Source organism: Flavobacterium sp. (assembly GCF_044348915.1).
GTDB lineage: Bacteria > Bacteroidota > Bacteroidia > Flavobacteriales > Flavobacteriaceae > Flavobacterium.
Genome location: NZ_JBIKRX010000007.1, coordinates 1 through 57,671, shown reverse-complemented (window position 1 = coordinate 57,671; position 57,671 = coordinate 1). Strand labels below are relative to the sequence as shown.

Below are 57,671 nucleotides of genomic sequence, written 5' to 3'. Positions count from 1 at the left end.
TTGACGTTAAGAGTTTGACATCCTACTTGATGCGGTTCCTGATTTGATGTTTTTGCCTATTTAATTTTTGTTCTATAATGAAATTTTATTCTTTCTCTTTTCTATTACTACTTTTTACTATAAATTGTTTCGCTCAAGACACTATTCAAAACCCTGTTCAAGACACTGTTAGAAACCCTATTCAAAGCCCTATCGAGGCAAATTTACAGCCTACAACAACACTTATTAAAACGCCCACCACTTTGAGTGTAGTAGCTAGAAAACCTACCAGAACACGTGCATTTATACTTTCACATTGGAAAAAAAAGAATTCAGTTGGGTTTGACTTAAGCCAGATTGCTTTTGTCAATTGGAATGCCGGAGGAACGAGCTCTATTGCAGGTTTGTTGAAAGGGAATTTTACTCGAGTTCGATCGGATGTCAATAGCGAATGGGTTAACGAACTTTCGTTTCGATACGGTCTAAATAAGCAAGATGGTATCGAAATGCGGAAATCAGATGATGAATTTCGCTTTAGCTCTACTTTTGGGTATAGAAAAGATACTATTTCGCATTGGTATTTTAGTTCAAAATTCAATTTCAAAACACAGTTTGCCAATGGTTATAAATACCCTAATGTGGAAGATGCAATTTCAAAGCCTTTTGCACCAGCCTACACTTTTTTAGGAGTTGGAGCCAATTATTATATCAAGAAGAAGGAATTTGATATCTATATTTCGCCATTGACTTGGAAAAACACTTTAGTTTTAGATCAAGAACTTGCCAATAGTGGGGCATTTGGGGTGACCGAGGCCACTTATGATGCGAACGGAAATATTATTACTCCAGGGAAAAAATCGAGAACCGAAATGGGGTTTTTATTTACTAATTATTACAAGAAGGAAGTCTGGAAAAACATCACCTTGGAAAATAGGCTGAGTTTATATACCGACTACATCAATAACTTTGGAAATATTGATGTAGAATGGAGGGCGCAATTGGACTTGGTCGTCAATCAATATGTAAAAGCCAATATTGGCTTGCATTTGATTTATGATGACGATGTAAAAACGATTGAAGAAGTAAACGGTCAAGATGTCGAATCAGGTGCAAAAGTACAATTAAGACAAGCTCTTGGAGTTGGGATGGTTTATAATTTTTAAGAATTAATTGGTTTTTCGACCATTGATTGTTTCGTATAACTCTAGCGCGTTTCCGTCGGTCAAAAGCGAAACATAATGGCAAATGTGCAATAATCTTTGGTACAAATCTTCTTTTTCTTCCAGAAATTTTTCGGGTAACATTTTCAGCAATAGCTTGTCATAATTAGACGAATTTCCTTCAAATTTATTATTGAATGCTGTGATGAATTTATCCAGCAAGGTTTGAATAATTTGATAGCCGACAATTTCTTTTTCGATTACTTCGCGACTTTGGTAGATGTTTTTTACACTCAACTTGATGATATCGTCCATTTGAACTTTGTACTTGCTTTTATCAGTCAAAGCATAAGGGAAACGGCCTTCTAAAATAGCTTCTTCATTTTCAATAAACACCTTCACGGCATCATTGATTAAGCTGCCAATGGCCAAAGCACGCAAATAACTAATGCGATCCTCTTTGGTGGTTAAGGTGTTGTATTTTGATGAATCGATGCTGTCTTTGACCAATTTGATTAAATATTCTAAGGCAAAATCCTCAGAAACCAAACCCAGATTTATTCCATCTTCAAAATCGATAATCGTATAGCAAATATCATCGGCGGCCTCGACCAAATAAGCCAAAGGATGTCTTTCGAATCCAATGTCGTTTCCATCTTTGTTTGGAATCATCCCCAATTCTGAAGCTACATCTTGAAAAAATGCAGCATCTGATTGAAAGAAACCATATTTTTTGTCGGCGATGTTTGATGTTGGTTTTTTGGGCAAACTTTCCTTAGGATACTTCATAAAAGCACCAAGTGTAGCATAGGAAATTCGTAAACCTCCCTCGATTCCAGGACGACTTGCCGTTAGAACTGAAAAGCCATTGGCATTGCCTTCAAAATCGACTAAGTCCTGCCATTCTTTGGCCGACAGTTGGTCTTTGTATTGTTGTCCTTTTCCAATCGAAAAATATTCGCCAATGGCTTTTTCGCCCGAATGACCAAAAGGCGGATTTCCGATATCGTGTGCCAGTGATGCCGCGGCAACTATTGCTCCGAAATCATTCGCTTGAAAACCGTGAACTGCCTTTAAATGCGGGTATTTTTCGATGATTTTTTTGCCAACCAATCTTCCGATAGAACGGCCTACAACCGAAACTTCTAAACTGTGCGTCAATCGAGTGTGCACAAAGTCAGTTTTCGATAGCGGAATAACTTGTGTTTTGTCCTGCAAACTTCTGAAAGCCGACGAGAATATAATTCGATCATAATCGACTTCAAAACCCAAACGCGTATCGTCTTGTTCTATTCGTAATCGTTTACTCGTGTCGCCTTGGCGTTTTAGTGATAAAAGTTGTTCCCAGTTCATTGTACAAATTTAGATTAAGCGAATATAAGGAAAAGGAGTTATTTTAATTAAAAACAGCCATCAAAATGACGGCTGAATCTATTTTTATTGGTTTTGTCAAGGAAATATTATAGCGCCCTTTTTATGATTGAACTCGTATTTTCGCACTACATAAGTATCCGAAAATAAATCGTGCAATCCCCTGAAGTCTCCCCATAAAAAAGTAAGGCATTCAAGAGGAATGAATCGAGACAATGTTCGAATGAAAACAAAGTGTATTTTAGGTCTTGAGCCGTTTTTCGTCACCACAATTGTTTTGGTAAAGTATTTGGCAAAAGTTATTGAAAAATAGGACTCGGTCAAAAAGTAGTATAGAAACAATATTAGTATCCAAAAAAAGAATCTTTCGAGAGCTGATGTCGATTCAGCCCAATTAGACAATTCATAATTGTTTGTAATATCTCCAAAAATAATAACGGTTGTGCCAATACTAATCATAATAATATGAACAAACAAAAGATCTAGAATACAATTCATAAAACGTTGTCCTCGTGTTGCCCATAAATCATCTGTAACGGTGAATTCTGTATTTTTCATTGGGAAGGTTTTTAAGGTCTATGAAAAATGTTTTTGTAATGATAACTACACTCAAATATAGTGAATTATTTTGGAAATATTGGGTTTAATGTTTGATATTGTTTCGGGAATTTGGTGTGTTTTTACAATTCAAACCTCCTAGGATTATATTCATATTCAGAACATTCCCAAATCCATTGCACACATTGTCTGTTTAATATTAGATTATTGATTGGGTCTGAAATCATAGCTATTTCAAAAAAAGTATCGGTCTGACGAACAATGGCAACATAAAATTTTTTTTGTTTTTCTTGAGCAACTCCTATTTCATTATTAGTTAGTTTGAATTTCTGACCGGGAAGTGTTATCGATTTTACTTCAATATGAATTTCTTCTCCACTCGGGTCAAATCCATCCAAATCATATCCAATATTTTGTTTACTAACATCTTGCAAATTAAAACCATTTAAGTTTAATATTTCCAATGTTATTTCTTCGGCAGTTCTCCAACGTTTTATACCATATTTAATTTTATCCGTAGAAATTTCTTTAGAATTATTATACCAATTATCTGTTGGAATAGTTGCATTTTGAGCGTTACTGTCTAGTTTAGTATTACTGTTGTTTTTATCAATAATTAAATTTCCGCTGTAATTTGGCAAGAGTTTTTTAAAAGCTTGTTTTATATCAGATTCAGTCAACCCATTTTCAATCAATGAAGAAATATAAGAATCATCAATTAGTAAGTTTTCAGAAATGATTTCCTTAAATGAAAACCTTTTATTGTCGTGAATCACTATTTTTAAATCACTTACTGAAAGAATAAAGTTGTCATTGTTTATAGACAAGATGGAAGTAAATATATATTTGAAAATCTGAACGCAACCTAAAATTGAAATTTCTGAATCATTTATTTTAGTCTTTAATGTTTCAAAAGAAGCTTCTTTTGCACCAAGATATTTTAAAAACGACACTAAACCGTCAATATTTAAAAAGCTTGAGCCAATAACTAAATTACCATTAGATTTGGCAATAGCATTATAATCCTTTGGATTTAACCAATTCGGAGGCAACATTAGTTTTTCGAAGAAACCTGAATTTACATATTTGACTTGTTCTAAAAGAAGTTTTTCAAAAGAAGTCTTTTTAAAACCAATCATTCTAGGGTCAGAGTAAGGAACCAAAGCTTTAATTATGCTGCTGTTTTCCGCTTTATTACTAGATAAATTTTTCTCAATTAAGTTTATTATTTGAGTAGCAATGTTTTTTATTGTAGCATTAGTCTCATCGTCATAAATCAAATGTTTTCTTGACGGATCAGTACTAAAATCGCCATTTACTATTACTCCAAGTCCTGTAACATCTTCTGTTGGTAAAAATGAATAAACAAAAGCGTCTGCCTGATTAATTCTTGTTGGGAAATCTTCTTCTATTTGAAAAGCAATTGCCGTCTTTTTATAATTAGAAACCAACCATTCTGTTTGATTGCCGTTATTTTTGATTTTTAGTTTTGTTTCACTTTCTGAAATTATTGTTTTATCAATATGTGTTAAACTATTATTTGATATAGAAATTTCAGTAGTCACTACATTGTTCAGAAATAGCAATGATTTATAATCAAATGACTCATATTCAGACTCAATTTCGTTAGCAGTAACTCCAGTAAAAACGAAAACCGTTGTAAATCCATCACTTATTAGATTTTCAACATTTGTAGCAATTACTAATTTTTCTTTTTCAAGTATTGGGTGCGGAATTCGTATTAAAGGAACTCTAGTTGCGTTTGGTATCTCATTTTTGGTTCTCTCTTTAGAAAATGTAATTTCTAAATCACCACTAATAATATGAATTTCATTGGCAAAACCTACAACTGATTTAAAACCAATACCTCTATAACCAATATTCTCGCCTCTTGTTTTATTTGAGGAAGCGCTTCTGCAAAGACTTTCTACATCTGTAGCATTGAAAGTTCTACCATTATTTGCAACATATAAAAAATCATTGTCTTTTATAATTTTGAATTTTGTAGAATTTGCATCGTCTGCATTTTGCAATAATTCTATAAAAGAGCGATTGTTATAACTTTCAGCAATATAGGTTTCTAAACCCGCTAAATCGGATAATAAATTTGGAGATGATTTTGCTTCTTCAAGTAGTTGAATTCTGATGTTATTTATATCCATAGAATTATCGCTTTTTAGGATATAATCTTATTTTATTAATCTTATCAGCAATCCCATTTTCATTGAAATAAAATTCTAAAATTTCAAATCCAAAAAAAGCATCATTATTTACATTACAGTTACTAACATCCAAAATCTGTCCATCTATATCATACGCTACACATTCTACACTTATACTTTGATCTATTGTAGTTCCATTGTTTGAATGTAATTCCGAAATAATTTTAACCCAGTTATCTAAATGAATCTTAATTGAAATATTTTCAAACCTAACATTAAGTCGTTCTTCAAAGGCCTCAAGTCTTTCGATTTTTTTTAATAAGGATTTTGCAAGTAGAGAAGGGGTTAATTTAATTTCTTTTTCTCTCTTTTTACTTTCTATCTGTTGCCAATAATTTCCTGTTTTCATAAAACTTATTTCAAGTTCTGCTCCTTCAAGTGGAAGTTCGATGATTATTTGAATTGTGTCAGCATCAGAAATTTTTTTTAGTTTTGATTTATAAAATAATAACGCAGCCTTTTTGAATGAATTTGGTTTTATAGTATCTTCTTCCATAAGATATCCATTCAGCCAATTATCTTGTTCTAATTGTTCTTTTTTATTCGTAATATAAGTTGCTTTTGAAACATTTACTTTTCTGTTGATAGATGTTTTATTATCAATAATGAGATAAATTATAAAAGCATCGTTACCATTTGTCAGTGATGTTTCCTCAAAACCATCAATTTTCAAGTCTAATCCAAAATTTTCATTAGTTTGATATTGCATTTGTTCAGTTTATTAATTCGATTTTATAAAATTAGTGATTTTATGGTTGTCAGCAATAATAAAGCTATTCAATTGCCTTACTATTTTAATTTTAGTTTCATTATTGAATATTGTTTGTCTAAAGCATCAAATATTACCAGTAATTTTTCAAAACAGATTTGGTTAATTTGTGTAAACTCTTTTTTTGTTTTTGAAAGGTAAAAAGTTAGTTCTTCTTTTCTAACTTCTTTAAAATTTTCCGCTATATCTTTATCTTCTAATATTTTCTTTGAATAAAAAGGATGATAATACATTTCTATCCTATCTAGTTCTTGATCAAAATATGAATACCTATGAACAATAATATTTCTTTTTTCATCTGAATAGTTTTTTAAAACTTTGTTTAACATCTCGAGAGAATTATTTAGTTCAATATAACCATCAACGGCATTAATTTTTTTAGTTACACTTTTTTTATTAACCAAATTATCAGTTAAACCAAAATTATAAATCGCATTAACCAATTGAAGAACTCGATCGTACAGAGAATCTAGTCTAATAAAGAAATTTTCAATATTGTAAGATAAATGATGACCCCAACCTATTTCATTTTTATCATCAGTTCTAAAATTAGACAATAAATTTACAGCTCTTTCAAGTTGGTTACAAAGTTGAAACAAATGAATATTATAAAAAGACACATAATGAATATAATGCTCCAAATCAGACATTTCTATTTCATTCTTATCAACAATATATTTATCAGAGAATTTAGTTTCTTTTAAAAAAGGTTCAGCATCCTTAATTAGCTGTTGAAAAAAATTGTGACTTATTAAATTATCGGTATTCATTAAAAAGAAAATGTGTTTAATTTCATTCGTCTAATTGCTTCATTTTTGGCACCTTCTAAATTTGGCATCATAGTAATCCAATTAATATTTAGATGGTCTAATTTTTCTGCAATTAAATCAACTTCAGAATGTGGAAGTGTAAAAAGCATTGGTTTTCCTGTTATTTCAGTTATTATTTGTTGAAATGTAGCATCATTATTTTCAACTATATATTTATCTAAAGTTTTTACTTGAAAACATTCTTTATCTTCATTTTCAAATTTAAAAATTGGAAAATTATCTTTCTCTTGTGGGGGGAAATAATTTATAAAAATGCCTTCTTGTGCAATAATGTTTTTATTGTCAAATTTTTTAACTTCAATTTTGTCAATAAATTTAATTCGTTTGACAGCCTCAATTAATAATTCTGGGATTATCCAAAGGCCTATTTTTTTAGTTTCGTCAACTTTCCTATTGTGAAGGATGTTTTTAGTTGAAAAAAAAATTGCTTTATACGGGTTGTAAGTAAAATCAAGAAGTCTCGTAGGAACCCCAAAATGTTGTGCCAAACCAAGTATTCTTGTTTGTTCAGAAGTTGGAAATTTTCTCATTAAATCGGAAGGACGGTCAAAAAAACCAAAACCTTCTTCTGATTTTTTGCTGCCACTGAAACCGTAATAATTTGCTAATGCCAATGAATCATTTTCTATGTGAAATCCTAAATCATTAATTCCTTTTGAAAAATCTGCAAATAAGTCTAATTCTCTTTTTGGATATTGTTTGTTTTTATAAATATTATATTCGTTTTTGCTTATATTTCTAAAAATTGTTGGTATTAAAGGGTATTTTGAGTTACTATGTCCTCTAAATATAAAATTTCTTTTATGATTATATGGTTCGTTAAAGTAAAGTTCTGATGTTACATCAATTGAATTAAGAAAATCTTTGGCTTTTTGAAAATCATATTCAAAATATGTGTCATTATTTTTTGGTTTAATTCCACATATTTCTTTTCCATTTGGATTTATTGGGAATCCTCTATTTGCTGAATAAAGAGAATTTAGTATTATTTGATTATTCCTGTCTGTCATAAAATATTAGTATTTGAAAACAATTTTTTTTGAGGCAAGTTAAACTCTGTCCCAGAACCAATTACTACCATTTTGTTGACGTCAACAAAATGGTCTAAAATCAGATTATTAAAGACTTCACAAGAAGTTTTTGCTTTAGAAATTACTTTGTTAAAATTCCTCCATTCAGAATATCCTAACAAATGTTGAATATTTCTAGCAAACCAAAATTCAATTCCGCTTTCGGTGCTTTGTGAATGGTCTTCAAAATCATTGGTCAAACTTTTTATTAAATCGTTCTTCATAGATCCTATAACTATTTCATAAAAAAAGGGAGTTAATATTAACTCCCTAAAAATTTAAACTAGAATTTAACTTCCGCACATTTCACAATCTTCTGGTCCGGCATTTTTAGCCATTTCGATCATTGCTCTATATTCTTCAGCGGTCATTTCGACACTAGTTGTAGTTGCTTCTACTTCTTCTGCAATGGGAGCTGGAGCAGCTTTTTTGTCATTGTTTAGAGTGAATTTTATCGCATCAACGGCCGATTTAGTTCTCAAATAATACATCCCGGTTTTTAATCCCGATTGCCAAGCGTAGAAATGCATTGAGGTCAGTTTCGAATAATTAGCGTCTTGCATAAACAAGTTCAACGATTGCGATTGGTCAATAAAATATCCACGTTGGCGTGACATATCGATAATGTCTTTCATAGACATTTCCCAAACGGTTTTGTATAGTTCTTTCAAGTCTTGAGGGATATCAAGCGATTGAACCGAACCGTTTTGTCTCATCAATTCTTGTTTTAAGGTTTCGTTCCAAAGCCCACGCTCTACCAAATCATGCAATAAGTGCTTGTTTACTACAATAAATTCTCCTGAAAGTACTCTTCTTGTGTAAATATTTGAAGTGTAAGGTTCGAAAGCCTCATTGTTTCCTAATATCTGTGAAGTCGAAGCAGTTGGCATTGGTGCAACTAATAATGAGTTTCTAACACCGTGTTCCATTACTTCTTTTCTCAATGAAGCCCAATCCCAACGTCCAGAAAGCTCTTCGTCTTTCAATCCCCAAAGATTATATTGAAATTCTCCCTGCGAAATTGGAGAGCCTTTAAATGTAGAATATGGTCCTTCTTCTTTGGCCATTTCCATCGAAGCAGTTACAGCTGCAAAGTATAAGGTTTCGAAAATTTCTTGGTTTAATTTTTTGGCTTCGTCACTTGTAAACGGCATACGTAACATGATGAAAGCATCAGCTAGTCCTTGAACTCCAAGACCTACAGGGCGATGGCGAAGGTTTGAGTTTTCGGCTTCTTTTACAGGGTAATAATTTCTGTCAATTACTCTATTCAAGTTTCGGGTTACTCGTTTGGTTACATTAAACAATAATTCGTGATCAAATTTGTTGTTTTCTACAAACATCGGCAACGAAATAGAGGCTAGATTACAGACTGCAATTTCGTCTTTCGAAGTATATTCCATAATCTCGGTACACAAATTCGATGAACGAATGGTTCCAAGGTTTTTTTGGTTTGATTTTCTGTTTGCCGCGTCTTTATATAGCATATAAGGAGTCCCAGTTTCGATTTGAGATTCTAGAATTTTCTCCCACAATTCGCGCGCTTTGATGGTTTTTCTTCCTTTTCCTCTTTCTTCGTACGAAATGTATAATTTTTCAAATTCTTCACCGTGCACGTCGTATAATCCAGGACATTCATTAGGACACATCAAGGTCCAATGAGCATCTTCTTGCACACGTTTCATAAACAAATCTGATGTCCACATTGCAAAGAACAAATCTCTGGCACGCATTTCTTCTTTTCCAGTATTCTTTTTCAAATCCAAGAATTCGAAAATATCAGCGTGCCAAGTTTCGATGTAAATCGCAAAACTTCCTTTGCGTTTTCCTCCACCCTGATCCACGTAACGAGCTGTATCATTGAAAACTCTCAACATGGGTACAATTCCATTTGAAGTTCCGTTTGTGCCACGGATATATGAGCCTGTTGCGCGAACGTTGTGAATAGACAATCCCACACCACCCGCAGATTGCGAGATTTTGGCTGTTTGTTTGAGTGTGTCATAAATACCGTCGATGCTGTCGTCTTGCATGGCCAAAAGGAAACAAGATGACATTTGAGGTTTTGGTGTTCCAGCATTGAATAAAGTTGGCGTGGCGTGAGTGAAGAATTTTTTCGACATTAAGTCATAGGTTTCAATCACCGATTTCAAATCGCCTAAGTGAATTCCAACCGAAACACGCATCAACATATGTTGTGGTCGCTCTACAATTTTTCCGTTTATTCTCAACAAATAGGAACGTTCCAAAGTTTTGAAACCAAAATAATCGTAGTTAAAATCTCTATTGTATATGATGTGCGAATCCAAAAATTCGGCGTTGTCCATTATCACTTTATGCACTTCTTCGGAAAGCAAAGGCGCTTCAAGATTGGTTCTCGGGTTCACATAGTGAAACATTTCGTTCATTGTTTCCGAGAAAGATTTTTTGGTATTGGAATGTAAATTCGAAATCGCAATTCGAGCTGCAAGTTGAGCATAATCGGGATGTGCAATAGTCATCGAAGCCGCAGTTTCGGCCGCAAGATTGTCTAATTCTGAAGTAGAAACTCCGTCATACAATCCTTCGATTACTCGCATCGCCACTTTTACAGGTTCTACTAAACCATTCAGTCCGTAGCAAAGTTTTTTAATTCTATCCGTGATCTTGTCAAACATTACTGGCTCTTTGTGGCCATCTCTTTTTACTACGTACATAATTTTTTGGTTTTGTGAAATAGACAATCCCTTCTCTATTTCGGGGTATTTGTGATTGATTTTGGGAAGCTAATCCCGGTAACTATTCAGTTCTGCCACAAAGACACAAAGGCACAAAGCTTTTTTACTTAGCCTTTTGTAATTTCAGCAGAAAAATTCAAAAACTTAAAGTTTACTATTTTTTCTATTAAATAGATGTTTTTTCTTTGCGACTTAGTGTCTTCGTGGCAAAAATTTAAAAATCAGCATCAAAGCTAATTTTTTGAGCATCTGAATCGGTATTCATAACGCCTGTTTTTTGATATTCGGCTACTTTCTTTTCGAAGAAATTGGTTTTTCCTTGAAGTGAAATCATATCCATAAAATCAAATGGGTTTGCCGTGTTGTATTCTCTTTTACAACCCAATTCTACCAATAATCTGTCGGTAACAAATTCTAAATATTGAGTCATCAAAACAGCATTCATTCCTATCAAACTCACAGGAATAGATTCAGTAATAAACTCTCTTTCAATATCTAATGCGTCAACGATGATTTCTCTAATACGCGCTTTTGATACTTTATTTTTCAAATGATGGTTGTGCAAATGCACGGCAAAATCACAGTGAACGCCTTCGTCACGCGAAATTAATTCGTTCGAAAAAGTTAATCCCGGCATCAAACCGCGTTTTTTTAACCAAAAAATGGAGCAAAAACTTCCTGAGAAGAAAATCCCTTCAACGGCTGCAAAGGCAATTAATCTTTCGGCAAACGAATCCGATTCGATCCATTTCAAAGCCCATTCTGCTTTTTTCTTGATGGCTGGAAATCTTTCGATAGCATTGAACAATTCATCTTTCTCAGCTTCGTCTTTTACATAAGTGTCAATCAAAAGAGAGTAGGTTTCGCTGTGAATGTTTTCCATCATAATTTGGAAACCGTAGAAGAATTTGGCCTCCGCGTATTGTACTTCGTTTACGAAATTTTGTGCTAAATTTTCGTTTACAATTCCGTCTGAAGCGGCGAAAAAGGCAAGAATATGTTTGACAAAATATTTTTCGTCTTCGCTTAATTTATTGTTCCAATCGTTTAAGTCTTGAGCCAAATCAATTTCTTCGGCAGTCCAGATGCTGGCTTCTGTTTTTTTGTAAAACTCCCAAATATCATGGTGTTTGATGGGAAAAATCACGAATCGATTTTTATTTTCTTGTAGGATTGGTTCAATTTTTGACATTAGTATATTTCTGTTTTATTGAAATTTTAACGAATTATTATGCTTTTCGTAGAGCACAAAGATTGTGAATTCTTACGGTTTTAAAAAGTCAAACTTATTCACAATTGGCTATAGTTTTTAACAAATGAGAGTGATTTGATTATTTTTCTTTCAAATTTCAATTTACTGAAAGTCAGTAAATTAAAAACCAAAAAAATACCTTAGCTACCGTAAAATAAAGGATTTTATTTTGCTGAATGTTACAGAAAACAAATTTTTGAGTATCACTTTTTTAGTTCCTCAGCGACTTTTTCAAGTTCCATATACCAATCTTCACCAAATTTTCGAACGAGTGCTTCTTTGACAAATTTGTACACAGGAACTTCCAGCTCCTTGCCTAAAGAACAGGCGTCATCACATATTTCCCATTTGTCATAATTGACAGCGAAAAATTCAGTAAAATCTTTGACACGGATAGGGTATAAGTGGCAAGAAACGGGTTTTTTGAATGTTATTTCAACTTGATTGTAGGCTTGTTCGATTCCGCAAAGTGCAGTTTTGCCATCAAAGATAACATAGGCGCAATCCTTATTATTAATCAGAGGTGTTTCAAGATCTCCATCGGTTCCATTTGTCCAAGTGCCTTGCGCTTCGATTGCTGCAATACCTTCTTTACGAAGAAACGGTTTTACTGTTGGATAGATATCCTCCAGAATCTTGGTTTCGGCCTCGCTTAAAGGTGCGCCAGCATCACCATCGACGCAACAAGCGCCTTTGCAAGCTGATAAATTACAAACAAATTCTTTTTGGAGAATGTCTTCTGATACGATGGTTTTTCCTAGTTGAAACATTTTGCAAATATACTTTGCAATTCTGAATTTTGAATGTTAAAGTTTTGGTTTTTGAATCAGATGAACGATCAATGTTACTTTACTATTTAGAAAGAAAAGGTTCTGTCACGGGGCTGTTTTGGCTTTTTAGCATTGAAAATTAACCGGTTTTTGTGAGTTAACCGCTTAGAATATACTACTTTTGCGCCATAAATTTTTAGATTATGGATTTGGATTTAAGAGAAATTATCACAGTAGGAATGGTGCTTTTTGCCGTAATTGATATTGTAGGATCGATTCCAATTATTGTCGATTTAAGAACCAAGCACGGTCATATCGAATCTGAAAAAGCTGCATTAGTGGCCGGATTGATTATGATTGTATTTCTTTTCGTTGGTGAAGAATTCCTGAAATTGATAGGGATTGATGTTCATTCTTTTGCTGTGGCAGGTTCCTTTGTGTTATTTTTTTTAGCATTAGAAATGATATTAGGAATCCGATTGTACAGAGACGAAGAGGCCAATTCTGCTTCCATAGTGCCACTCGCTTTTCCTTTGATTGCTGGAGCGGGAACAATGACTACTTTGCTTTCATTGCGGTCTCAATTTCATACGGTAAATATTGTTATCGCAATTTTCTTGAATATCATATTGGTTTACATTGTTTTGAAGTCTTCGTCCAAAATAGAAAAAATGCTAGGAAAAAACGGTTTAGGCGTGGTCAGAAAGACTTTTGGAGTGGTTCTTTTGGCTATAGCTGTTAAATTATTCGCCGCTAATGTTAAAGGTTTGTTCGTCTAACTTTAATTTTTATAAATTTATCCCCTCTTTATTTCAAAAATAGAATTTATGAAAATTTTTACTAACATATTAGTCGCTTTGGCAATAGGACTAATTATTTTTAATGTAAGCTTACTTGATTTCAAAAGTCCTTTTGAAGGAAATAGTATGATTGCATTTATCGGAATTGCAGCTTCATTTTGTGCTATTTTGATTCTTTTGATATTTAGAATGTCAAAAAGTATCGAAGAAAAGATGAACGATTAATTCTAGATATGTTTGATGTTTTAATTGTAGGCGGTGGCGTATCAGGAATGTCTTGTGCTTTAGTGTTAGGTTCTGCCAAGAATAAGCCTTTTGTTATCGACAAGAAAATTGCAATATTAACTCATCAAAAAAACTCTAATCTTCAAGAAGCGATAATAAACAACGCCTACGGAATCCCTCCCGGAAAGTTAGGAGCCGATTTATTATCCGAGAGTATTCAGCATTTATCTGAAACTTATCCTCATATTAATCAGATTCCAAATGAAAAAGTGTTGAAAATCGAAAGTGAGTCTGAAACTTTTACAATTACTACAAATAAAAGCACGTATAAATCCAAAATTGTTGTGGTCGCTATTGGCGCTGCAAATACTTTTGCAATCGAAGGTTTAATGCACTACGTTGAACCGCATCAAAAGGCACCGGTAGAGAAAAAAAGAATCCAACTCAAAAACAACGACCAAAAGGTAGTCGATGGGATTTATGTAACAGGAACATTAGCAGGTTCTAGAAGTCAAGTTCCAATTGCCGCTGGAAGTGGTGCGGCTGTTGCCACAGATATTCTCACTTTATGGAATGAAGGCAATCATACTCAAGTTCACGATAGTATTAAGAAATAATCCGTTCTGAGCATAAAACTCAAAAGACTTTCAAGTTGTTTTTATTATTTCTTTTGTTAACGTATTCACCTCTTTGATCAACAACGGAAAAGCAGGTTCGACCATTGTTCCGTGATCAAAACCTTCAAGTTTATAAATCGTTGTTCGTTTGTGACCCGCTAATTTCATCATTCTCCACAGATAGGCATTTTCTTCATAACGGCCTAGTAATTCCTTTTCGGGGTCACCTGTGATCAGCACTAAAGGGGGAGCGTCCGGCCGAACAAAGTAAAGAGGTGCATATTCGTCAATCAAAGGCTGTATGTCTTTTATGCCCCTTTCTTTGCGAATGGTAAAATGGGTAATGGTTTGGCCGCTAAAAGCAATGTTTCCAGCGATTCTATTGGCGTCAAGGTCATATTTAGCCAAATATTCTTTGTTAAGCCCCACCATCATCGTTAAATAGGCTCCTGCAGAATGTCCCGACAAAAAAATCATATCGGCCCTGCCTCCATAATCCGCAATATGTTGAAATGACCAAGCAATGGCTGCAGCAGCATCGTCTATACAAGCAGCTGCTTTTACTTTTGGTGAAAGCCTATAACCAACCCCAATAATAGCGAATCCTTTTTCTAACAATGCATTCGGAATTTCTTTGTTCCCTCCAGTGAGTCCGCCACCGTGAAACCAAATAATTGTGGCGAAGTTTTTAGAATTTTTAGGATAATAAATATCCAAAGTGCATTGAGAATCGATGTATTTGTCACTTTTATTAACTGCATCAGGGTAATAATGGATGTCTTTCTCGATGGCATATTGCTGTTGGGCACTTACCAAAAATGAAGTGGTAATTAACAGCAAAAGAATTAATTTTTTCATATTTTTTTACTCAAATTCATTACAGTCAATTTCGAATTAGGCTATTTTAAAACCTTTTCAATCATCGCATCCTCTTTCAATACAATTTCATAAAATTTACTTTCATTGAATAGCTGCCTGGCGAATTCTGCCGCCAAATAGCGTTTTACCAAAGCTTTGTTCGTATCCAAATTCATATTCATTCCGTTTCTGAAAAGGAATTTTTGGAAAGCGTTGAAATACAAATCAGTACCATCTATTTTAACTTTAAATTGTTCGAAAGACAATCCTTTAAAGGCGTTTCGATTTTGATCTAATTGCTCAAAAACAAATTGACCCAAAATCCCCGTTTGCAATAAATAGACCGTATGTTCTTTGCTAGGTGTTAATTCAAGCGGAACAAAAATATCGGGAACAATGCCGCCGCCGCCATAGACGATTTTGCCTTTTGGCGTTTTGAATTTCGGAGTAGTAGGTGTTTTGATACTGTCTTTATTGTACAATTCACCGCTTTTGAAACGCAGTTCAGATTCTTTTTGATAATCTTCATTGCCTTTTGAATACGGTTTTTGAATGGAACGGCCTGTTGGAGTGTAATATCGGGCAATCGTCAGTCGAACAGCAGAACCGTCGTTGAAATCCATTTCGCGTTGTACCAATCCTTTGCCAAAAGAACGGCGTCCTACAATCGTTCCTCTGTCATTATCCTGAATGGCTCCAGCCAATATTTCGCTTGCCGATGCACTGTTTTCGTTGATTAAAACAAATAATCGGCCGTTTTCGAAACTGCCCTCTTTTGTTGCATAAGTTTTTTCTAGCGTTCCGTTTTTGTCCTTCGTAAAAACAATCAATTGCTTGTCTTTCAAAAATTCATCGGCAATAGCCACAGCTTGTTCTAGGTATCCGCCACCGTTGTCCCTAAGGTCTATCACGAGTGATTTCGCACCTTGTTCTTTCAATTTGGTCAATCCTTTATAGAATTCCTCGTAGGTACTTTCGGCAAATCGATTGATTTTGATGTAACCAGCTGATGGACTCAATAGTAAGACGGCATCAACACTTTTTATGGGGATTACACCTCTTTTGATTTTAATGTTTAATTTTTTGTTTTCGGATTTTCTGTAAACCGTTACCAAAACTTCCGAACCTTCTTTTCCTTTTAGTTTAGAAAAAAGGCTGTCGGTGGGGAGTTTTCGTCCATACAATTTTGTTTTGTCAGCATATAGTATTCGGTCTCCCGATTTGATTCCCGCTTTCTCCGAAGGGCCGTTTTCGACTGGTTTTATAATAGCGACAGAATCTTTGTACATATAGAAATTTACTCCAATACCCACAAATTCGCCTCGCATACTTTCGGCTACGGCGATTTGTTCACTAGGCGGAATATAAACAGAATGGGGGTCTAGTTGTGCTAAAATAGTATTGATAGCTCGGTTGGTAATCGTATCCGCATTTACGTTGTCGACATATTCGTTATCGATGAAGTCAAGTAATTTGTTGAGTTTGTTTTTAGAATTATTTTTAACAAAAATCTGATTTTGACTTGGGAAATTAAGCCATCCACCAATAAGAATCCCTAATGCAAGTGTTGCAAAAAAAAGAATTGGAAGATAGTTTTTATTGATGTTCATTTAATCTAAAACTTCAATTTGTTCTACAATTACGCCGGCTTTCGCTAGAAAATCAACTCCGGATGTATCTCTGTACCCTAATTGATAAACCACTCTTTTTATCCCAGCTTGATGAATCAATTTGCTGCATTCTTTGCATGGCGACAAGGTAATATAGAGTGTTGCTCCTTCACAAGTTTGCGTAGATTTTGCAACTTTTAGAATCGCATTGGCTTCGGCGTGAAGGACATACCAATTGGTTAAACCTGCTTCGTCTTCGCAGCAATTTTCAAAACCAGATGGCGTTCCATTGTATCCATCAGAAATAATCATTTTATCGCGAACTATTATGGCTCCAACTTGTTTGCGTTTGCAATAAGACAAAAGACTCCATTCCTTCGCAATCCGAAGATAAGCTTTGTCGTATTTATTCAATTTTTTCTTTTCCATTTTATAATTTATCTATTCCAAATTCCGCTTTGGATAATCATGGGTAAAACTACTCCGATAACAAATGCCGACATTACCAAGGTCCAATCTCTTTTCGAAAAACGGAAGAAAGTTTGGACAATGTACGAAAGAATCAACACAATAAAAACTACAATAATTTGCGATGCTTCGATTCCTAATGAAAACTCAGACAAGGGCAATAATTTTGACTGAGATGAGCCTCCGACTAAAGTTTTGAAATAGGCTGCAAAACCCAATCCGTGGATGATTCCAAAAAACAGTGTCACAAATCCTATTACACTAATACTTTCTTGTTTTGAAGATTTTCCTGCGGTGAAAAGGTTGAAAAAAGCTACAATTAGAATCGTTATTGGAATTAAAAAATCGACTAAATTGGCTTTAATTATTACCACTCCAAAAATAGCTAATAGCAAAGCCAGGGTATGCCCAACAGTAAAAATAGTGATCAAAATTAGCAATCTTTTCCAGTCCTTGAAAGCATAAGGAATCGTCAAAGCGATTAAAAACAAAATGTGATCGTTAGCATAAAGGTTAAGAATATGTCTCAAACCTTTCTCAAAAAAAATCCAAAATTCTGACATTATAATGTGTTTAATAGATTAGGGGTTGTCAAACTTACAATTTATTTTGAAATTAGCGTGAACCCATATTGTTAAAACCTCTTTTGCGTTATTTATTTTATAACAGCAAAGTATTGTATCAAAATTTAAGTGGCCCAAACTTGATAAAAAAAGATTTTTTTAGTATCTTTATACGACATTTAAAACTTAGTATTATGTCAATAGCACAATTATTTGATAGCGAATTCAAACACCGAATTAAAGGTCGTTTTTCCGCGGCAGTTAGGGTGTTGTATGCAGACGGAGGGAAATTTGATCCCGCTGAAAAAAAGTTTTTAGACAAGTTAGCCGTAAAACTTGATATTTCGGATGAGGAATACAAAGAGATTCTAAAAAACCCCTTAAAGTATCCTCTAAATCCTCCCTACCTTTATGTAGAAAGACTAGAAAGTTTATACAACATTTCTAGAGTTGTTCATCATGACCATCATCTGGGGGATAAACAAGAAACGCTGCTGCGAAAATTTGCTGTAGCACTTGGTTTTACTACAGGCAATGTGAATTACATTGTTAGTAAAGCATTAGCATTAGTAGATAAAAAAGTCGACTTAGATACTTTTATTTACGAAATGGAAAACATGAACCGATAAAAATTATAGCTGCGTTTTTTACGAATGTGGTCGGATTTAAATTCCATTAGCCAAAATAAATCCGCTTGTCCATGCATTCTGGAAATTGAAGCCTCCAGTCACGGCATCGATATTCATAATTTCTCCTGCAAAATAAAGATTTTTGTGCAGCTTGCTTTCCATTGTTTTGAAGTTGATTTCCTTTAAATCAATGCCGCCAGCAGTAACAAATTCTTCCTTGAAGGTACTTTTTCCATTGACTTGAAAACTGGAATTCGTCAATTGATTTGCCAAATTTTGCAACTGAATCTTAGACAAATCAGCCCATTTGGTTTCCGCTTGAATGCCGGAAGCTAAAACTAGACTTTCCCAAAGGCGATTCGATAATTCTAAAGGCGATTTCTTGGAAACCGCCTTTTTGGCGTGTTCTTGTTTTAAATCCTTTAGGTTTTTTTCGATATCTTCAGCGTCTATATCATTGAGCCAATTGACAAAAATGGTGAACTGATAGTTTTTATCGTGTAAAGTTCGGGCACCCCAAGCTGATAATTTCAAAATGGCAGGGCCGCTCATTCCCCAATGTGTAATCAATAATGGCCCAGTTGAGGATAATTTAGTGTCTTTTATTTTTACAGAAACAATTGCTGAAACTCCAGGTAATTCTTTTATTCTTGCATCTTTGATGTTGAAAGTAAATAGGGAAGGTACCGGAGTCACGATAGCGTGGCCATAATTTTGCAACATATCCCAAATTTTGGTATTGCTTCCGGTGGCGAGAATCAGCTTTTCAGTAATATAATTTTCGCTTGTAGTTTCAACTTTCCAATGATTTTCTTTTTTGAAAATAGATTGAACGCTTTGTCCGGTCAAAACTGCAATTCCCAATTTTTGGGTCGCTTGGAGAAAACAATCAATAATAGTTTGAGATGAATTAGATACGGGAAACATTCGACCATCCTCTTCGATTTTGAGTTCTACTCCGTGATTACTGAACCATTCAACAGTATCACCCGAACAAAATTGATGAAAAGGGCCACGCAATTCTTTTTCGCCACGCGGATAATATTTTACTAATTCGTTAGGCTCGAAACAAGCGTGAGTAACATTGCATCGTCCGCCTCCAGAAATTCTGACTTTAGATAATACTTCGCTTCCACGCTCGAGAATGGCAACTTTTAGCTTCGGATTTTTTTCTACAATATTGATGGCTGTAAAAAAACCAGCCGCGCCACCTCCAACAATGATTATGTCAAAATTCTGATTCATATTCTTTTTTTAGCCACAAATTTCACAAATTTCACAAATTTCCACGGATTAGAGCGGTTTTGAATGTGTTCGTGGAATGAACGTTTAAATTCTATCCGGAAAATCGGAAATAATTCCGTCTACGTTGAATGATTTTATTTTTTGAATGTCTTCGATTGAATTTACAGTCCAGGTAAAAACTTTGAAACATTTATCTTGCATCAAAGCTACATTTTCTTTTGTTAGCAATCGATAATTAGGATTGATGGAATAGGCTTTTATTTTTTTGGCAAAAGCCACAGCCTCGTCAATAGCTTCTTCTGTTAAAACACCAATTCGTATTTTCGGGTTTAACAACTGAGCTTCTTCCAGCATTTTCCAATCGAAACTGGAAACTAGAAAATCAGTGTAACTCCAGTTTTTGTTTGAAATATAGTGTTCTATTAATATAACAACGGGTTTTACGGTCCCAATTCCTTTAAGTTCAATATTGACAATACAGCTGCGATGAACCAAATCTAAAACTTCGATCAGAGTTGGAATTCCTAATTCTTTTAAATCTGATGAATTGCTATTTCTAACAAGTCCTTTCTTGTCGGTTGTTCTATCGATGGTTTCATCGTGAATCACCATTATTTTTCCATCCGAACTCAAATGCACGTCGAGTTCGATGCCATCAACATTCAAATCAATCGCTTTTTGGAAAGAAATTATGGTGTTTTCGGGTTCGTGTCCTTTTACGCCACGATGACCAATTTTTAGCATATTTGGAATATTTGTTTGAATCAAAAAGACCTCATAGGTTTTTAAAACCTATGAGGTCTGTAAAATTAAATAAAGAATAGTAATGAAGAGGGATTTTCCTTAAAAGTTGAGATTATTTTTCCAATAGAACAATATCAAATTGAGTATCAATCATCACTTTTCCATTTGAAACTACAGCTTCTTTTCCAGAATAAGCATCGGTTAATTTGGTTCCGTTTTCGAAAATAGTTCCAACCGAAATTTCTTTTGGTCCTTTTGGTAAATCCAATCCAACAACAACATTATCAGTGAAATTGTCTTTGGTAAAAGTTCGGCTAAATACATAAGGACTTGCCGAAATTTCTTGGTGCATTCCAGCTCCAACTGCTGGATGATTTTTTCTGAAAACGCCTAATTTTTGCCAATGCAAAAGCACTTTCTGAGTTTCGGGATTGCTTTTGATATCATCCCAATTCATAAAGGAGCGTAGGGTGGCATCGCCTACAGTTCCTGGAATATCTAGTGCGCGAGCACTTTCGTCACCATAATATACTTGTGAAATTCCTGGGGCAAGCAGTAATTTTGTGCCGCTTTCGAATGTTTTTTCACGTTTCTTGTCATACGGATAACTATCGTCGTGGGAAGAAACATAGTTCATTACGGTGTTCCCTTTTAAATCATTTTGAAGAATTGAATTGTATTTTGAAAACAAATCTTCGTACTTCATTTTTGCCTCATTTCTAAAATCAAAATTGATTAAACCGGTAAAACCATTGTCGAAATAATTAACTTTTTTATCTCCAAAATCAAATAGTTTTTTAGCTCCAATGTTGTAGCCATACACTTCCCCAACGGTGAAAAACGTATTGTTATCCAATACTTTATTCGGATTATTTTTTTTAAAATCGGCAAAAGCTCCATCGCAAACTTTCTTGAAATCGCCCCAAATATCTTCGTACGTGTGCTTCACTGTATCTACTCGATAGCCATCAATACCATAATCCGTGATATAGTCAGCCAACCATTTCATAATGTAATATTTTGGCGCACGAGGATATCCTGTTTTGGCGAAAAAGGCATCCAATTCGGCTATTTCTTGTTCGTAACGACCTTCTTTTTTCCATTTTTCTGCGAGCATTGGCGGCAAAGAAACGATCTCATTGCTTTCTGTTTTTACGTCGGGAAGATTTTCGACCAAAGTACAGTTGATGTAGGTGTCATAGGAGTTGTAAGTACATTTTGGTGAAGTTCTAACCCAATCATTGGGATAGACTGGATCTTCGGCAGTAACTGGTCCAGTGTGATTGATGACGGCATCCAATAGAATGCGAATTCCTTTGGCGTGTGCTTTTTGAACCAATTCAGCCAAATCCTTTTTGGTTCCAAAACTCGGGTCCAAAGTGGTCCAATCCTTTGACCAATAGCCGTGAAATCCATAGCTATAGCCAGTTCCTTCGTCGACTCCATCGTGAATTTGTTCTACGACTGGAGTCATCCAAATGGCATTTATTCCTAAGTTTTCAAAGTAGCCTTCGTCCAGTTTTTGAATAACACCGCGAATATCGCCTCCTTCAAAACCTCGTAATTTTCCAGTTGGTTTGTTTCTGTTGAATGTGTGGTCGTTAGTTTTGTCGCCATTGTTGAATCTGTCAATTAAAAGAAAATACACATTGGCACTTTCCCACACAAATGGAGTTGCAGACGCTGTTTTTCCGGTTTTAGTTGAAGAACAACCGGCGAAAAGCAGCGATAGCAATGAGATTGAAAATAAGATATTTTTTTTCATAGGTCTTTTTTTGAATCATTAAGATTAATAAGTAAAACTTAATTTTTCTTAATGTAATTAATGGTTTGTTTTTATAATTGAATTTTGATTTCCACTTCCGTTCCTTTTTTCCAAGAAGCAGGAATTTCTATATTGTTTTTTACAGTTTTGAAATCAAGGTTTTTACCGTTGATACTCGCAGATTTAGCTTTGATATTATGAATGATTAGTGTCACATTTTTGTCTGACGATGCAAAGTTTTTACCAATTTCTGAATTCAATTTGATAGTTACGGTTTTATCATTTACATTACCATTGAATTTCAAAATTTCAAAGGCTCCTTTTTCGAAAGCGTTTGCTGTTGTTCCATCGTCATTGTATAATTTTCCGGAACTTTGAGTGGTTTTTGCATCAAAATAATAATGCAAAACGAAGTCTGCCAAGGAGTATTTCGATGTGTTTGGAATGGTTTTTATCATCGGAATAAAAGCCCCACCACGAACAAAAACTGGAATATGGTCTTCGACAACTGCAATGGCCGAAGTAGTTCCCGCTATTTGCTCTTCATCGGTGTAGAAATCAAACCAACTGTTGTTTTTAGGAAAATAAACGGAAGTTGAAGTCACAGCAGCTTTCGTAATTGGTGTAACCAAAAAGTCATTTCCCCAAAGATAGGTTTCGCAAACGGTCCATAATTTGGGATTATTCGGTTCTTCAAAAAATAACGGGCGCATCAAAGGAGCTCCTTTTTGATTGTTTTCAAAAGCCAAAGTATAGTTGTAAGGCAAAAGTTGGTAGCGCAATTCAACTAATTTTTTAGCTTTTGCTTTGGTTATGACGTCTTTTCTAGCCACTTCCGAAGCCACATCTTCCTGTGCGTGCGGACGGAAAACGGGTTGAAAAACCCCATATTGTAACCATCTTAAATACAATTCGTTGTCGAAATAATCACCTGCAAAACCACCCAAATCGGAGTGCATATAGCCCATTCCTTGCATTCCCATTTGGAGTGAAATCTCCATTTGAGACTGCAATCCTCCCCAAGAGCGGCTTACGTCGCCAGACCAAGGCATCATTCCCAAGCGTTGAGAACCCGAATATCCTGCGCGCATCAGAATAAACGGGCGTTGATTTGGAAAATCTTTTTTGTAACCGTCGGCAATTAATTTTGCCCAATTGTGACCATAAATATTATGAACTTCATCGGCTTTTCCTCCAGCAGTTATGGCTTCGGAAGGAAAAACTTCGGGTTCACCCAAATCGCCCCAAAGTCCGCCAACACCTTGATTGATTAATCGTTTGTAAACATTCCAAAACCAAGTGTTGCCATCGGCTTTGAAAATGTCGACAATGCCTGTGTTTCCAAAGTAGAAATCATAAGTAAATGGTTTTCCAGATTTATCTGTTGCCACCACTTTTTTGTCCACGGCTTCTTGCCATTTCTTGGACGTTGTCAATACAAAAGGTTCGGTAATAAGTACCGTTTTTATGCCTTTAGCATTCAAATCCGCCATCATTTTTTCAGGATTCGGGAAGGTTTCGTTTTCCCAATCCAAGTTTCCCATTGTGCCTTTCATGTCTTTGCCAAACCAGTACAAATCTAGGATTATAGCATCAACAGGAATTTGGTCGTCTTCGAATTTCTTGATGGTTTTCTCGACTTCTTCTTGGGAATGATAGCCAAAACGACTGGAAAAATTACCCAAAGTCCATCTTGCTGGCAAAGGTTGTTTGCCGGTTAAATCGGTGTAATTTGAAATCAAATCGGTCCAAGAATCGCCCACAATTACTTGGTAGGTTTTTCTTCCGGAAATGGTTTCGTAGGCCAGAGTATTGTCTTTTTTGCTGTCTAAATCCAAGTAACCAATAGCTGGATTGTCAAAATGAACGGCATAAATTTTCGATGACAAAATCATTGGAATAGTAAAATTCATCAACTCCGAATGGGTTTCGTAGCCATAATGAGCACGATTGTACAAGGCTAATTTATTGCCACGACGGTTCATTCCTAAAGCGCGAGCACCTCCGCCATAGAGGATTTCGTCTTGTGAAATGTTAAAGTCAATCACCATGGTAGAATCCGCTTTTATGTTGCCTTTTACATTGTCTAATGGGATGTGTTTTTGTTTGAAGTAGCCATTTTTTTCAGATAACAAGAGTTTCTGTTGATTGAAATAGGATATTTGGAACGGCGATTTTTGAACTGTAACCACAATTCCTTTGGTATAAAGGCTTATCGTGCCTGGTGTTTTGATTATTTTTGAAGTCCCTTTTTTGGAAACTAAAACCACGGCCTGCGAATTGCTATTGCTCGATTCTCCTTTTGGGATAAAGGTAGTTTCTACAATTTTATCAGAATAGGCTTTGAGGATGTATTGCCCGTCTGAAGTGTTGATTTCTAGTGTATTGTTAACTTCTTTGTAACTTACAAATTTCCTATTTGCGTTTTGGGCAAAGGAAAGTGAGCTGATGAATAATAAGAAAAATAATTTTTTCATTTTTTAGGTTTTTTTGACCCTATAAGTCATTTAAGTTTTTCTAATATGACTTATAGGGTTTGAATTATTCCAATTCCAAGATCAAAACCGATTTTGGTTCTAGTGAAATCTCGTTGGTAACATCGATTATTTTGTCTGAAATAATGTCTTTGCCAGTTTTGTAATTCCCGATATTTTCTTGAAAACGATTCGTTTTTATAGCTTTGGTTTCTTTGCTATTATTGATTATAACCATTACGCTTTTAGTATCATTGTATCTGAAATAGACATAAGTATTGTGTTCGGGAATATAATGTGTCATTTTTCCGGAATGAATAACAGCTTTTGTTTTTCTCCAAGTGAACAGTTTTGACGTAAAATCGAAATATTCGTTTTGCCCTGCTGTTCTACCTTCTTTGGTAAAGGCATTATTACTGTCGCCATCCCATCCGCCAGGGAAATCTTGTCGAATATCGGCATCGCCTTTGTCTTTATTTCCAGTCATTCCTATCTCGGAACCATAGTACAATTGAGGAATACCCCTTGTAGTTGCAAGCAAGCCCATTGCCATTTTGTATTTATTGAGGTCATTATTGAACATATGATTGATACGATTTGTGTCGTGGTTTTCGGCAAAAATCAAAATGTTGTTTGGGTTTGGAAACAGAAAATCATTGGTAAAATTGTCGTAAATTTTGATCATTCCTTTATCCCAACTAGCTTCGTCTTCATTGAAGGCTGAATTGATGGCGCCAAGTAAGGTAAAATCCATTACGGACGGCAAATAGGAATTGTAATTTTGGATTGCAGCAATTTTACTGTCTTTTTGCCAATAGGCTGCGTGCGATTGATTGAACATCCAAACTTCGCCAACGATGTTGAAATTCGGGTATTCATCGGTGATGGATTTGGTCCAAAGTGCAATTCCATTTGGGTCCGAATAATTGTAAGTATCTACTCTAAAACCGTCCAAATTGGCATATTCGATCCACCATATTGCATTTTGAGTTAGGTATTTTAGAACCAATGGATTTCTGATATTTATGTCAGGCATTGATGGGACAAACCAACCGTCGATACATTTTTTCTTGTCTAATTCTGAGGCGTGAATATCGTGAATAACGGTGCGCTTGTGATTGGTTTCGGTATAATTTCCAATATAATTGAACCAATCTTGAGTTGGCAAATCTTTCATCATCCAATGTTCGATGCCCCAATGATTGGTCACATAGTCCATGACCAATTTCATTTTTCGATGGTGCAGTTCTTTTGATAATCGCACATAATCTTCGTTTGTACCATAACGAGGATCAATTTTATAAACATCAGATTGACCGTAAGTATGATAGGAGAATTGGGCGTCATTGTCTTCGCAAAGAGGTGTGCTCCAAATCGTGGTTGCTCCTAATTCATTGATATAATCCAAGTGATTGATAATGCCTTGGATGTCTCCTCCGTGTCTGCCACCAGGTAATTCTCTATTGTTTTTTTCCTTCGTGGAAGAATTCGCGTCATTGTTTTTAGTGCCATTCGAAAATCGATCGGGCATCAGTAAATACATCACATCTGAGGTGTCAAAACCTTTGCGGTCGGCTGAGTTTTCTTTTCGTTGCTTTAAGCTGTATTTTTTAGTGAAGGCCACTTTGTTATTTTCTTTAAAAATCAACGAAAAATCTTGAGCTGGAATGTTGGCCGTGTTGATAGTGACAAATAGATAGTTCGGATTTTCTGTTTTTTCAACTTTTGAAATTGGAATTGCATTGGAAGTTGAAACATCGTATTTCGCTATGTTTTTGCCATAAACCAAAATTTGTAATTCGGGATTGTGCATTCCCGCGTACCAAAACGGAGGTTCAATTCTTTCGATTTGTGCTAACATAGTTGATGTTGTAAAAATTAATGACAATAAAAATAGCTTTTTCATTTGAAATAAATTTATTTTTTTAAACTATTAAGACATTAAGAAAATTAAGAAAAACTTAATGAAACTTAATGCCTTAATGGTTCGCAATTATTTGCTTAAACCCGTTAGTTAGAATTGATAAAAACGTCAGTTCGAGTATTTTTTGTGTAGTAAAACGAAACAAAAAATGTATCGAGAACCGTTTTTAATGAAATTTTTCTTGTTCTCGATACGATTTTCTATGGAAAATCACTCGAACTGACGGAAAAATATCATCAAAAACTAATTACACCCAATGGGTGTACTAGAAAATGTTTTTATAATATACCGTTCCCTAAGGATTTGGTTTTACCGAAACAGCTTTTTCATTAACATAAACAGTCAGTTCTTGAGTGCCTTCAATAGAGAATTTTGTTTCGTTCTGATTGATTTCTACTTTCAAAATTTGATTTCTGAAATTGATTTTAAAGGAATAACCCGTCCATTCTTTTGGGATTTTTGGTGAGAAGTGAAGGGTGTCATTTTTTACTCGCATTCCTCCAAATCCTTCTACAATGCTCATCCAAGTTCCCGCCATCGATGTGATGTGACAACCTTCTTCCACTTCTTTGTTGTAATCGTCAAGGTCTAAACGAGAAGTTCTAAGGTAGAAAGTGTAGGCCATATCCATTTTGTCCAACTTCGCCGCTTGAATGGAATGCACGCAAGGAGAAAGGGAACTTTCGTGAACAGTAAATGGTTCGTAAAAATCGAAATGTTTTTCTAATTGTTCTCTGGTAAAATGATCTTCGAAGAAATAAAATCCCTGCAAAGTATCGGCTTGCTTGATATAAGGCGAGCGCAAAACTCTATCCCAAGACCATTTTTGATTGATGGGTCGTTGTGATTTATCTAAATCTTTAACTTGAACTAAATGTTTGTCTAGGAAACCATCTTGTTGCAAATAAACACCATGTTCTTCAGAAAAAGGGAAGTACATATTGGTCGAAACTTTTTTCCAATCGTGTAATTCAGCATCTGATAAATGTACTTTTTCAATGATTCGTTTGTGATCTGATGGATATTCCAAAGAGACTTTCTGAATTTGTTCATATGTATAATCAATACACCATTTGGCTATATAATTGGTGTAGAAATTATTGTTTACGTTATTTTCATATTCATTCGGACCTGTAACACCTAGAATGACATATTGGTTTTTGCTTGTCGAAAAATTCGCTCTTTGATGCCAAAAACGGGCAATCCCAATCAAAACTTCTAACCCTTTTTCAGGAATATAGGAATAATCTCCTGTAAAACGATGGTAATTGAAAATGGCAAAAGCAATAGCTCCATTTCTGTGAATTTCTTCGTGCGTGATTTCCCATTCGTTATGACATTCTTCGCCGTTCATTGTCACCATTGGATACAAGGCAGCGCCGTTGGTAAATCCGAGATTGTCTTTAGCGTTTTCGATGGCTTTGTCCAATTGGTTGAAACGGTAGGTTAGTAGGTTTCTCGCTACTTGTTGGTCTTTGGTCGCCATGTAAAACGGAATGCAATAGGCTTCAGTATCCCAATAGGTGGAACCACCGTATTTTTCTCCAGTAAATCCTTTTGGACCAATATTCAAACGAGAATCTTTACCAGAATAGGTTTGGTTCAATTGGAAAATATTGAAACGGATACCTTGTTGTGCTTTTACATCGCCATCGATGGTGATGTCTGACATTTCCCAAATTTTGGCCCAAGCCTCGATTTGTTCGTCTAATAGGATGTCGTATCCTTTTGCTAAAGCGGTTTTTATAGCACTTTCGGCAGCAGAAATCGTGTTGTCGTGATTCAAAGAAACAGTATAACCTGCAATTTTTTGGATAGATGATTTTTGCCCTTTGGCAATAATCACATCATATGAAAATTGTATTTTATCGGTTCCTGTTTTGATGTTAGAAGGGGAGATGTTACCATTTTTATCATTGACAAAAATGGTGTTTTGCATAAAGGTGGTTACTTTAAAGTGGGTTTTAAAGGTTTGAGCAGTTACAAATGCTTCGTTGCCGCTTCGTTTTACATCCAATGGTTCCCAGAATTTTTCTTCCCAGTTGGCATCTTCATTAGTTACTCCAGCGTCAACATAGGGTTTGTAGACAATTTTGGTGTCTTTGTTGATGGCTGTAATTTCATAATTGATAATCCCTACTTCGTCTAAATCCATACACAAAAAACGACGAACATTGACTCCAATTTGGGTTCCGTTTTGCAAAGTAGCTTCGAAGGAACGATTGTACCAGCCTTCTTTCATATTCAACTCGCGACGGAAGTTTTTCACTTCCTTGCAAGCATTCAGATCTAGGATTTCGTCATTGATTTCAATATCAATTCCAATCCAGTTGGGAGCGTTTAGTACTTTGGCAAAATATTTTGGATACCCATTTTTCCACCAACCCACTTTGGTTTTGTCAGGATAATAAATTCCTGCGATATAACTTCCTTGAAAAGTTTCTCCTGTGTAATTTTCTTCAAAATTCGCGCGTTGGCCCATAGCACCATTACCGATGCTGAAAAGACTTTCGGACGATTTTACGCTCTCAGCATCAAATCCCTCTTCAATGATGGACCAATTGTCTGCTTTTATATAATCTTGGTTCATTTTTTCTTTTTTATTTACTAGTTGAAAAATTTAAGAATTTTAATTTTCCAATTCTTAATTTTCAAATGTTTAATTGTTTATTAGTTTATCGATAAAAGCTTTATCCATTTGGGTAAAATCTTTAAATAAATAGTTGGCTTCGTGCAATGTTGCCGCTTCTCCGATTCCCACACTAACCATTCCACCAATGTTTGCGGCTTGAATTCCAGCAACCGAATCTTCAAAAACAATGGAATCTTCGGGTTTGGTATGCAATAATTTGGCGGCAAGCAAGAAAACTTCAGGATCGGGTTTGGCATTCGAAACATCATTTCCGTCAACGATAGCGTCAAAAAAGGCAAGAGTTCCTGTTTTTTCGAGTATAGGTCTGGCGTTTTTACTGGCAGAACCCAATGCTATTAGTTGATTCTTTTCTTTCAAATAGTTTAAAATAGGCATTACTCCTGGCAAAATTTCACTTTCGTCCATATCGACTAAATAGGACAAATAATCTTCGTTTTTTTGAACAAGCCATCTGTTTTTGTCTTCTTGCGAAGCTTCAACTTTGCCTAATTCTAAAATTATATCGAGCGAGCGCACACGGCTTACTCCTTTTAATAATTCGTTGTTTTCGTGTGTAAATTCGAAACCTAATTCATTGGCGATTTTTTTCCAAGCTAGGAAATGGTATTTTGCGGTGTCCACAATTACGCCATCAAGGTCGAATATAAAAGCTTTTGTATTCATTATTGTTTTTTAATTTTTATTTATTGGATGTTGCTTTTTCTTTTACAAAAAACACTGCTAGTCCAGCAATCAACATAGAAACTCCAGCGATTACAATTATTGCCATCGGAAAACCTCCAAATAAAGCAATGATGGTGCTTCCTAATAGTCCAGCAGCAATTTGCGGAATGGTAATGGTTGCATTGAACAATCCCATATAAACGCCCATTTTATCGGCTGGTAAGGAACCAGATAGCATAGCATAAGGCATGGCCAAAATGGCTGCCCAAGCCAATCCTACTCCGGAAATAGATAGTAATAAGATGGTTTTGTCGTGTACAAAATACATCGAAGCCAAGCCAATTCCTCCCATTAAGAGTGAAATACTATAGGTTTTTTTTCTGCCAATAGATTTTGCAATAGTTGGAATTAGTAATGAAAATAGGGCGGCAACTGCGCTGTAAAAGGCAAACAATACACCTGTCCAGTCTCCCGCTTCGTTGAAGCCAATAGATTTTGGATCTAAAGCTTCGGGTCCCCATACTTGATTCGCGATAGCTCTAGTGGTATAAACCCACATCAAAAACAGAGCAAACCAAGAGAAGAATTGTACAACACCCAGTTGCCAAAAGATTTTTGGTGCATTGGCAATCAATTTTATAATGCTAGTTTTTTCGGTTACAGTTTCGGCTTCGAGGTCGATGTCGTTGTATAAGGCGTGTTCTTTTGGAGCGTATTCTTTCGTTCTGAAAACGGTCCAAAGCACGGTAACCAATAAAATAGTTCCGCCGATATAGAACGACCAAATTACAGAAGCAGCAACTTTTTCGCCTGCTGCGGGAACATTGGCTACTCCAACTTTGGCAAGAATCCAAGGCAATAACGAGCCGAAAACGGCTCCAAAATTGATTAAAGCACTTTGTAAAGAATAGCCCAGATTTTTTTGTTCATCATTGACCATATCTCCAACAAGCGCGCGAAACGGTTGCATGGTGACATTAAAAGAAGTGTCCATTAAGAGAAGCATTACGGCACCAAAGATTAATGGTGGTAACAAAAAGGTGAAGTACTCTGCATTGGGCATAAAATACATAGCCAAAGCTGAAACTATTGCTCCAAAAAAGATAAATGGAATTCTTCGTCCAAGTCGTGTCCAGGTTTTGTCACTAGAAAGACCAATGATGGGCTGAACAATTAGACCAGCGAGTGGCGCTGCCAGCCAAAAATAACCAATACTGTGAACATCAGCGCCAAGGGCTTCTAATATTCTGCTGGTATTGCCATTTTGTAGTGAATATCCAATTTGTACTCCTAGGAATCCAAAGCTTAGATTCCAGATTTGCCAAAAACTTAATTCGGGTTTTTTCATTATCGTATATTGAAATTAATGTACGATAAGCACCTTGCTTATCAAAACGTAACTTATTTTTCGAAGTAAAAGTAATTGTTTTGATAGGTGTAAATATAATAAAAGAAGTTAGAAGTTAGAAGTTAGAAGTTGGAAAAGTGTTTATTTCAAAAACTACAACGTAATAGTGTGAATAAGTTTTAGTTACGATGGCAATTTCAATGGCAATATCAATAACAAAGGCAATAACAATGTCAATGTCAAAAGATGTAGGTTTTTCAGGAAACTTTGTAATGAATTCCTATTTTTACCATTAATTGAATTAAAAAGAGTCACAAGGGTTCAAACCTTACTTTTCTTAACTTTCTTAATGGTTTTAAATGGTTAATATTTCACACAATCACCTATAGTAAGTTAATTGCAAATTGAAATTGTTATTGCTATTGATATTTTTTATTGAGTTGATTCTCTTTCGATTAAATGGGTTTCGATGACTACTGTTTTGTATATCTCCTCTTGTTCTTCTTCTGAATCATTTTCTTCTTCCGCTTGTAGTCTTTCGATAAGGATCTTTGCTGCTACGCTTCCCATTTCTGCGCCGTTTTGACTTACGGTAGAAATAGTAGGTGTGGAATATTTGGATATAATTCCATCGGTAAAAGCTATAACGGCAAGGTCTTCAGGAACTTTTATTCCTATTTTGTGAGCCATTTTGATGATGGTAACAGCAAATAGTTCGTTTACTGCAAATACCGCATCGATGGCTTTGTCTTCGATCAATTGGCCAATAGTAATTTCACAGTTATCAACATTTTCAATTTTTATGATTAAGTTTTCGTCAAAAGGCAAGCCATTATCTATCAAGGCTTTGGTGTATCCGTCGGTTCTGTATTTACCAACGCTTACATAATCGACAGTGGTTACAAGCGCAATTTTCTTTCTTCCTTTGTCTATCAAACTTTGAACGGCTTCATATGCCGCCAGTTCATCATTAATGATTACTTTGTCGCATAGAATATCATTGGTCACTCTATCAAACATGACCACGGGCATACCTTGGCTAATCACTTCTGTAATATGATGATAATCGCCTTTGAACTGGGTTTCTTTAGAGAGAGACATGATAAATCCGTCGATACTACCATTGGCAAGCATTTCCATATTAAGAACTTCTTTGTCAAAGGAATCGTCTGACAAGCAGATAATTACACTATATCCGTTTTGATTGGCAACATGTTCAACCCCATTGATTACGGTAGAAAAAAAGTGGTGTACGATTTCTGGAATGATAATTCCGATGGTTTTTGTTTTCCTGTTTTTTAGACTTAGCGCAATATTATTGGGTTTGTAATGGTAGAATTTTGCAAAAGCCTGAACTTTTAGCCTCGTTTCTTCTCCAATTTCAAGGCTGTTTCTCAAAGATTTTGAAACAGTAGAAATCGACACATCTAGTTCTTTTGCAATTTGTTTTAAAGTAATCTTCCTTTTCATTGTTTAGAATTGAATAATAATCATTTTCGTAATAAAGATAAAATATTTATTAGATTATGGTAATTATATAGGTGCAAAATTATTAAAAATCAAAAACTTTTCAACACTATCACGTTTTCGTAACGGTTTAAATTTTTACCTTTGTTGTAAGTGTTGATTATTATCTAATTTTGAGGTTCGAAGTAAAGGTAATTTCAAACAAAAACCTAATTAATTTAAACAAAAAGTATGAAAACAATTTATAAAAAGTTGTTATTATTGTTACTCTTCTTGCCATTTAGTGTTCTTGCACAAGGAACATTAGGAGGGACGGTTGTAGATTCAAAGTCGAATCAGCCAATTCCGGGCGTGAATGTGGTAATTGAAGGTTCCACTATAGGAACACAAACTGATTTTGATGGTAAATTCAAATTACCTAAAGTGAATAAAGGAGATAAAATTGTTTTTTCCTTTATTGGTTACACCAATCAAACAGTAACTTATGCAAATCAGCAGACAGTAAATGTAAGCATGGTTGAAGAATCTAATGAATTAAAAGAAGTTGTAGTTCAGGTAGGATATGGTTCTGTAAAAAAGAAAGATGCTACTGGAGCGGTTGCTTTGATTACCACTAAGGACTTCAATAAAGGAGCTATTACAAATACCGAGAATTTAATCAATGGTAGAGTTGCCGGAGTTGTTGTAACTCAAGGTGGTCGTCCTGGAGATGGAGCTGCAATCAGAATTCGTGGAGGTTCTTCTTTAAATGCTTCCAATGATCCATTGGTTGTAATTGATGGTTTACCTGTTGATAAAGGTCTTTCTTCAGTGAATCCTAACGATATCGAATCCTTTTCAGTATTGAAAGATGCATCAGCAACTGCTATTTATGGTTCTCGAGGTTCAAACGGTGTTATTTTGATTAAAACTAAAAAAGGAACCAAGAAAGATGAAATTCAATTGTCTTTCAATTCCTATACAGCAGTAAACTCATTGGCTAAAAAAGTTGATAATTATTCTGCGAATGAGTTTAGAGACGTCGTAAAACAATTTGTACCATCTCGAGTAGGTCTTCTAGGTAAATACAATACCGATTGGCAAGACCAAATCTTTGAGGATGGAATTACTTCTGATAACAACCTTTCAGTTAGAGGTAACATAATGAATACTATGCCAACAAGATTATCTGTTGGTTATACTAAAATAGATGGGGTTTTGAAAACTTCTGAATTTGATAGAAAAACAGTTGCCTTGTCTTTGACACCTTCGTTTTTTGACAATCATTTAAGAGTTGAGGTAAATGCTAACTATGCATACGAAAAAAATAGATATGCCGATGAAGGAGCGATTAACAATGCAATAGCAATGAATCCTACAAATCCTGTTTATGATGCTAAATCTCCTTTTGGAGGATACTTTGAAACTTATACTCCTACTGGTACTGGATATACTGTTTATGGACCTGCAAACCCATTGGCACTATTAGAGCAAAGAAATAATCGCGGTGCAAATAGCAGGTATTACGGAAACGCTCAAATAGATTATAAACTTCATTTTTTCGAAGATTTGAGAGTAGTTGTCAATGCTGGACTTGATATCAACAAACGAGAAGGGACTGATGTTACTGCTCAAAACGCTAGAAGCGGAATGAATGGATTGTCTTTATTGGGTTCGAATAGCAATTCTTGGGGTAATTCTGAAAACAAGCTTTTAGATGGGTATTTAAACTACAATCACCAATTTGGAAAAGTAAAAGTAGATTTTACCACAGGTTATTCTTACCAAGATTTTCAGGATGAAAGCTATGGCTCAGGAAACACTTTGAGAGTAGATTCACAGCCAGACGTATGGACATCACCGGGAGTGAATTTGCAAGCATTTTATGCTAGAATGAACATTGATTTATACAGTAAATACTTGATTACCTTAAACTACAGACGAGATGGTACTTCAAGATTTGCCGAAGAAAGCAGATGGGGTAATTTCCCTGGAGTTGCAGTAGCTTGGAAAGTTTCTGACGAAAACTTCCTTAAAGATTCTAAAGTAATCAGTGATTTGAAATTTAGAGTTGGTTGGGGTGTAACTGGACAACAAGATATTCCGGCACAGTATGATTATTTCAAAAGATATAATTTGAGTGGACCTAATTCTGGAGCATCTTATCCGTTTGGCAGCACCTATTATTTGTTGGCTAAACCGGAAGGTTATAACGAAACTTTGAAATGGGAAGAAACTACAACTTATAATTTAGGTTTTGATTTTGGCTTTTTTGACAACAAACTAACGGGGTCATTAGATTTCTATAATAAAATCACCAATGATTTATTCGCGTTTGTTGATGAAGGAGCTTTACAGAACTTTAGAACCAGAGGACCAGCCAATATTGGCCAGTTAGAAAGTAAAGGTGTTGAGTTAGGCTTGAACTACAATGCAATCCAAAATGACATTCATAGATTGAATTTTAATTTTAACATTGCCTACAACAATCGTAATATAACAAGCCTAGATGATAATGAATATTTTACTGGAGGAATCGGATTAGATTTATATTCTCAAATTCTAAAAGAAGGTTTGGCTCCAAATTCGTTCTGGTTGTACCAACAAATTTATGACGCCAATGATCGTCCAATTGAAGGCGCTTATGTAGATAGAAATAAAGATGGAGCAGTCGATTCAGCGGATAAATATGAATTTCATAAGCCAGAGGCAGATTATACAATGGGTTTCATGACCAATTACAATTACAAAAAATGGGATTTTTCTATGGCTTGGAGAGCAAGTGTAGGGAACTATATCTATGACAATGTGAGCGGTAGTAGATCCTTTTTATCTCAAGGTATTTCAGACAACAATCCAAATGCTATCAACAACGCACCAGTAGATTTTAGCATTACAGAATTTAGCCAAAGAAAAGCGGAATCTGATTATTATGTGCACGATGGTTCTTGGTTGAAATGGGATAACTTAACAATCGGGTATTTGTTTGACAAACCCTTTGGATTAAGTGCAAAAAAGGAATCAAGTTTAAGAATCTACACTGGTATTCAAAACGTATTGATTATATCAAAATACAAAGGAATGGATCCTGAAATATTTGGTGGGAATGACAGTACTATCTATCCTCGTGCTAGAATGGCTATGTTAGGTTTAAACTTTAATTTTTAATTAAAACATCATGAAAAATATAGAATCAATAAAAATTAAGTTTTTCGCCTTTATTGGGATGATAGCCTTGTTTACGGCTTGTACAGACGATATGAACGTATTCCCTAAAGACGATGATGAATTTACATCTGAGAAATTTTATGCTGATCCAAGTTCATATAAGCAATTTATGGCAAAGATATACGCAGGTTTGGCAGTAACAGGTCAAGCAGGACCAGCAGGAAATCCAGATATTCAAAATATTGATGAGGGATTTGGTCAATATTTAAGAGGCTACTGGCAACTTCAAGAATTGCCAACAGATGAAGCAATGGTAGCCTGGGGAGATCCAACGTTGCCTGAATTGAATACGCACACATGGACAAAAGACAACCGATTCGTAAGGGCTTTTTATTCAAGAGCTTTTTTTCAAGTTTCATTAGCAAATGAGTTTTTGCGTGAAACGACAGACGATAAATTAGCTTCAAGAGGTGAAACACCTGAAATAAAAGCGGATGTAAAAGCCTTTAGAGCTGAGGTACGATTTTTAAGAGCTTTGTCGTACTATCACGGGATCGATTTGTTTGGAAAAGTGCCTTTCGCTACCGAGGATGATAAAGTTGGGGTAAAACCACAAGAAAAAGACCGAGTTTTTGTTTTTGATTTCTTAGTAAAAGAATTGAAAGCCATAGATGCTGATTTGAAAGCGGCTAGAACAAATGAGTACGGTAGAATAGACAAAATTGGAGCAAAAATGCTTTTGGCTAAATTGTATCAGAATTCATTAGTGTACACCAATGTAAATAGAGATGTAGAGGCATTAGCAGTGATTAATGAGATCATCGCTTCTCCATATAAGATTGCAACAGTTCCTTACAGTAATTTGTTTATGGCAGATAACGACAGAGCAGCGGTTCAGAACGAAATGATCTTCCCAGTTTTATTTGACGGTCTTAAAACAAAATCTTGGGGGGGAACAACTTATTTAGTTCACGCTCCTTGCGGAGACTGGAATGGTGAATTAGGAATCGATGGTGGTTGGTTTGGATTAGTAGGAAGAAAAGAATTTGCAGCAATTTTTCCTGATTTGACAGGAGCAGCAGATAAAAGAGCTATTTTTAATTCTGGACAAGGGACAGCATTGAGTATTCCTACTGCTTCCGACTTTTTCAAAACAGGAGGATTAAAAATTAGAAAATGGACTAATATTACCTCTACAGGTGCGACAGCTAGCAATCAGACACATCCTGATACTGATTTCCCGATGTTTAGGTTAGCCGATGTTTACTTAATGTATGCTGAATTAGCTGCAAAAGGTGTTGCTGGTGCATCGACTACTACGGCTAGAGACTATGTAAATGTATTGAGAGTACGTGCCAATGCAGGGCAAGTTACCACAACAGATATTACCTCTCAATTTGTTTTGAATGAAAGAGCTAGAGAATTGTATTGGGAAGGACATAGAAGACAAGATTTAATTCGTTTCGGTAAATATGCTGGAAGTTCTTATAATTGGGAATGGAAAGGAAACGTTCAAACAGGAACTAGTATAGATGATAAATACAAATTATTTCCAGTTCCACAATCTGAAATAAATACAAATCCAAACTTAACTCAAAACCCTGGGTATTAAAAAGATAAACAATGAAAAATATTATAAAAACAACAATTTTCGCTATATTCCTGATTGCATTAGGATCTTGTGAGACAGATACGCATCCGGTTGCTACGGCTAATGGGTTTACCCTTAGTCCTATAGTACCTAGCGGACCTTATGTTTTATCTCCATTGAATGGGGACAATAACGTAGCCACTTTTACTTGGACTGTAGCTGACAACGGTATCGAAACCATTCCTTCGTCTTATGTAATTGAAATTGCAAAAGCAGGTACTAATTTTGCAAATCCGATTGCCGCTAGTCCTAGTTCTACGAATACTACTTATACTTGGACTGAAGGGTATTTGAACCCAATATTAGTCAATAATGGTTTCTTACCTGATGTCGCTTCAGATATAGATATTAGAATTAAAGCAACGCTTGGTCTAGGGTCTCATCCTTTCAATCAATATTCCAATGTGTTTACTACAAAAATTACTCCTTTTACACAGTCTTCTTTTGCATTAACAAAAGTGGGGGATAACCCAGCAAACGCTCCTAAGTTGATTTCATCCAGCTTGTTTACTACAGATTGTGAAGGATATGGCTGGTTAGAAGCAGGTAATTATAGGTTTTATACCTCAGTGCAAAACAAATATGCTAGTACAAACCCTTACTACGGAAACAATGGTAGTGGAGGTCTTGTGCTGAATGGCACCGATATTAATATCGCAACAGCGGGTTATTATTACATAAAAGCAAATATTGGTTCAACGCCAACAACTTATTCTGTAACTGCAAGTAGTTGGGGAATATTTGGACTTGCCACTCCTAGGCCAACTGGTCTTAACAAGCCGATGACTTACAATCCTGCAACTAAAAAATGGGAAATTACAATCGGATTAAGCGGTGGTAGAGCATTTAAGTTTAGAAACTCTGCTGCAACTTCTATTCTTGGAAATTTTGATGCTAGCAAAACAGGAGTTGACTATGCTGGAACCAAAATGAGTTACAACGGATTTGATATAGAATTGCCAGGAACCACGCTGACAAATTATAAAGTTACTTTGGATTTGAGTACACCAAGAGCTTATACTTATACTTTGGCTATTCAATAGTAGTATTCTAACTTTTTTTAAAGGGCTGTTTTAGGACAGCCCTTTTTATCATTAAAGACATTTATTATGAAAAAGATTGTTTTATTATTTTTACTTATAACCTCTTTAGGTTATGCTCAACAACAAACGGTTACTTATAGCGTAAGTCCTGCGACTTTTGAGGAAACGGACGCAATTACTATCACAATCAATGGGAATAGTATAAACGAATCTACTTGGGGTGTGGTCGGAAATGCGTTGTATATGTGGGCTTGGGCTTTTGACTTAAATGATACAACCCCAAAAGGGACCCCACTAAACGGAACTTGGGCAGCATCTGATGAAGCAAGTAAATTCAACTATGATGCGGGATCTGACACCTATTCAAAAACGATTACCCCTGCTACGTATTACAATACTACTGGCCTTGGAAGAATTGGGTTTTTAATCAAAGCAAAGAACGGAACAGGTGACAAAAAATCACAAGACATTTTGGTTGAAGTAGGTAATTTTCAAGTAACATTGACTTCACCACTACAAAACAGCTCTACAATTCTTACATCAGGGGGGAGTCTGGCTATTGCAGCAACTAATACTGCAGGAAATGCAAGTTATAATCTGAAATCGAATGGTGTTCCTATCAATACAAATCCGAGCACATCTAGCTATGTGTTCAATCATACAGGTATAATCGCAAATCAAAATTATGAATTAGAAGTAACTCAAGGTACAACAACCATAACCAAAAAGTTTTCGGCCATTGTCAACCCAGGAGTTGTTTCTGCAACTTTGCCAGCAGGTTTAGTCGAAGGAATCAATTATAATGTGGGCGATGCGAGCAAAGCAACCTTGGTTTTAGATGCCCCAGGCAAAGATTTTGTTTATGTGGCAGGAAGTTTTAATAATTGGCAACCGGGGACAACTTATGCTATGAAAAAAGACGATACTGCAGGTTCAACCAAATTTTGGTTAGAGCTTACCGGTTTGGTTTCAGGCACCAATTACACCTATCAATATTGGGTAATCGATGAAACTCCAACTTCAGGTTCTCCTGTTTTGGTCAAAACAGCCGACCCTTATTCTACTTTGGTTTTGAATAAAGACGAAGATCCTTGGATTCCAGCAGGAAATTATCCAAATCTACCTCCTTATCCAGTAGGTCAAGAGCGAGAAGTTACGGTATTAAAAACCGGGCAAACTCCTTATGCTTGGAGCACGGCTACAACTAATTTTGTAAAACCAGATAAAGATAAACTGGTGGTGTATGAAGTTTTAGTTCGCGATTTTGATGCCAACAGAAGCTATCAGAATCTGATTGATCGTATTGATTATTTCAAAAATTTGAAAGTCAATGCTATTCAACTAATGCCAGTAATGGAATTTGAAGGCAACGAAAGTTGGGGTTACAATACTTCTTTTCACATGGCTTTAGATAAAGCCTATGGAACGAGTGATAAGTTTAAACAATTCATTGATTTGTGTCATCAAAACGGAATTGCAGTAATTCTAGATGTCGCTTTGAATCATGCTTTTGGCAGAAACCCAATGGATAGAATGTGGATGAACGACCCTGATGGCGATGGCTGGGGTGGTCCGGCGGCGGACAGTCCTTATTTTAATACTGCTCCAATGCACAGTTATAATGTTGGAAATGATTTTAATCATCAGCAATCCAGAACTAAAACCTTTGTAAAAAGAGTGGTAAAACATTGGATTGAAGAGTACAAAATTGATGGTTTCCGTTGGGATTTGACCAAAGGATTTACCCAAAATTGTCCTTCAAATGTTGCTGGAGGGCAAGACAATTGCACCAACTCGTACCAACAAGACAGAGTAGATGTGCTTAAAGAATATGCCGATTATTCTTGGAGTTTAGATCCTACGCATTATGTTATTTTTGAACATTTGGGTAGTGACTTCGAAGAGCAACAATGGGCTAATTATAGAATTGGCGAATCGCCTAGTAAAGGTGTAATGATGTGGGGAAAAATGACCGAGCCTTACAATGAGTTATCGATGGGTTACAACAACTCAAAAAATAATATCGAAAGAATGGGTTATGACGCTCACGGTTTTACAGGAAAAAGACTAATCGGGTATCCCGAAAGTCATGATGAGGAACGCTTGATGTACAAAAATGTAACCTTTGGAAACTCTTCGAACCCCGCTCATAATGTAAAAACTTTAAATACTGCTTTGTCAAGAATGTCTGCCATTGGAGCAGTGTCTTTGTTGGTTCCAGGGCCGACAATGATTTGGCATTTTGGAGCTTTAGGTTGGGAAAAATCTATTTTCACTTGTAATAATGGAGTTGTAGATGTTGATACTGACGGAAACGGACCTGATGGAGATTGCAAACTAGATAAAAAACCACAACCACAATGGGTGAACAATTGGTTAGGAGACCCGAACAGAAACAAAATCTATTTCGATTGGGCAAAAATGATTTCCTTGAAAACTACTGAGCCTATTTTCAATGTTAATATAGTGCCAGGCAGTAGCGGTTTTGATATTCAATCAGGAAATACGATTACGCCAAGATTATTCCTTTGGGACAATACCTTGCCTTCGACTCAATTGAAAAATGTAGTAGTTCTAACTAATTTTGATGTCAATTCGCAAAACGTTGTTCCTGATTTTCCATATACGGGAACTTGGTACAACTTGATGGACAATTCCACTATTGATGTAACTAGTACAACAGCAACTATTGCTATCGAAGCGGGTGGGTTTAGAATTTATGGCAATAAACCTTCTACTTTAGGCACAGAGGCTTTCGAGCTAAATGGTGAAGTTTATTTATATCCTAATCCAGCGTCCGATTATTTTACACTGAATGTAGCAGCTTCGAAAGTAGAAATTTATTCCACCACCGGACAATTGGTAAAAAGGTATAGTGCCAATACTACTGCTGATTATCAATTTTCAATTAGTGATTTGAACCAAGGAATCTACCTCGTAAAAGCATTAAATGAAAACAACGAGTTAAAAGTGATGAAGTTACTAAAACAGTAGTTTTCTTCTCTTTGATTACAAAGGCTGACCCGAAAAGGCAGCCTTTTTTTTGCTGTTTTTTTTTGACTATTTCAATAGGTTGTATTAACAAACATAACATATATTAAAAATAATAAAATCTTATCAACACGAAAACGTGGTAGTTGATTTTTTTTTTGAAGGATTCATTTTTTATTCGACTGTTTTTTATACTTTTATAGGATATTAATCTAAAAATAATATTAATTATGAAAACAAAATTATTTTCTTTCTTTATTGCTGTGTTTTTGTTTAGCATGGGCAGTAAAGCGCAAACGACGCCAACTTGTCCTGCTACAACTCCAGCAGGGCAAAACTGTATTTCTCTTATTGGTCCTGGAACACCTGGTGGAGATTGGGCTACAGACACATTCTTGTCTTCTACAGATGGTAATGTTTATACAAAATTAGACGTGCAATTTTCGGCTGGTGAAATAAAATTCCGTCAAAATGGTTGTTGGGATGGTTGTCCTGGAAACCCTGCTGGTTGGGGTCCAGTTTTGTCAACACAAACAGGATGGCCTACAGGAACAAATACTGCTCCAGTACCTTTTGGACCAAACATTCAATGTCCAGGTGGCGTTTGGAATGTTAAATTTACTTTATCTACTCAATCTTGGGAATTCACTCCAGGTACTCCTAATGCGGTGGTTAAACTTGTTGGAACAGGTGTAACAGGAACTCCTATTACAATGACAACAAAAGATGGTGAAAACTATGTAATCAAATTGGCTAAACTTACTAATGCACAATGTCAATTTGAAGTAGACGGTGTTTTAGGTGGTAGTACTGCTTTCCCTACTGGTTCTGCTTTAAGTCCTACACAAACAATTCCTGTATTGACCACCGGAATTGATTACGATGTTACTTTTAAATTATCTACTTACGCTTACACTTTTGCTGTAGCAACTTTTCCTAAAATTGCAATTATTGGAGCGGGAACTCAACAGGGATGGCCAAGCGACCCTCAAGTAGATGCAAATGCAATGACTACAACAGACGGTATTACCTATACTATAAAAAATATCCCTTTAACAACAGGTCCAATTAAATTCCGTCAAGACAATAGTTGGTCTAACAACTGGGGTGGAGCGACTTGGCCTTCAGGAACAACTGCAGGTTCTGATATTCCTGCGACTGTCGGTAATTATGATGCTACATTTAATAAAACAACTGGAGCTTATGCTTTTACTCTTAATACTGTTGCAATAGTAGGATCTGGAGTTGGCGGATGGCCTAGTGATCCTCAAGTAGATGCAAATGTGTTATCAACTGTTGATGGTGTAAACTATACAAGAAATGGTCTAGTTGTTACAGCTGGAGCTGCAAAATTCCGTATGAACAATGGTTGGGCTGTAAACACAGGAGGTGATTTGTGGCCAGCAGGACCAAAAACAGGTAATGATATCCCAACTCAAGCTGGAACTTATAACTTGAAATATAATATTTTAACTGGAGCTTATGATTTTGGAACTGCATTAGCGGTTACTAAATTTGATGCTGCAAGTTTCAAAGCCTATCCTAATCCAACCAGAGGTAACTGGACTATTACTTCAGGAAACGAAGACATTACTTCTGTACAAGTATTTGATGTATTAGGAAAAGCGGTTTATACTAAATTTGGCGCTGAGAAAGAAGTGAATGTTAATGCTTCTGAACTTTCAAGAGGTGTTTATTTTGCCAAAGTGGCTACTGCCAGCGGTGAATCTACACTTAAATTAGTGAAAGAATAAACAAAAATTAAGTTAATACTAAAATCCCTTACTGCAATTTGTAGTAAGGGATTTTTTTTGTAATTAGGATTCAAATAATACCAATTGTAATTTTAAAATGGTCTAATCCATTTAAAAATTTTACAATGGTTTATGCCGATAGACAATATATTGAGTACAATTTATTGGACTCTTATATATTGCTAATCGGTATAACAATCAACGTCCCTTCGAGTGATCCCGCTTTTGGGCGGGATTGTATCGAGAAGCAATTTGGACCATATGGTCCTCGATACAATTCTTGTTGTTTTGTCATTCTGACGCAGGAAGAATCTTATAATGAGGAGCAACTAATGCGATTCCTCCTTCGTCGGAATGACAAAAGGGAGGTTTTTTCTTAACTTAATCACATTGTGTGCACGGACTTAGAATTCGACTAATGTATAAATCGAATTGGTGTAAAAGCAAAAAGGCTGTCGTTACGGACAGCCTTTTTTTATTTAAAATAAACAGATTATAATTTCCCGTCCTTAATTTCATCCACAATTTCTGGATTCAATAAAGTGGTCGTGTCTCCAAAATTAGAGAAATCCCCTTCGGCTATTTTGCGAAGAATGCGACGCATAATTTTACCAGAACGGGTTTTTGGCAAGCCAGAAACAAACTGTATTTTGTCTAATTTGGCAATTGGTCCAATGTGATCGGCAATATGTTGGTTGATTTCCTTAGTCAAGTTGGCACGGTCTCTATATTCTCCAGATTCTTTCAGGATTACAAAGCCATACAATGCGTTTCCTTTGACATCGTGAGGAAAACCTACTACAGCACTTTCAGCAACTGCTGGGTGTTCGTTTATGGCATCTTCGATAGGAGCTGTTCCTAAGTTGTGGCCTGAAACAATGATAATATCGTCCACACGACCGGTAATTCTATAATAACCTACTTCATCACGCAAAGCACCGTCTCCTGTAAAATATTTGCCTGGGAATGCACTAAAATAGGTTTCTTTATACCGTTGATGATCGCCCCAAATGGTTCTCGCTATTCCCGGCCAAGGGAATTTGATACACAGACTTCCGGGAACTTGATTGTCTTCGATTTCGTTGCGTTTTTCGTCCATTAACACCACTTGAATTCCAGGTAATGGCAAAGAAGCGTAGGTTGGTTTTGTTGGTGTAATAAAAGCAAGTGCCGATATCAAAATACCTCCTGTTTCGGTTTGCCACCAAGTATCCACCAGCGGACAACGTTTGCCTCCCACGTGGTCATTGTACCAGTGCCAAGCTTCCTCGTTGATCGGTTCGCCAACTGAACCAATCACTTTTAGAGATTTTAGCGGATATTTTTGAACGTATTCTAAATTCTCTTTTGCCAAAGAACGAATTGCCGTTGGCGCAGTATAAAATTGGGTTACTTTGTGTTTTTCGATAATTTCCCAAAAGCGACTAAAATCAGGATAAGTTGGAATTCCTTCGAACATCACTGTTGTAGCGCCGTTTAATAATGGACCGTATAAAATATAGGAATGTCCAGTAATCCAGCCAATATCGGCAGTACACCAAAAAACATCATTTTCTTCGTAATTAAAAACGTTTTTGAACGAATAGGCAGTGTAAACCATATAACCCGCTGTGGTGTGAACCATTCCTTTTGGTTTCCCGGTAGAACCAGAAGTGTAAAGTATAAATAAAGGATCTTCGGCGTCCATAATTTCAGCAATATTGTTATCTGAAGCAGTATCTAGAAGTGGTTGCAACCATTGATCACGACCGGGTTTCATGCTAACGGAAGTATTAGTTCTTTTGACAACCAAAACAGTTTCGACAGACTTACAATTGGTAAGTGCATCGTCGATGATTCCTTTTAAATCGATTGTTTTTTCACCTCTAAATCCACCATCCGAAGTGATCACCATTTTACATTCACTGTCATTAATTCTTGCCGCCACAGCCGAAGCAGAAAAACCTGCAAAAACTACAGAATGAATAGCGCCAATTCGAGCACAAGCCAAAACTGAAACCGCAATCTCAGGAATCATAGGCAAATAAATACAAACTCGATCTCCTTTTTGAATGCCTTGATCACGAAGCACATTGGCCATTTTGGCCACTCTTACATACAAATCGTTATACGTAATGTGTTCCGCAGCATCGTTTGGATTGTTGGGTTCGAAAATGATAGCTGTTTTTTCGCCACGCTTCGAAAGATGTCTGTCCAAACAGTTTTTTACAATGTTTACTTTGGCGTCAACAAACCATTTTATCTTGGCTTCTGCCATATCAAACTCGACTATTTTTTCAGACTCTTGGTACCAAGTAAAGTTTTCAGAAGCAATCTTACTCCAAAATTTTCTGGGTTCGCGAACAGATTTATTGTAATGTTTGAAGTATTGTTCTAAATTTTCAATTTTGTAATAACTCATTGTAAAAGTGTTTATAAGTGTGAATGATATCGTTTTTTCTTTGCTAGAGAAACAAATTTAAAATTTATTTCAAAGGAATTATCAGTTAAGCTATTGTTTTAACAATAGATTGTGTTCATTGTTATAGAGGCAATACTTTTCTGCCGATTTTCTCATTGATTACAATGGTAGCTCCTTCATAAAATGCGAAAAATCCACAAAGGATGCCCTCATAACCTGCAATAGTATGTATGGATTCGCTTCCTGTGAAACTTGCTGCAGAGAGGAGTGTAAATAAAATAACTAGTGAACCAAAAATAAGTTTCCCAATAGTGTTTCCGTTCAATGTCCCAATAAAGAATGCCAAAGTAAATAATCCCCAAAGTCCCAAATAGCAACCCATAGAAGCGCCATCAGGTTTTGTAACTCCCATAGATGGAAGAATCCAAATGGCTACAAGCGATAACCAAAAGAAGCCGTAGGAAGTAAACGCAGACATGCCAAAACCATTTCCTTTTTTCCATTCCATAACCCCAGCAATAACTTGTTGTATGCCTCCAAAAAAGATGCCCATTCCCATAATCATAGAATTAAGCTCGAAGAAGCCTGCATTGTGAATGTTTAAAAGAATTGTGGTCATTCCGAAGCCAAAAAGGCCTAATGGTGCTGGATTGGCTGTGCTGTCTTTGATAATTTGTTCCATAAGTTTAGCTGGAAATTAAAAGGTTTTACAATTGGTTTTTGAAATTTTAACTGAAAAAAAATTAGCCAATTTATATTGAATTCACAAATATATACAACCTCTTCGATTTTTTAATAAATTTTTTCAATTTCCTCTTTCAAATCAAGTCGTTCGTCACGATTATTGGAAACGGATACTGAAATAATATAGATTTTGACCTAGCCTTGTAAATGAAACAGATAAAAAAAAGGAGGTTTTTTGATTTTATAATCCTACAAATAAATTAAATTTTAACACATTTTTAAATATGACAATTATCATTTTTTATTAGTAGGAATGCTTCTACCTTTGGGAAAAATATAGAAAAATAATATAAAACAAGTAAAAATTAATAAAATGACAAAAGAGAAAAAAGCCACAAAGTATGTCTATTCCTTTGGCGGCGGTAAAGCAGATGGAAATGAATCAATGAAGAATTTATTGGGAGGAAAAGGAGCGAATCTTGCCGAAATGGCCGGACATCCGAACCTTATGTTGCCTGTTCCTCCGGGATATACCCTAACAACTGAAGTATGTACTGCTTTTTACGATAACAAAAAGAATTATCCTGCTGAATTACAAGGGCAAGCAGATGCTGCTTTAGCCGCTGTTGAAAAAATAATGGGTAAAAAATTTGGTGACGTAGAGAATCCATTATTGTTGTCTGTACGTTCTGGTGCAAGAAAATCGATGCCTGGAATGATGGATACCGTTTTGAATATTGGACTTAACGAACAAACTATCGAAGGAGTTATCAAACAATCAGGTGACGCTCGTTTTGCCTATGATGCTTACCGTCGTTTGATTATGATGTATGCTGATGTGGTAATGGAAAAAGCTGCCGGAATTGAGCCAAAAGACGGGAAAGGAATCCGTAAAGTATTAGACGAAAAACTTGAAAAAGTAAAACATAAAAAAGGATATCAATTTGATACTGATTTAACAGTTGCCGAATTAAAAGCTTTGGTAGTAGAATTTAAGGCTACAATTATCAAAGTGCTTGGAAAACCATTCCCAGAAGATCCAAAAGAACAGTTATGGGGAAGTATTGGCGGTGTTTTCAGTAGCTGGATGGGAAAAAGAGCCATCGAGTACCGTCGTATCGAAAACATTCCTCACCAATGGGGAACTGCAGTAAATGTGCAAGCTATGGTTTTCGGAAATATGGGAGATTCTAGTGCGACTGGTGTTGCCTTTACAAGAAATCCTGGTAATGGAGAAAATTATTTTTACGGTGAATATTTAATAAATGCTCAGGGAGAAGATGTAGTTGCGGGTATCAGAACTCCGGCTCCAGTAAATGAAAAATCTAAAAACGATCAAAGTAAGCAATTGCCAACTCTTGAAGAAGTGATGCCAGCAGCTTACAAACAATTGCACGAAATACAAAACAGATTAGAAAATCACTATAAAGACATGCAAGATATCGAGTTTACTATCGAGAAAGGAACTCTTTATATGTTGCAATGCCGTATCGGAAAACGTAATGGTCTTGCTGCAGTGAAAATTGCTAGCGATATGTACAATTCAAAATTAATTGATGCTAATACTGCAGTAATGCGTGTAGGACCAAACCAATTAGTAGAATTGTTATTACCAATGTTGAATCCTGTTATTCAAAAAATCACCAAACCAGTTGCCAAAGGATTGCCTGCTGGACCTGGTGGAGCTATAGGACGAGTAGTTTTCTCATCAAACGATGCTGTAGAATGGGCAAGCCGTGGCGAGAAAGTAATCTTAGTGAGAGAAGAAACTTCTCCAGAAGATGTTGATGGTATGCACAAATCACAAGCTATTCTTACTACCAAAGGAGGTATGACATCACACGCTGCTTTAGTAGCTAGAGGATGGGGGAAATGTTGTATCGTAGGATGTAATGATATCCAAATCAATAGCGAAACTAAATCATTTAAAGCCAATGACGGTACTTTCATCAAAGAAGGAGACTGGTTAAGTCTTGACGGAACAAAAGGATTGGTTTACCTAGGAAGTATGGAATTGGTGGATGTGGATTTAGATAAAAACCAATCGTACAAAAACTTGATGAAACTGGTAGATAAAACCAAAGTAATTGGTGTTCGTACCAATGCTGAAACTCCTGGTGATGCCGAACAAGGCGCTAGATTTGGAGCTGAAGGAATTGGACTTTTCCGTACAGAACATATGTTTTATGGTGAAGGAAGCGACCAACCATTATTTTTGTTACGCAAAATGATTGTGAGCAAAACCGAAAAAGAAAGAAGAGAAGCGCTAAACGGTTTGTTTGTATATGTTAAAAAAGATATCAAAAGAACTTTGGGCGTAATGAGTGGTTTCCCAGTGACTATTCGTTTATTGGATCCACCATTGCACGAATTTGTTCCTCACGATAAAGAAAAATTAGTTCAGTTGAGCAAAGAATTAGGAATTAGTATGAGCGTTTTGAACAGAAGAGTTCTAGCCTTACACGAAAACAACCCAATGCTAGGCCATAGAGGTGTTCGTTTAGGAGTTAGTTACCCTGAAATCACCGAAATGCAAATTAGAGCCATTTTTGAAGCATCGGCTGAGTTGGTTCAAGAAGGCAAAAAAGCAATGCCAGAAATTATGGTTCCTGTGACTTGTTCTAAAAATGAGTTGAAAAATCAAAGAGAAATTGTAGACGCTGTTTACAAAGAAACTTGTGAAAAATTAGGAGTTAAAAAAATCCCTTATTTGTATGGAACAATGATTGAAATTCCTCGTGCTGCCTTAAAAGCAAACAGCATGGCAGAAGAAGCTGATTTCTTCAGCTTTGGAACCAATGACTTAACCCAAATGAGTTTTGGATTCAGTCGTGATGATATCGGTGGATTCCTTCCTAAATATCTTGACCTTGGAATTCTTCCAGACGATCCTTTCCAAACCATCGACCAAGAAGGTGTAGGGGAGTTGATAAAAATTGGAGTAGAAAGAGGCCGTCAAACCAAACCAAACCTAAAAGTTGGTATTTGTGGTGAACACGGTGGAGACCCTGAAAGTGTTGTTTTCTGTCACAAAATCGGAATGAACTATGTAAGTTGTTCTCCTTTCCGTGTGCCAATTGCAAGATTAGCAGCGGCTCAAGCAGCTTTACTATTTCCAAGAGAAAAATAAGTATAACCTGAATTTTATAATGAAAAACGGCATCCAGAAACGGATGTCGTTTTTTTTTATTTAAATCGGAAAGAATTATTTTAGCGCAGGCATTAATTTACTTAAAAACTGTATTTTTTTAGAGTTAAATCTAAAATTATACGGTTTTTTTGCGATTACAATCCAAAATTATCCACTTTCAAAATACAGAAGACATTACAATAACCGTACAAACAAAAAACAAAAAACCCACTCGTTTGAGTGGGTTTCGTGGTACCTCCAGGGATCGAACCAGGGACACATGGATTTTCAGTCCATTGCTCTACCATCTGAGCTAAGGTACCTTGCTAATAGCTCACTTTACTCTTATTTGAATTGGAGTTCGCTGAACTTGTTTGCGGGTGCAAATATAGAATGATTTTTAATTTATACAAAACAATTATTAAAAAAAATCTATTCGTACCTTTGCGACTTTAAAATTAGATTATGATTCTAGCGATAGATGTTGGGAATACCAGAATTAAAGCCGCTGTATTTGAGGATAATACCCTTTTAGAGAATTTTGTTTTTCTAAAAACGGAGCTTGAAAAAAGTATTAAAAATATTTTAGAAAAGTATAAAAATACTTCTGATTTAGTCGTTGCGTCCGTTTCTGATGTCGAAAAAGAAGCTTTTATTCGCCTCAATACTACTTTGAATGTTCATTTTGTTTCCCATTCCGATGCATTTCCATTTGTCAATTGTTATGAAACTCCACAAACCTTAGGTATAGACCGAATGGTGCTCGCTGCAGGAGCAACACTTCAGCATCCAAAACAAAATAGATTGGTGATTGATGCTGGGACTAGTATTACTTTTGACTTTATCGATGAAAACGACAATTATCTTGGCGGTGCAATTGCCCCAGGATTGCGCATGCGTTACGAATCACTACATAATTTTACAGCGAAATTACCGTTGTTAACTCTAGAAAATCCAACGCATTTTATTGGAAAATCTACATCAGAATCTATACATTCAGGTGTCGTAAATGGGTTGGCATTTGAAATTGACGGATACATAAATGAAATAAAAGGTCAATATTCAAAAATTATAATAATTTTAACGGGTGGCGATGCAGTTTTTTTGGCTAAACGATTAAAAAATACCATATTTGCCAATTCAAATTTCCTACTCGAAAGTTTGAATCAAACATTTCAATATAAAATCAAAAATGATTAAAAATTTTTTAATAAGCTCTTGTTTATTGTTGTCATTAATTTCTTTTTCTCAATCGGGAACCTCGTCACCATATTCATTTTATGGAATTGGAGAGGCTAAATTTAATGGGAATGTAGAAAGTCGCTCAATGGGTGGAATATCAATGATTCCAGATAGTACCCGAATCAATTTTCAGAATCCAGCTGGATTTGCAAATCTTAAATGGACCAATTTTACGATAGGAGTAAGTACGGATTACAAAAAACAAAAGTCGGGTACATCCGATGCTGTAACTCGAAGAACTACCCTAGATTATATTGCATTAGCGGTTCCACTGGGGAAATTTGGTGCAGGTTTTGGTTTAATACCTTATTCTTCTGTTGGGTATAATATTGAAAACATCTACGAAGACGGTTCGCAAAACAGCAAACGTTTCAACGGTTGGGGAGGTATGAACAGAGTTTTTTTAGGTGGAGGATATAGAATCTTACCTAATTTGAGTATTGGTGCCTCTGCCTATTATAATTTTGGAAAAATAAATACCAATAGTGTAGAGTTTGTTCCGCAGCTTCCTATAGGATCTCGCGAATTGAATGTCACAACCTTATCAGGGTTGAATTTAAACCTTGGTTTGATGTACCAACAAAAACTGAAGGATAAACTAACACTTTTCAGTAGTTTGTATTACACTCCAAAAAGCATTTTGGTGTCTAATAACGAAAGAACAATCGGTACGGTTACAATTAATTCTAGTTTCGATTACTCGCCAGTTGATTCATACGATCCTGTTGTGACAAAAAAAGATTTGAATTTGCCTCAAAAATGGGCTCTTGGTGTGGGAATTGGAGATGCTAAGAAATGGGTTTTTGGAGCTGATTTTGCTGTTCAAGATGTGGGGAAATTATACAATACGTACAATACTTTAGACAATGTAACTTATGAAAAATACCAACGATATGGTTTTGGAGGTTATTATACACCTACTGTAAATCCATTTTTCAGTTATGCAAAAAGGATTACCTATAGAGCTGGATTTGTTTACGAAAAAACCGGTCTAGTGGTTAACTCTACTTCTATAAATGATCTCGGGATGACACTTGGAGTTGGATTGCCTATCACAGGTTCTTTGACCAATTTGAATTTAGGCTTACAATTCGGAAAGAAAGGAACAACCTCGAACAATTTGGTTCAAGAAAATTATATTGTTGTCAACTTAGGATTTTCGCTTAATGATAAATGGTTTGTAAAAAGCAAATACCGTTAATCGATTCTGCTTAAAAAATAATTATAGAGAATTCTGTTAAGTTCAGCCAATGACTTTACTAAAAAAATTTCCCATCCTTGTGTTTGCCACTGTTTTTGCTGTGATGCTTTTAGTTGGATGTGAAAGTAATTTTAAAGAAGTTCAAAAAAGTAATTTTTCAGAATTTGTCCCAAGCGGTGAAGCAGAAAAAATTAATTTGAAATACACCGATTCGGGCCGAATCACAGCTATTTTGGTGAGTCCAAAAATGAGGGAGTTTGCCAGTGTCGATTTTCCTTTTACTGATTTTCCAAAAGGGATTGATGTTACCTTGTATGACAAAAACAACAAAAGAACTATCATCCTTGCCGATTATGCGACCTCCTACAAATTGACCAATATTATCGATTTGAAAGGCAATGTAAAAATAAGTTCGCAAGACGGGCAAATTCTTGAAACAGATCAATTGTTTTTTGATCAAAAAAACGAATGGTTTTTTACCGAAAATAAATTTAAATTTACGGACACGAAAGGTTCATCCATCGGTCAAGGAATTGATTTTAGTAAAGATTTTAAGGTGATTAATTCGCAGAAAATTGCCGGAGAGATCGAATCAGACGAATAAAAAAATACAATATGAAATATTTAAAATTTACCCAATACATTTATCTTGTTGCTGCAATCATTTTTGCTGTTAGAGCTGCTGAAATTTGGGACAAAGAAAGAGACCAGGCCTATTTATTTTTAGGAATTACAGCGCTGTCTATTTTTATGTTTTTCTTCAGAAGAAAGTTTGCCAAAAAGTTCGAAGACAGAAACACTAATTCCTAATTATGGAAATTAGTATTATCATTTTATGTCTAATACTATGTGCATTTTTCTCAGGAATGGAAATTGCCTTCATCTCTTCGAATAAAATTTATCTCGAAATAGAAAAAAAACAGGACAATTTCATTTCTACTATCCTAACTAAACTTACCGAAAAACCATCAAAGTTTATCGCCACAATGCTTATTGGAAACAATATTGCATTAGTAGTTTACGGTTTCTTTATGGGCGATTTAATAATGCGTTGGATAGAAAATCTAGGAGTGCATTTGTCTGATTTTTTGAATCTTCTTGTTCAAACCATCGTCTCAACCATTATCGTTTTGGTTACAGCGGAGTTTTTGCCTAAAGTCTTTTTTCAGATTTATGCCAATTCGCTGCTTAAGTTTTTTGCGCTTCCAGCCTACTTTTTTTACTTCTTGTTTTATTTTATTTCCTCTTTTTTCATTTGGGTTTCCAATTTTGTTTTGATGAAATTCTTCAAAACCGAAGGGGATCAAGTGCCATTGTATTTTAGCAAAGCCGAACTTGGGAACTATATCACCGAACAAATGAGTACTGTCGAAAACAACGACGAGATGGATTCTGAGATTCAAATTTTTCAAAATGCTTTAGACTTTTCAGGTGTGAAAGCCAGAGATATAATGACTCCTAGAACTGAACTAGTTGCTGTAGATATATTCGATTCTATTACTGAATTGAGAGATTTGTTCATTGAAACGGGCTATTCTAAAATTCTAATTTTTCAAAACTCACTTGATGACATTGTGGGTTATGTACATTCTTTTGATTTATTCAAAAAGCCGAAGAACATCAAGTCAATCCTTATTCCAGTAGAATTTGTTCCAGAAACTATTTATATAAAAGATGCAATGAATTTGCTGACCAAAAAACGAAAAAGCGTTGCCATTGTCCTTGATGAATACGGGGGAACATCTGGAATTATTACCATCGAAGACATTGTCGAAGAACTTTTCGGAGAAATTGAAGACGAGCACGATTCAGACGAGGAATTGACCGAAAAGCAAGTCGAGGAGGGTGTTTTTGTTTTTTCTACCCGATTGGATGTTGAGTATTTAAACCAAACTTATAAGTTGGATATTCCAGAAAGTGATTCTTATGGAACATTGGGTGGTTTTATTGTAGATTACACCAAAGAAATCCCTCAAAAAGGCGATGCAATTACCATTGGGAACTACCATTTTATCATCGAAGAGGCCACCAATAAGAAAATCGAAATGGTTAAAATGACAATAAAAGATTGATTTTATTTAATAAATCAAAAAAACTTGTAAATTATAGCGCGACTACTATAATTATTAATTAGATAATTGTATTTTCGCAGACTGAATATAAAAATTAATATAAATAAAAATGGCAGTTTTACAAAAAATTAGACAACGTTCCGCATTATTAATAGTAGTTATTGGATTTTGTTTATTTGCATTTATTGCAGGGGATGTTTTTACTAAAGGGAACTTTGGTAAAAGTTCAAATGATGTTGGTAGTGTTAACGGAAAAGACATTCCATTCGAAGATTTTAGAATTAAAGTTAGCAATGTTGAAAAAAGTCAACAAGGTGTTACACCAACCGCAGCAGCGAACAGAGTATGGGACCAAGAAGTTTCGATAGCTTTATTGATGACTGAATTTGAAAAATTAGGTTTAAGAGCTGGAGCAAAACATATAATGGAAGTTTTGAAAGCAGATCAAAATATTGGAAAAAACCCAATGTTTTTGAACGAAGTTGGTGCTTTTGATGAAGGAAAATTCAAAGAAGCAATAAAATCAAACCCACAAATAGCTGAATATTTGAAGACTGCAGAAAAAGATGCAGAGCTTAACGCAAAATATCAAATGTATGCTACGATGATAAAAGCGGGTTCTTACACTACTGAAAGTGAAGGAAAATTGAAATATGAAATGGAAGCCAACAAAGTGAACTTCGCTTATGTTGCCGGATTATATTCGACCATAAAAGATAGCGATGTAAAAGTTTCTGATGATGAAATTGTTGCTTTTATGAAAAAGAACGAGAAAAAATACAAAGCCGACGAATCTCGAGAAATAGAATACGTTCTAATTGAAGACAAAGCTTCGCCAGAAGATGAAGCGGAAATCAAAGCTAAAATCAACGGATTGTTGACAGGAAGTGTTGTTTACAATACTAAAACTGGAAAAAATGATACTTTGCCAGGATTCAGATCTGCAACAAACGTAGTTGAATTTGTAAACTCAAATTCAGATATTCCTTATGATTCAACTTATGTAGCGAAAAAAGATTTGCCGGCTGTTGATGCGGATAAATTATACAACTTGGCTCCAGGAGAAATCTACGGACCTTATATGTTCGGAAAATACTATTGTTTATCTAAATCATTGGGCAGAAAAGTTGGCGTAAATGCAAAAGCAAGTCATATCTTGATTAGCTACGAAGGAACACAAGTTCCAAATCAAAAAGAGAAAAGAACAAAAGAACAAGCCAAAGCCAAAGCAGAAGAAGTTTTAGCACAAGTAAATGCTAATCCAGATAGCTTTATGATGTTAGCTTTTACCGCATCGGATGATTCATCATCACAACAAGGTGGAGATTTAGGATTCTTTGGTCCTAATCAAATGGTGAAACCATTCAATGATTTTGTTTTTGGAAGTCCTATCGGAAAAGTGGGATTGGTAGAAACTAATTTCGGATACCATATTATCAAGGTTACTGACAAGCAAGACGGAATTCGTCTTGCTACTGTAGCTCAGAAAATAGAAGCTTCAGAAGTGACTTCTAACAAAATTTTTGAACAAGCAACTAAATTCGAAATGGATGCTAACGAAAAAGATTTTGCAAAAACTGCAGCAGCAATGAAGCTTACCGTTGCGCCTCCAGTAACTGTAAAAGCTATGGACGAATCTTTTGGTCCATTGGGTAACCAAAGAAGTATTATTCAATGGTCATTCCAAGACGACACTAAAGTTGGTGCGGTAAAAAGATTTGAAGTTGCCAATGTTGGGAACGTAATTGCAAAAGTTAAAAAAGCAAATCCAGAAGGATTAATGGCAATCGACCTAGTACGTTCTTATGTGGAACCAATTCTAAAAAACAAGAAAAAAGCAGAATTAATCAAAGCAAAAATGACTGGATCTTCTCTTGATGCAATTGCAAAAACTTCAGGTGCTGCCGTGCAACAAGCTATTGATGTTACTATGGAAAACCCTGTCCTAACAGGAGGTGTTGGTCAAGAACCAAAAGTAGTTGGTAACGCATTTGCGTTGAGCGCTGGTAAACTTTCTGCTCCAATCGAAGGAAATACAGGAGTGTATGTAGTAAAAAACAATAGCACAGTAAAAGCGCCAGTTTTGAAAGATCATACTGCTTATGTTGCTAAATTGAAAGCACAAAGTGCTGGGGATTTCAACAGAGTGATGCCTGCCTTAAAAGATAAAGCAGAGATTAAAGACAACAGAAAACAATTCAATTACTAGTCTGAGGTTTTCATAAATAAAGAATCCCGTTTAGGACTTAACTAAACGGGATTTTTTGTTGTATATAGTACTGTCTACAAGTTTGCCATTCCGACAAAGGAGGGAAGGGTGCACGACAAATTGCATTTATCAAAAAAAGGCCTATAATTCTAATTTTATTCAAATCCATTACTAGTCCGGTTGAAACCGAGGGCAATATTGAAGAAGAAAAACGGTTTTAAAAACCATATCCGACGGTTTCAACCGTTGGGACTTGAGGCAAAAGATTTTAAAAATGCGCTTAATTCTACTATTTATTTCATTTGTCATTCCTCGAATGACAACACAACTAACAAAAATGCTTTTAAACAAAAGCTGTAAATAGTAGAGTTAAGCCTAATAATGCAATTTGTTGTGCACCCAAAGAGGAATCTCAACAAACGGATTCAGCTAAAAGGCAATAAACCTACAGTATCATTTCAGCATAAGGAACTATGGTATGAAAACCCTTTTGTCTAAAATATTCGGTAGGATTTTCTTTAGAGATAGCCAAGACAAAATCCCCTCCCCAAGCACCAAGGCTTTTTATGATGCCATTAAAATCTGGAAATATTGATTCTTTTATAGTTTGCATTTCGAGAATTATGCTCATTTCAGCCTCGTGTTTTTCCAATGCCAAAGCAAATTCTGCTAGTGTTTTTGCGGATAAAACTGCTGCCGTTATTTTGTTGTTTGCTATAATGTCTTCGTTTAGTGCTTCGTTTTTATTGTTGTAATAAGAAACGATGGAAGCTTTGCTGCTTTGCTTTTTATCTAAATAAACAAAATATAGATTTTCGGCGAAATCAGGAGCAAATTTTACTTTTTCGACTACTGGTTGTCCATTCTCTAAATGATACAAAATAGGGCAGTCATTTTGCGCGCAGGCAATGTCGTAACCGCTACCGCCAAAACTATTATTAAGCAAAACAAAGGCGTCAACTTCTAGCCATTGAGCTATATTGTTAATAAGAGTAGAGGAGGTGCCCAAACCCCAATTTCTTGGAAAACTGAGCTCAGTTCGAATTTGAAACCCTTGAGATTTATTAATAAAATTTGGATTTAATAAGTAACCTTGGCGCAGTATTTCTATTAAAGTGTTTTTTACAGATTCTGGTTGTACTGGAGACTTTTCTTTTAAAACATCCTCAAACGACAATGTTTCTTGCAACCAGATGCTTCCGTCTGCATCAAAACTGCGCCATTTTATTTCTTGGTCAGTTCCTTGTTCTACAATTAATTTTTGTCCAAATTTGGTAGGCAAAGCCAATGCTTTGGCTCCGTCAAGAACCAAATATTCTCCTGTAATTAATAGTTTTCCGTTGCTGTAAAATTCTTTTTTCATTGTATAAATAACCCCTGTCAGGGTTCAAAACC

At 35.5% G+C, this 57,671-nt stretch carries 44 protein-coding genes and 1 tRNA gene (1 of these 45 running past the window's edge); 18 read left to right on the top strand and 27 right to left on the bottom strand.

What is annotated here, in order from left to right; genetic code table 11:
• Together ACIQ1E_RS02460 and ACIQ1E_RS02455 are read left to right on the top strand one after the other, a co-directional pair.
• Positions 1-47 carry the 3' portion of a 1-deoxy-D-xylulose-5-phosphate synthase gene (locus ACIQ1E_RS02460; RefSeq protein ID WP_396168392.1) on the top strand. It extends 1,729 nt beyond the left edge of the window, so only the last 47 of its 1,776 coding nucleotides appear in the window; its start codon lies beyond the left edge, outside the window; the stop codon is at positions 45-47.
• A 30-nt stretch (positions 48-77) separates the two neighbouring features.
• Positions 78-1,142, top strand: coding sequence for a DUF3078 domain-containing protein (locus ACIQ1E_RS02455; protein ID WP_396168390.1), 1,065 nt, complete (start codon positions 78-80; stop codon positions 1,140-1,142).
• A gap of 3 nt (positions 1,143-1,145) precedes the next feature.
• Here ACIQ1E_RS02455 and ACIQ1E_RS02450 read toward each other — a convergent pair whose 3' ends face one another.
• The 10 genes from ACIQ1E_RS02450 to ACIQ1E_RS02405 form a co-directional block, all read right to left on the bottom strand.
• Positions 1,146-2,492 carry a deoxyguanosinetriphosphate triphosphohydrolase gene (locus ACIQ1E_RS02450; protein ID WP_396168388.1) on the bottom strand — a complete coding sequence of 449 codons (1,347 nt, stop codon included), beginning with the start codon at positions 2,490-2,492 and terminating at the stop codon, positions 1,146-1,148.
• 96 nt (positions 2,493-2,588) lie between these two features.
• On the bottom strand, positions 2,589-3,068 hold the full coding sequence (locus ACIQ1E_RS02445) for an RDD family protein (RefSeq protein ID WP_396168386.1): 480 nt from the start codon (positions 3,066-3,068) through the stop codon (positions 2,589-2,591).
• Between the two features lie 122 nt (positions 3,069-3,190).
• Positions 3,191-5,230, bottom strand: coding sequence for a DUF3883 domain-containing protein (locus ACIQ1E_RS02440; protein ID WP_396168384.1), 2,040 nt, complete (start codon positions 5,228-5,230; stop codon positions 3,191-3,193).
• A gap of 4 nt (positions 5,231-5,234) precedes the next feature.
• Positions 5,235-5,999: a hypothetical protein gene (locus ACIQ1E_RS02435; protein ID WP_396168382.1), complete on the bottom strand. Its 765-nt coding sequence runs from the start codon at positions 5,997-5,999 to the stop codon at positions 5,235-5,237.
• A gap of 80 nt (positions 6,000-6,079) precedes the next feature.
• A complete protein-coding gene (locus ACIQ1E_RS02430) occupies positions 6,080-6,829 on the bottom strand; it encodes a Cthe_2314 family HEPN domain-containing protein (protein ID WP_396168380.1) in 750 nt (249 codons plus the stop codon).
• Entirely contained in the window at positions 6,829-7,899 is a 1,071-nt protein-coding gene (locus ACIQ1E_RS02425; RefSeq protein ID WP_396168378.1) for an FRG domain-containing protein, read from the bottom strand. The genes ACIQ1E_RS02430 and ACIQ1E_RS02425 overlap by 1 nt, the downstream gene beginning before the upstream one ends.
• Positions 7,896-8,183 carry a hypothetical protein gene (locus ACIQ1E_RS02420; protein ID WP_396168376.1) on the bottom strand — a complete coding sequence of 96 codons (288 nt, stop codon included), beginning with the start codon at positions 8,181-8,183 and terminating at the stop codon, positions 7,896-7,898. Before ACIQ1E_RS02420 ends, ACIQ1E_RS02425 begins: the two co-directional genes overlap by 4 nt.
• Positions 8,184-8,249: 66 nt before the next feature.
• Positions 8,250-10,655 (bottom strand): ribonucleoside-diphosphate reductase subunit alpha, encoded by a 2,406-nt coding sequence (locus tag ACIQ1E_RS02415; RefSeq protein WP_396168374.1) that lies wholly within the window; start codon positions 10,653-10,655, stop codon positions 8,250-8,252.
• 235 nt (positions 10,656-10,890) lie between these two features.
• Positions 10,891-11,868 carry a ribonucleotide-diphosphate reductase subunit beta gene (locus tag ACIQ1E_RS02410; RefSeq protein ID WP_396168372.1) on the bottom strand — a complete coding sequence of 326 codons (978 nt, stop codon included), beginning with the start codon at positions 11,866-11,868 and terminating at the stop codon, positions 10,891-10,893.
• A 263-nt stretch (positions 11,869-12,131) separates the two neighbouring features.
• Positions 12,132-12,698 (bottom strand): DUF3109 family protein, encoded by a 567-nt coding sequence (locus tag ACIQ1E_RS02405; RefSeq protein WP_396168370.1) that lies wholly within the window; start codon positions 12,696-12,698, stop codon positions 12,132-12,134.
• A 203-nt stretch (positions 12,699-12,901) separates the two neighbouring features.
• On the opposite strand from ACIQ1E_RS02405, the gene ACIQ1E_RS02400 reads away from it, so the two are divergent.
• The 3 genes from ACIQ1E_RS02400 to ACIQ1E_RS02390 are packed head-to-tail and all read left to right on the top strand — an operon-like array spanning position 12,902 to position 14,340.
• Positions 12,902-13,477: a MarC family protein gene (locus tag ACIQ1E_RS02400; RefSeq protein WP_396168368.1), complete on the top strand. Its 576-nt coding sequence runs from the start codon at positions 12,902-12,904 to the stop codon at positions 13,475-13,477.
• A gap of 48 nt (positions 13,478-13,525) precedes the next feature.
• Positions 13,526-13,723, top strand: coding sequence for a hypothetical protein (locus ACIQ1E_RS02395; protein WP_396168366.1), 198 nt, complete (start codon positions 13,526-13,528; stop codon positions 13,721-13,723).
• Positions 13,724-13,731: 8 nt separating this feature from the next.
• A complete protein-coding gene (locus ACIQ1E_RS02390) occupies positions 13,732-14,340 on the top strand; it encodes an FAD-dependent oxidoreductase (RefSeq protein WP_396168364.1) in 609 nt (202 codons plus the stop codon).
• A 30-nt stretch (positions 14,341-14,370) separates the two neighbouring features.
• Here the strand turns inward: ACIQ1E_RS02390 and ACIQ1E_RS02385 are convergent, their stop codons facing one another.
• The 4 genes from ACIQ1E_RS02385 to ACIQ1E_RS02370 are packed head-to-tail and all read right to left on the bottom strand — an operon-like array spanning position 14,371 to position 17,839.
• Positions 14,371-15,198, bottom strand: a complete 828-nt coding sequence (locus ACIQ1E_RS02385) for an alpha/beta hydrolase (protein WP_396168362.1) — start codon at positions 15,196-15,198, stop codon at positions 14,371-14,373.
• Between the two features lie 41 nt (positions 15,199-15,239).
• Entirely contained in the window at positions 15,240-16,808 is a 1,569-nt protein-coding gene (locus tag ACIQ1E_RS02380) for a S41 family peptidase (protein WP_396168360.1), read from the bottom strand.
• Positions 16,809-17,237 carry a deoxycytidylate deaminase gene (locus tag ACIQ1E_RS02375; RefSeq protein WP_396168358.1) on the bottom strand — a complete coding sequence of 143 codons (429 nt, stop codon included), beginning with the start codon at positions 17,235-17,237 and terminating at the stop codon, positions 16,809-16,811.
• 8 nt (positions 17,238-17,245) lie between these two features.
• Positions 17,246-17,839, bottom strand: coding sequence for a HupE/UreJ family protein (locus ACIQ1E_RS02370; RefSeq protein ID WP_396168357.1), 594 nt, complete (start codon positions 17,837-17,839; stop codon positions 17,246-17,248).
• Between the two features lie 194 nt (positions 17,840-18,033).
• On the opposite strand from ACIQ1E_RS02370, the gene ACIQ1E_RS02365 reads away from it, so the two are divergent.
• Positions 18,034-18,468 carry a TerB family tellurite resistance protein gene (locus tag ACIQ1E_RS02365; RefSeq protein ID WP_396168355.1) on the top strand — a complete coding sequence of 145 codons (435 nt, stop codon included), beginning with the start codon at positions 18,034-18,036 and terminating at the stop codon, positions 18,466-18,468.
• Between the two features lie 36 nt (positions 18,469-18,504).
• Here the strand turns inward: ACIQ1E_RS02365 and ACIQ1E_RS02360 are convergent, their stop codons facing one another.
• From ACIQ1E_RS02360 to ACIQ1E_RS02320, 9 genes are all read right to left on the bottom strand, one after another.
• Positions 18,505-19,713, bottom strand: a complete 1,209-nt coding sequence (locus tag ACIQ1E_RS02360; protein WP_396168354.1) for an NAD(P)/FAD-dependent oxidoreductase — start codon at positions 19,711-19,713, stop codon at positions 18,505-18,507.
• An 84-nt stretch (positions 19,714-19,797) separates the two neighbouring features.
• Positions 19,798-20,457, bottom strand: a complete 660-nt coding sequence (locus tag ACIQ1E_RS02355; protein ID WP_396168352.1) for a glycerophosphodiester phosphodiesterase — start codon at positions 20,455-20,457, stop codon at positions 19,798-19,800.
• A 112-nt stretch (positions 20,458-20,569) separates the two neighbouring features.
• Positions 20,570-22,222 carry an alpha-amylase family glycosyl hydrolase gene (locus ACIQ1E_RS02350; protein ID WP_396168350.1) on the bottom strand — a complete coding sequence of 551 codons (1,653 nt, stop codon included), beginning with the start codon at positions 22,220-22,222 and terminating at the stop codon, positions 20,570-20,572.
• Positions 22,223-22,293: 71 nt separating this feature from the next.
• A complete protein-coding gene (locus tag ACIQ1E_RS02345; RefSeq protein WP_396168348.1) occupies positions 22,294-24,699 on the bottom strand; it encodes a TIM-barrel domain-containing protein in 2,406 nt (801 codons plus the stop codon).
• A gap of 64 nt (positions 24,700-24,763) precedes the next feature.
• Positions 24,764-26,602, bottom strand: coding sequence for a glycoside hydrolase family 13 protein (locus ACIQ1E_RS02340; RefSeq protein ID WP_396168346.1), 1,839 nt, complete (start codon positions 26,600-26,602; stop codon positions 24,764-24,766).
• Positions 26,603-26,915: 313 nt separating this feature from the next.
• Positions 26,916-29,210 (bottom strand): glycoside hydrolase family 65 protein, encoded by a 2,295-nt coding sequence (locus ACIQ1E_RS02335; RefSeq protein ID WP_396168344.1) that lies wholly within the window; start codon positions 29,208-29,210, stop codon positions 26,916-26,918.
• Positions 29,211-29,279: 69 nt separating this feature from the next.
• On the bottom strand, positions 29,280-29,936 hold the full coding sequence (gene pgmB / locus ACIQ1E_RS02330) for a beta-phosphoglucomutase (protein ID WP_396168342.1): 657 nt from the start codon (positions 29,934-29,936) through the stop codon (positions 29,280-29,282).
• 16 nt (positions 29,937-29,952) lie between these two features.
• Positions 29,953-31,284, bottom strand: coding sequence for an MFS transporter (locus ACIQ1E_RS02325; protein ID WP_396168340.1), 1,332 nt, complete (start codon positions 31,282-31,284; stop codon positions 29,953-29,955).
• Positions 31,285-31,716: 432 nt separating this feature from the next.
• Entirely contained in the window at positions 31,717-32,754 is a 1,038-nt protein-coding gene (locus ACIQ1E_RS02320; protein ID WP_396168338.1) for a LacI family DNA-binding transcriptional regulator, read from the bottom strand.
• Between the two features lie 228 nt (positions 32,755-32,982).
• Between ACIQ1E_RS02320 and ACIQ1E_RS02315 the strand changes: the two genes are divergently transcribed.
• From ACIQ1E_RS02315 to ACIQ1E_RS02295, 5 genes are all read left to right on the top strand, one after another.
• The gene (locus tag ACIQ1E_RS02315; RefSeq protein WP_396168336.1) at positions 32,983-35,898 is read left to right on the top strand and encodes a SusC/RagA family TonB-linked outer membrane protein; all 2,916 of its coding nucleotides are present in this window, start codon (positions 32,983-32,985) and stop codon (positions 35,896-35,898) included.
• Positions 35,899-35,908: 10 nt separating this feature from the next.
• Positions 35,909-37,510 (top strand): RagB/SusD family nutrient uptake outer membrane protein, encoded by a 1,602-nt coding sequence (locus ACIQ1E_RS02310; protein ID WP_396168334.1) that lies wholly within the window; start codon positions 35,909-35,911, stop codon positions 37,508-37,510.
• Between the two features lie 11 nt (positions 37,511-37,521).
• The gene (locus ACIQ1E_RS02305) at positions 37,522-38,592 is read left to right on the top strand and encodes a SusE domain-containing protein (RefSeq protein ID WP_396168333.1); all 1,071 of its coding nucleotides are present in this window, start codon (positions 37,522-37,524) and stop codon (positions 38,590-38,592) included.
• A gap of 66 nt (positions 38,593-38,658) precedes the next feature.
• Positions 38,659-41,586 carry an alpha-amylase family glycosyl hydrolase gene (locus ACIQ1E_RS02300; RefSeq protein ID WP_396168332.1) on the top strand — a complete coding sequence of 976 codons (2,928 nt, stop codon included), beginning with the start codon at positions 38,659-38,661 and terminating at the stop codon, positions 41,584-41,586.
• A gap of 227 nt (positions 41,587-41,813) precedes the next feature.
• A complete protein-coding gene (locus ACIQ1E_RS02295) occupies positions 41,814-43,337 on the top strand; it encodes a T9SS type A sorting domain-containing protein (RefSeq protein ID WP_396168330.1) in 1,524 nt (507 codons plus the stop codon).
• A gap of 493 nt (positions 43,338-43,830) precedes the next feature.
• Here the strand turns inward: ACIQ1E_RS02295 and acs are convergent, their stop codons facing one another.
• Complete coding sequence (acs, locus tag ACIQ1E_RS02290; protein ID WP_396168329.1) at positions 43,831-45,738, bottom strand: acetate--CoA ligase; 1,908 nt, start codon at positions 45,736-45,738, stop codon at positions 43,831-43,833.
• Between the two features lie 121 nt (positions 45,739-45,859).
• Complete coding sequence (locus ACIQ1E_RS02285) at positions 45,860-46,420, bottom strand: acetate uptake transporter (protein ID WP_396168327.1); 561 nt, start codon at positions 46,418-46,420, stop codon at positions 45,860-45,862.
• A gap of 375 nt (positions 46,421-46,795) precedes the next feature.
• Between ACIQ1E_RS02285 and ppdK the strand changes: the two genes are divergently transcribed.
• Positions 46,796-49,552 (top strand): pyruvate, phosphate dikinase, encoded by a 2,757-nt coding sequence (gene ppdK, locus ACIQ1E_RS02280; RefSeq protein ID WP_396168326.1) that lies wholly within the window; start codon positions 46,796-46,798, stop codon positions 49,550-49,552.
• 250 nt (positions 49,553-49,802) lie between these two features.
• On the opposite strand, the gene ACIQ1E_RS02275 is transcribed toward ppdK, so the two are convergent.
• Positions 49,803-49,875, bottom strand: a tRNA-Phe gene (locus ACIQ1E_RS02275).
• 142 nt (positions 49,876-50,017) lie between these two features.
• Here ACIQ1E_RS02275 and ACIQ1E_RS02270 point away from each other — a divergent pair.
• From ACIQ1E_RS02270 to ACIQ1E_RS02245, 6 genes are all read left to right on the top strand, one after another.
• Positions 50,018-50,752 carry a type III pantothenate kinase gene (locus ACIQ1E_RS02270; RefSeq protein ID WP_396168324.1) on the top strand — a complete coding sequence of 245 codons (735 nt, stop codon included), beginning with the start codon at positions 50,018-50,020 and terminating at the stop codon, positions 50,750-50,752.
• The gene (locus ACIQ1E_RS02265; protein WP_396168322.1) at positions 50,745-51,995 is read left to right on the top strand and encodes a hypothetical protein; all 1,251 of its coding nucleotides are present in this window, start codon (positions 50,745-50,747) and stop codon (positions 51,993-51,995) included. The genes ACIQ1E_RS02270 and ACIQ1E_RS02265 overlap by 8 nt, the downstream gene beginning before the upstream one ends.
• A gap of 49 nt (positions 51,996-52,044) precedes the next feature.
• Positions 52,045-52,599 (top strand): LPS export ABC transporter periplasmic protein LptC, encoded by a 555-nt coding sequence (lptC, locus tag ACIQ1E_RS02260; RefSeq protein WP_396168320.1) that lies wholly within the window; start codon positions 52,045-52,047, stop codon positions 52,597-52,599.
• A gap of 11 nt (positions 52,600-52,610) precedes the next feature.
• Entirely contained in the window at positions 52,611-52,805 is a 195-nt protein-coding gene (locus tag ACIQ1E_RS02255; RefSeq protein WP_396168318.1) for a hypothetical protein, read from the top strand.
• A gap of 2 nt (positions 52,806-52,807) precedes the next feature.
• Positions 52,808-54,067, top strand: a complete 1,260-nt coding sequence (locus ACIQ1E_RS02250; RefSeq protein WP_396168316.1) for a hemolysin family protein — start codon at positions 52,808-52,810, stop codon at positions 54,065-54,067.
• Between the two features lie 109 nt (positions 54,068-54,176).
• Positions 54,177-56,276 (top strand): peptidylprolyl isomerase, encoded by a 2,100-nt coding sequence (locus ACIQ1E_RS02245; protein WP_396168315.1) that lies wholly within the window; start codon positions 54,177-54,179, stop codon positions 56,274-56,276.
• Positions 56,277-56,721: 445 nt separating this feature from the next.
• Here ACIQ1E_RS02245 and ACIQ1E_RS02240 read toward each other — a convergent pair whose 3' ends face one another.
• Positions 56,722-57,639 (bottom strand): GYDIA family GHMP kinase, encoded by a 918-nt coding sequence (locus tag ACIQ1E_RS02240; RefSeq protein ID WP_396168313.1) that lies wholly within the window; start codon positions 57,637-57,639, stop codon positions 56,722-56,724.
• Positions 57,640-57,671 lie beyond the last annotated feature (32 nt).

What these genes read in the sequence shown, in the direction of transcription:
- ACIQ1E_RS02455 (WP_396168390.1), top strand. Translation starts at nt 78, where the DNA reads ATGAAATTTTATTCTTTCTCTTTTCTATTACTACTTTTTACTATAAAT.
- ACIQ1E_RS02450 (WP_396168388.1), bottom strand. Translation starts at nt 2,492, where the DNA reads ATGAACTGGGAACAACTTTTATCACTAAAACGCCAAGGCGACACGAGT.
- ACIQ1E_RS02445 (WP_396168386.1), bottom strand. Translation starts at nt 3,068, where the DNA reads ATGAAAAATACAGAATTCACCGTTACAGATGATTTATGGGCAACACGA.
- ACIQ1E_RS02440 (WP_396168384.1), bottom strand. Translation starts at nt 5,230, where the DNA reads ATGGATATAAATAACATCAGAATTCAACTACTTGAAGAAGCAAAATCA.
- ACIQ1E_RS02435 (WP_396168382.1), bottom strand. Translation starts at nt 5,999, where the DNA reads ATGCAATATCAAACTAATGAAAATTTTGGATTAGACTTGAAAATTGAT.
- ACIQ1E_RS02430 (WP_396168380.1), bottom strand. Translation starts at nt 6,829, where the DNA reads ATGAATACCGATAATTTAATAAGTCACAATTTTTTTCAACAGCTAATT.
- ACIQ1E_RS02425 (WP_396168378.1), bottom strand. Translation starts at nt 7,899, where the DNA reads ATGACAGACAGGAATAATCAAATAATACTAAATTCTCTTTATTCAGCA.
- ACIQ1E_RS02420 (WP_396168376.1), bottom strand. Translation starts at nt 8,183, where the DNA reads ATGAAGAACGATTTAATAAAAAGTTTGACCAATGATTTTGAAGACCAT.
- ACIQ1E_RS02415 (WP_396168374.1), bottom strand. Translation starts at nt 10,655, where the DNA reads ATGTACGTAGTAAAAAGAGATGGCCACAAAGAGCCAGTAATGTTTGAC.
- ACIQ1E_RS02410 (WP_396168372.1), bottom strand. Translation starts at nt 11,868, where the DNA reads ATGTCAAAAATTGAACCAATCCTACAAGAAAATAAAAATCGATTCGTG.
- ACIQ1E_RS02405 (WP_396168370.1), bottom strand. Translation starts at nt 12,698, where the DNA reads ATGTTTCAACTAGGAAAAACCATCGTATCAGAAGACATTCTCCAAAAA.
- ACIQ1E_RS02400 (WP_396168368.1), top strand. Translation starts at nt 12,902, where the DNA reads ATGGATTTGGATTTAAGAGAAATTATCACAGTAGGAATGGTGCTTTTT.
- ACIQ1E_RS02395 (WP_396168366.1), top strand. Translation starts at nt 13,526, where the DNA reads ATGAAAATTTTTACTAACATATTAGTCGCTTTGGCAATAGGACTAATT.
- ACIQ1E_RS02390 (WP_396168364.1), top strand. Translation starts at nt 13,732, where the DNA reads ATGTTTGATGTTTTAATTGTAGGCGGTGGCGTATCAGGAATGTCTTGT.
- ACIQ1E_RS02385 (WP_396168362.1), bottom strand. Translation starts at nt 15,198, where the DNA reads ATGAAAAAATTAATTCTTTTGCTGTTAATTACCACTTCATTTTTGGTA.
- ACIQ1E_RS02380 (WP_396168360.1), bottom strand. Translation starts at nt 16,808, where the DNA reads ATGAACATCAATAAAAACTATCTTCCAATTCTTTTTTTTGCAACACTT.
- ACIQ1E_RS02375 (WP_396168358.1), bottom strand. Translation starts at nt 17,237, where the DNA reads ATGGAAAAGAAAAAATTGAATAAATACGACAAAGCTTATCTTCGGATT.
- ACIQ1E_RS02370 (WP_396168357.1), bottom strand. Translation starts at nt 17,839, where the DNA reads ATGTCAGAATTTTGGATTTTTTTTGAGAAAGGTTTGAGACATATTCTT.
- ACIQ1E_RS02365 (WP_396168355.1), top strand. Translation starts at nt 18,034, where the DNA reads ATGTCAATAGCACAATTATTTGATAGCGAATTCAAACACCGAATTAAA.
- ACIQ1E_RS02360 (WP_396168354.1), bottom strand. Translation starts at nt 19,713, where the DNA reads ATGAATCAGAATTTTGACATAATCATTGTTGGAGGTGGCGCGGCTGGT.
- ACIQ1E_RS02355 (WP_396168352.1), bottom strand. Translation starts at nt 20,457, where the DNA reads ATGCTAAAAATTGGTCATCGTGGCGTAAAAGGACACGAACCCGAAAAC.
- ACIQ1E_RS02350 (WP_396168350.1), bottom strand. Translation starts at nt 22,222, where the DNA reads ATGAAAAAAAATATCTTATTTTCAATCTCATTGCTATCGCTGCTTTTC.
- ACIQ1E_RS02345 (WP_396168348.1), bottom strand. Translation starts at nt 24,699, where the DNA reads ATGAAAAAATTATTTTTCTTATTATTCATCAGCTCACTTTCCTTTGCC.
- ACIQ1E_RS02340 (WP_396168346.1), bottom strand. Translation starts at nt 26,602, where the DNA reads ATGAAAAAGCTATTTTTATTGTCATTAATTTTTACAACATCAACTATG.
- ACIQ1E_RS02335 (WP_396168344.1), bottom strand. Translation starts at nt 29,210, where the DNA reads ATGAACCAAGATTATATAAAAGCAGACAATTGGTCCATCATTGAAGAG.
- pgmB (WP_396168342.1), bottom strand. Translation starts at nt 29,936, where the DNA reads ATGAATACAAAAGCTTTTATATTCGACCTTGATGGCGTAATTGTGGAC.
- ACIQ1E_RS02325 (WP_396168340.1), bottom strand. Translation starts at nt 31,284, where the DNA reads ATGAAAAAACCCGAATTAAGTTTTTGGCAAATCTGGAATCTAAGCTTT.
- ACIQ1E_RS02320 (WP_396168338.1), bottom strand. Translation starts at nt 32,754, where the DNA reads ATGAAAAGGAAGATTACTTTAAAACAAATTGCAAAAGAACTAGATGTG.
- ACIQ1E_RS02315 (WP_396168336.1), top strand. Translation starts at nt 32,983, where the DNA reads ATGAAAACAATTTATAAAAAGTTGTTATTATTGTTACTCTTCTTGCCA.
- ACIQ1E_RS02310 (WP_396168334.1), top strand. Translation starts at nt 35,909, where the DNA reads ATGAAAAATATAGAATCAATAAAAATTAAGTTTTTCGCCTTTATTGGG.
- ACIQ1E_RS02305 (WP_396168333.1), top strand. Translation starts at nt 37,522, where the DNA reads ATGAAAAATATTATAAAAACAACAATTTTCGCTATATTCCTGATTGCA.
- ACIQ1E_RS02300 (WP_396168332.1), top strand. Translation starts at nt 38,659, where the DNA reads ATGAAAAAGATTGTTTTATTATTTTTACTTATAACCTCTTTAGGTTAT.
- ACIQ1E_RS02295 (WP_396168330.1), top strand. Translation starts at nt 41,814, where the DNA reads ATGAAAACAAAATTATTTTCTTTCTTTATTGCTGTGTTTTTGTTTAGC.
- acs (WP_396168329.1), bottom strand. Translation starts at nt 45,738, where the DNA reads ATGAGTTATTACAAAATTGAAAATTTAGAACAATACTTCAAACATTAC.
- ACIQ1E_RS02285 (WP_396168327.1), bottom strand. Translation starts at nt 46,420, where the DNA reads ATGGAACAAATTATCAAAGACAGCACAGCCAATCCAGCACCATTAGGC.
- ppdK (WP_396168326.1), top strand. Translation starts at nt 46,796, where the DNA reads ATGACAAAAGAGAAAAAAGCCACAAAGTATGTCTATTCCTTTGGCGGC.
- ACIQ1E_RS02270 (WP_396168324.1), top strand. Translation starts at nt 50,018, where the DNA reads ATGATTCTAGCGATAGATGTTGGGAATACCAGAATTAAAGCCGCTGTA.
- ACIQ1E_RS02265 (WP_396168322.1), top strand. Translation starts at nt 50,745, where the DNA reads ATGATTAAAAATTTTTTAATAAGCTCTTGTTTATTGTTGTCATTAATT.
- lptC (WP_396168320.1), top strand. Translation starts at nt 52,045, where the DNA reads ATGACTTTACTAAAAAAATTTCCCATCCTTGTGTTTGCCACTGTTTTT.
- ACIQ1E_RS02255 (WP_396168318.1), top strand. Translation starts at nt 52,611, where the DNA reads ATGAAATATTTAAAATTTACCCAATACATTTATCTTGTTGCTGCAATC.
- ACIQ1E_RS02250 (WP_396168316.1), top strand. Translation starts at nt 52,808, where the DNA reads ATGGAAATTAGTATTATCATTTTATGTCTAATACTATGTGCATTTTTC.
- ACIQ1E_RS02245 (WP_396168315.1), top strand. Translation starts at nt 54,177, where the DNA reads ATGGCAGTTTTACAAAAAATTAGACAACGTTCCGCATTATTAATAGTA.
- ACIQ1E_RS02240 (WP_396168313.1), bottom strand. Translation starts at nt 57,639, where the DNA reads ATGAAAAAAGAATTTTACAGCAACGGAAAACTATTAATTACAGGAGAA.